The sequence below is a fragment of the Streptomyces sp. NPDC045287 genome (genome assembly GCF_056432325.1).
Genome location: NZ_JBWKJG010000004.1, coordinates 115,343 through 171,878 on the forward strand (window position 1 = coordinate 115,343; position 56,536 = coordinate 171,878).

A 56,536-nucleotide genomic window follows, 5' to 3' on the forward strand; every position below is an offset into this window, starting at 1 on the left:
ACGACGTCGAGGGTGCCGAGGTTCCGGTACGTGTGGGCGTCGAGGAAGCTCACCGTGCCGTCCGCGCTGTTGCCGACCAGGACCACGTCCCGGAGCGGTCCGGCGGCGGGCGCCGCGGGGCCCTTCGGCCCGGCGGCAGCGGCCGGGAGGCCGGCGGCGAGCGACAGGGCGAGGGCGAGCGCGGCGGTCGTACGGGCCAGACGTGACATGGGGGACCATCCCTTCGCACCGGTGCGGGTGGCGGTCGTCGTCGGGTCGAGGACGTGTGCATGTCATGCTCGGAACGTCATGTTACCGGCGGTACACCCTTCGGGACCCCCGCGGAACGGCGCGGGAACCGGCCCTGTTCCGGCTCCCGCGCCCGCGCCCGCCACCGGCGGGGTCAGGCCCCGGCGGGCCTCCCCGGACCGGCGGACCGCTCCGGCGCGCCCGGGGCGGCGCCGGCCGGGGCGTCGGTCGCGGCACCGTCGGTCGTGGTGCCGTCGGTCGCGGCACCGTCGGCGGGGGCGTCCGCGCCGTGCCCGTCGTCCAGCAGCGTCGTCTCGTCGAACGGCATCCGGCCGGCGAGCACCTCCGCCACCCGGTCCTTGTCGATCTCCTTCGTCCACGTGCCGATCAGCACGGTCGCGACGGCGTTGCCCGCGAAGTTGGTCAGGGCGCGCGCCTCGCTCATGAACCGGTCGATGCCCACGATCAGGCCGACGCCGTCGACGAGCCCCGGCTTGTGCGACTGCAGGCCGCCCGCGAGCGTCGCGAGCCCGGCGCCGGTGACGCCCGCCGCGCCCTTCGACGCGATGACCATGAAGACGAGGAGCGAGATCTGCTCGCCGACCGCCAGCGGCTGCCCCATCGCCTCGGCGACGAACAGCGCGGCCATCGTCAGGTAGATCGCGGTGCCGTCCAGGTTGAAGGAGTAGCCGGTCGGCACGGTGATGCCGACGACGGGCTTGCTCACGCCCAGGTGCTCCATCTTGGCGATCAGCCGCGGCAGCGCCGACTCGGACGACGAGGTGGACAGGATCAGCAGGAACTCCCGTGCCAGGTACTTGAACAGCGCCACGACGCTGACCCCGGCGACCAGCCGCAGCAGCGTGCCGAGCACGGCGAAGACGAAGACGACGCAGGTGGCGTAGAAGCCGAGCATGATGACGGCGAGCGACTTCAGCGCGTCCACGCCCGTCGAGCCGACCACCGCGGCGATCGCGCCGAACGCGCCGACCGGCGCCGCCCACATGATCATCGCCAGGATGCGGAAGACGAGCCGCTGGACGTGGCCGATGCCGCGCAGCACCGGCTCGCCCGCCCTGCCCATCGCCTGCAGCGCGAAGCCCGCGAGCAGCGCGACGAGCAGTGTCTGGAGGACCTCGCCCTCGGTGAACGCCGACACCAGGGTCTGGGGGATGATTCCCAGGAGGAAGTCGACGGTGCCCTCGCTCGCCCCCTCGGCCTGCTGCTCACCGGCCGCCCGGGTCTCGTCGGTGAGGTGCAGCCCGGCGCCGGGCTCCAGCAGGTTGCCGACGACGAGGCCGATGGCCAGCGCGACGGTCGACATGACCATGAAGTAGCCGAGGGCCAGACCGCCGACGGCACCCACCTTCGCGGCCTTGCGCACGGAACCCACGCCCAGCACGATCGTGCAGAAGATCACCGGCGAGATCATCATCTTGATGAGGTTCACGAAACCGGTGCCGAGCGGCTTGAGCTCCTGCGCGACCCCCGGCGCGGCGAAGCCCACGGTGACGCCGAGCACGACCGCCGCGATGACGGCCAGGTAGAGATAGTGGGTCCGTTCCCGTCGTGCGGCCACGGGGTCCTCCCTCGAAGAGTTCGCTCCACGTCCCGGTGGATCCCCGCGACTATCCACCACGCCTGTGACCCCGGTCACCGTTGCGTTCGTTTCGTTCACGCGTTTTCGGACAGGCAGACTTGCGGCATGCGCCTGACCCGTCCCCGCAGCCTCGCCGGCCAGTTGTTCGCGATGCAGGCCGTGCTGATGGCGGCCGTCGTGGCCGGGTGCGCGGTCTTCGCGTACGCCACCGACCGCGCCCAGGCGGAGGAGACCGCGCGCCGGCAGGTGACCGCCACCGCGAAGGCGGTGGCCAGGGCGCCGTCGGTGGTCACCGCCGCCCGCTCGGACAATCCGACGGCCGTCCTCCAGCCCTACGCGGACGCCCTCACCGGCGTGCACGGGGTGACCTTCGTGGTCGTCATGGCGCCGGACGGGACGCGCTGGACCCACCCGGATCCGGACCGGATAGGGGGGACGTATCTCGGCCACATCGACGCGGCGCGGCGCGGCGAGACGCTGACGGAGACGTACGAGGGGACGCTCGGGCGCTCCGTGCGGACGGTCACGCCCGTGTGGGACCGGGACCGCGTCGTCGCCCTGGTCAGCGCGGGCATCGCCGTCGACCGGATCACCGAGCAATTGCGGCACCAGGTGGCCGCGCTGCTCGGTTTCGCGGGCGGGGCGCTGGCGCTGGGCGCGGTCGGCACGTACGTGGTCAACGCCCGCCTGCGGCGGCACACCCACGGCATGAACGCCACCGAGCTGAGCCGGATGCACGACTACCACCAGGCCGCCCTCCACGCGGTGCGCGAGGGGTTGCTGATGCTGGACGGGCAGCGCCGGATCGCGCTGGTCAACGACGGGGCGCGGGAGCTGCTGGGCCTGCGGGAGGACGCCGTCGGCACCCCGGTCGCCGCGCTGGGGCTGCCCCCGTCGCTGACGGGCGCGCTGCTGGCGGCCGAGCCGCGCGAGGACGAGCCGCACCTGACGGCGGACCGGGTGCTGGTCGTGTCCACCCGGCCGGTGGTCGGCGGGGAGCGGCGCGGCACGGTCGTGACCCTGCGGGACCGCACCGAGCTCCAGGCGCTCTCCGGGGAGCTGGACTCGGAGCGCGGCTTCACCCGGGCGCTGCGCGCGCAGGCGCACGAGGCGGCGAACCGGCTGCACACGGTCGTGTCGCTGATCGAGCTGGGCCGCGTGGAGGAGGCGGTCGACTTCGCCACGGCGGAGCTGGAGCTGGCGCAGGCGCTGACGGACCGGGTGGTAGACGCGGTCGGCGAGCCGGTGCTGGCCGCGCTGCTGCTGGGCAAGTCGGCGCAGGCCGGCGAGCAGGGCGTGGAGCTGGTCCTGACGGACGACAGCCGCGTCGACGACGGCGTCCTGCCGCCGGGCCTCGCGGCACGGGACCTCGTCACGATCCTCGGCAACCTGATCGACAACGCCGTCGAGGCGGCCCAGGGCTCGGCGGGCTCCCGCGTCACGGTGGCGCTCGGCGCGGCCGACGGCGAACTGCTGCTGCGCGTCGCGGACACGGGCCCGGGCGTGCCGCCCGGTGACGCGGAGGCGGCCTTCGCCCCCGGCTGGTCCACCCGCGGCCCGGGCCGCGGCATCGGCCTCCCCCTGGTGCGCCAGGCCGCCCACCGCGCGGGCGGGCGCGTGGAGGTGGGCGGGGCCCCGGAGGGCGGCGCGGAGTTCACGGTGCGGCTGCCGCTGGGCGGCGCGCGGGCACCGTCACCACCGGGCCCGGCGGACGGCAGGGGTACGGCGGCGGGCGCGGCGGGCGACGTGGATACGACGGTGACGGACGCGGGCACGGCGGCGGGTACGGACACGGCGGACGACGCGGGCGCGGTGGACGACGCGGACACGGCGGTGGGTACGGACACGGCGGCGGCGGGCGCGGCGGACGGTACGGGGACGGCGGGCGAGGGCGCCGGGGCCGAGGTGCGGAGGTGAGCGCGGACGGGATCAGGGTGCTGGTCGTCGAGGACGACCCCGTCGCCGCCGACGCGCACGCCCTGTACGCCGGGCGGGTGCCCGGCTTCGGCGTCGTCGGCGTCGCCCACTCGCGCGCCGCCGCCGTACGGCTGCTGGAGCGCACGCCCGTCGACCTGATCCTCCTCGACCTGTACCTGCCGGACGGCCACGGCCTGCGGCTCCTGCGCTCCCTGCGGGCCGCGGGCCACTCCGCCGACGTCATCGCCGTGACCTCCGCGCGGGACCTGGCGGTCGTGCGCGAGGGCGTGTCGCTCGGCGTCGTGCAGTACGTGTTGAAGCCGTTCACGTTCGCCACCCTGCGGGACCGGCTCGCGCGGTACGCCGAGTTCCGCGCGGCCGTGGGCGAGGCGTCCGGGCAGGACGAGGTCGACCGGGCGCTCGCCGCGCTCCGCACGCCGCAGCCCGCCGCGCCGCCCAAGGGGCTGAGCGCGCCGACCCTCGCCGCCGTGACCGGCGCCCTGCGCGCGGCGGACGACGGGCTGACCGCGGCCGAGGCCGGCGCCGCCGTGGGCATCTCGCGGATCACCGCGCGCCGGTACCTGGAGCACCTGGTGGCCGCCGGGCGGGCGGAGCGCAGCCCGCAGTACGGGCAGATCGGGCGGCCGGAGCTCCAGTACCGCTGGCTGCCGGGGACGGGGGGGCGCTGAACGCGGGCGGCCCCGCCGAGGGGCATACCTCCCATTACCGATGAGTAGGACCCTTCTGGACCTTCCTCCAACATCGGCCGTTGTTCGAACGAACCGTAGCCAGGGGCGACGGCCCGCACCTAGCTTGTGCGCGTGCACCCGCCTCCCCCCGCCCCCGCGCCCCCCTTCGACGCCCCGGCCGCGCGCCGCCTCCGCGAGGGCCTGGGCATGACGCCCGGCCACGTCGCGTACGGCCTGCGCGCGCAGTACGGACTGGACGTCCCTCCCGAGACCGTCACCGCCTGGGAGCGCGGCGTCGGCCGCCCCGACGCCCGCGAGCTCACCGCGCTCGCCGGAGTGCTGTGGTGCTCGCCCGGCGACCTGCTCGCCGCCGCGACGACCCTGCGGGAGCACCGCGTGGCGCGGGGCATGGAGCCCGAGGACCTGGCCCGGTGGATCGGGCTGGACCCCAAGGCGTACCTGCGGATGGAGGACTCCGGCCGCTGGCGCGGCAACGAGCGGCAGACCGCCGCGCTCGCGCGGGTCCTCGGCCTGGGCCCGCGCGAACTGCTGGACGCCACCGGGCGGGACGCCGAGCTGGCGGAGGTCCTGCGGAACGCGGTGGTCGCCACGCGCTGGCAGGCGTACGTCCGCCCGGCCGCGAAGCTGCTGCCGATGCACCGCGACCACCTGGAGGACGTGCTCCAGCGGCTGCACGCCGGCTACCGGGCGCGGACGGCCGCCACGTACGGCCGGGACGATCCGGGTGACGGCGGCGGGGAGGCGGGCCGCGCGTACCTGGAGCGGATCGTCGACCACTTCTGGGCGCTGGCGCGGCTGTAGGGCCCGTTTCCCGGGGCCACCGGCGGCCCCGGGCGGGCCGCGCTCCCCCTCCGCCCCGCGCGCCGGGCCGGGGACCGGCTCGGTGCGCGCGGCGCGGGGACCGTCGCGGTCCTAGCCTCCCGCCGGGCGGCGGTCGAAACCGAAGAGCTGACCGGCGCCGTCCGGCGCGCACGGCTTCTGCACGACGGCCGTCCACTCCTCGCGGGACGCGCCGGGCACGGTGACGCACAGACCGGACGCGGCGTTGCGGATGCGGTGGCCCCGCGCGGGGTCGCCACCCAGGGGCTCGATCCGGAACGCCTCGCGCGGGCCGCGCTTGCCGCACTCCTGGTCCACGAGCGGCGCGCCGTCCTCCCGGGGGACGTCGGCGGGGACGCCGGAGCAGCCGGGACCGTAGTCGGGGTGGTCCGAGGCGATCCGCCACAGGCCGCCGTCCAGGCGGGCGAGGGAGTAGCGGGGGACGGCGGCGCCGGCGCAGTCGACCTGGTACACCTGCCCGTTCTGCTGCCCGCGCCGCTCGTTGAGGCACAGCCCGGAGTGGAGGGCGCGGATGTCGACGCCCCCCGCGGCGGGCGGGGCCGCGGCGGACGGCTCGTGGCGGTCCTCGTCGCCGTCGAGGTGCGAGACGACGGAGACCAGCGCCACGACGAGCGCGATCCCGCCCACGACCGGCACCAGGGCCCGCCCGGCCCACGACCGTAACCTCCGGGTCCGCTCCTCCCCCGCGCCCCGCCCGGTGCCGGGCCGCCCCTCCTCGGCGGCCCGGTCGGCACCGGCGTGCGCCGGCGCGCCGTCCGGCGGGCGGCCGTGACCGGACGCGCCCGGCACGGGGTCGCCGTCCGGGGGGCCCACCGCCGCGGCGGGCGTGCCCGTGCCCGGGCCCACGCCAGGGGCGGGGCCCCTGCCCGGGTCGGGGCCCGCATCCGGGCCGGGGCCCGCGCCCGGGACGCCGGGGCCCGCGCCCGGCCCGGGGTCGTGCGGGGCGCACGAGCAGGAGCCGGGGGCGCAGGCGCACGGGACCGGCACCGGGTGGGAGCCCCGGCGGGTGGCCAGGCGCTTGCGGGCGGACAGCCAGAGCTCCGTCTCCCGCGGCCCCGCCCCGCACGCGCGGACGAAGGCGGCGAGCAGTTCCTCCCGCGGCAGCGTCCCGCGCATCAGCATGTTCGCGACCGTCGACCGCGGCAGGCTGTCGCCGGCCGCCTCCGCACGGGCCGTCAGTTCCCGGTACGTCAGCCCGGACCAGTCCTTGAGCGCCTGCAACCGGGCGACGAACCCGGCGGGGTCATGGACGTCCCATGGCTCGGGAGCCCTCTCCCCGTCGGTCATCGGTGATCCCTTCCCTTGCCGCCCCGGACAGGGTTGGGACGTGTCCGGGACAAGCCCCAAGCCTTGTTGAAACGGCGATGGCCCTCAAGAGTGGGATTCGGCCACGGGGACCACGGGGACCGCGGAGGCCGCGGGGGCCGCGGGGACCACGGGGGCCGCGGGGGCCGCGGGGCCACGGAAAAGCGGCCTTGATCGTCGCGGGGGGACGATCAAGGCCGCTCCGTGGCGCCGGGCCGGCGGGCCGGTCAGAAGACGGACTCCGCCTCCACCATCCGGCTCTCCGGCACCGTCTTCAGCCGGGTCGTCGCGTCCGCGAGCGGCGCCATCGTGATGGTCGTCCCCCGCAGCGCCGTCATCATGCCGAAGTCGCCCCGGTGCGCCGCCTCCACCGCGTGCCAGCCGAAGCGGGTCGCCAGCACCCGGTCGTACGCGGTCGGCGTGCCGCCCCGCTGGACGTGGCCGAGGATCACGGGGCGGGCCTCCTTGCCCAGGCGCCTCTCCAGTTCCTTGGCGAGCCGCGTGCCGATGCCCTGGAAGCGCTCGTGCCCGTACTGGTCGATCTCGCCCTTGCGGTACTCCATGGAGCCCTCCGCCGGGTGCGCGCCCTCCGCGACGCAGATCACCGCGAACTTCTTGCCGCGCGCGAACCGCTCCTGGACCATCTTGACCAGGTCGTCCACCTGGAAGGGCCGCTCCGGCAGGCAGATGCCGTGGGCGCCGCCGGCCATGCCGGACTCCAGGGCGATCCACCCCGCGTGGCGCCCCATCACCTCGACGACCATCACGCGCTGGTGCGACTCGGCGGTGGTCTTCAGGCGGTCTATGGCCTCGGTGGCGACCATCACGGCCGTGTCGAAGCCGAAGGTGCGGTCCGTCGACGAGATGTCGTTGTCGATGGTCTTGGGGACGCCGACCACCGGCATGCCCGCGTCGGAGAGCATGCGGGCCGCCGTCAGCGTGCCCTCGCCGCCGATCGGGATGAGGACGTCGATGCCGTACCGGCGCTGCAGGTCGTCGCAGTTCTCGGCGGCCTCCCGCAACCGGGCCCGCTCCAGCCGGGCCGATCCGAGGATCGTGCCGCCGCGGGCGAGGATGCCGCTGACGGCGTTCAGGTCGAGGGGCCGGTAGTGGCCGTCGAGGAGGCCCTTGAACCCGTCCTCGAAGCCGATGACTTCGTCTCCGTGACCGGTGAGCGCGCGGTGCACGACCGAGCGGATCACGGCGTTCAGGCCGGGGCAGTCGCCGCCTGCGGTGAGAACTCCGATGCGCATCGTGCTGTGTCTCCTGCTCGGTAGAGGGGCCGTCGTGCCGTACGGGGCATCCGAATTGTCCCACGGGCCGTGTGTCCCCGGCCCCGCCGGGCACTCGAAGGAGGGACCCCGCGGGCCTGCCGGGCCCCACGCACCCGGCAAGCGCATTACCCACTCCCGGAGGTATTGTCAAGAGGGTATGGCCACCTCTCCTGAGGTGTTTTCGCCCATACGGAGATCTGGACGCACACTCGCTTGACGGACAGGAGACCACGGCGTGGCGCGCAGCGTGTACGTGACCGGGATCGAGCGCGGGGACGGCCGCCAGGTCGTGGAGCTGGGAGTGATGGAACTCCTCACCCGCCAGGTGGACCGGGTGGGGGTGTTCCGCCCGCTGGTCCACGACGGGCCGGACCGCCTCTTCGAGCTGCTGCGGGCCCGCTACCGGCTGTCGCAGGACCCGGCGACGGTGTACGGCATGGACTACCGGGAGGCGGCGGCGCTCCAGGCCGAGCAGGGCACCGACGCGCTCGCGTCCCGCCTGGTGGAGCGGTTCCACGCGGTGGCGCGCGACTACGAGGTCGTCCTCGTCCTCGGCACGGACTTCGCCGCGACGCAGCTCCCCGACGAGCTGGCGCTCAACGCGCGCCTGGCCAACGAGTTCGGCGCCTCCGTCATCCCGGTCGTCGGCGGCAAGGGCCGCCCGGCCGACGCGGTGCGGGCCGAGGCGCGCAACGCGTTCCGCGCGTACGACGGGCTCGGCTGCGACGTCCTGGCGATGGTCGTGAACCGGGTCGCCGCCGAGGACCGGGAGGCGATAGCCGAACGGCTCGCGGCCCGCCTGCCCGTCCCCTGCTACGTCCTGCCCGACCAGCCGGCGCTCTCCGCCCCGACGGTCGCGCAGATCACCCACGCGCTGGGCGCCCGCGTCGTGCTCGGCGACGACTCGGGGCTGGCGCGCGACGCCCTGGACTTCGTCTTCGGCGGCGCGATGCTGCCGAACTTCCTCAACGCCCTGACCCCCGGCTGCCTGGTCGTCACCCCCGGCGACCGCGCCGACCTGGTGGTGGGCGCGCTGGCCGCGCACTCGGCCGGCACGCCGCCGATCGCGGGCGTCCTGCTCACCCTGAACGAGCAGCCCAGCGAGGAGATCCTCACCCTGGCCGCCCGCCTCGCCCCCGGCACTCCGGTGATCGCGGTCAGCGGCAACAGCTTCCCCACCGCGCAGGAGCTGTTCTCGCTGGAGGGCAAGATGACCGCGGCCACCCCGCGCAAGGCGGAGACCGCGCTGGGCCTCTTCGAGCGGCACGTCGACACGGGCGACCTGCTGAAGCGGATCTCCGTGGCGCGCAGCGGACGCGTCACCCCGATGATGTTCGAGCACGAGCTGCTGGAGCAGGCCCGCGCCGACCGGCGGCGGGTCGTCCTGCCGGAGGGCGTGGAGGAGCGGGTGCTGCGCGCCGCCGACGTGCTGATCCGCCGCGACGTGTGCGACCTGACGCTGCTCGGCGACCCGGACGCGATCCGCAAGAAGGCCGCCGACCTGAGCATCGACCTGTCCGGCGCGCAGCTCATCGACCCGGCCGCCTCCGAGCTGCGGCAGCGCTTCGCGGAGCGGTACGCGGCGCTGCGCGCGCACAAGGGCGTCTCGGTGGAGCTGGCGTACGACGTGGTGTCGGACGTCAACTACTTCGGCACGCTGATGGTCGAGGAGGGCCTCGCGGACGGCATGGTGTCGGGGTCGGTGCACTCCACGGCGGCGACGATCCGCCCGGCGTTCGAGATCATCAAGACGAAGCCGGACGCGTCGATCGTGTCGTCGGTGTTCTTCATGTGCCTGGCGGACGAGGTGCTCGTGTACGGCGACTGCGCGGTCAACCCGGACCCGAACGCCGAGCAGCTCGCCGACATCGCCGTCCAGTCGGCGGCCACCGCCGCCCGGTTCGGCGTCGAGCCGCGGATCGCGATGCTGTCGTACTCGACCGGCACCTCGGGGACGGGCGCGGACGTGGACAAGGTGCGCGAGGCGACGAAGCTGGTCCGCGCGGCGCACCCGGAGCTGAGGATCGAGGGCCCGATCCAGTACGACGCCGCCGTGGAGCCGTCCGTCGCGGCGACGAAGCTGCCCGGTTCGGAGGTCGCGGGCCGGGCCACCGTGCTGATCTTCCCGGACCTGAACACGGGGAACAACACGTACAAGGCCGTGCAGCGCTCGGCGGGCGCCGTGGCCGTGGGCCCGGTGCTCCAAGGGCTGCGCAAGCCGGTGAACGACCTGTCGCGCGGCGCGCTCGTCAGCGACATCGTGAACACGGTGGCCATCACCGCCATCCAGGCGCAGGCCGCCCGGAGCGGCCCCGCGTGACACCGCGCCGCCGCTCCCCCTCGCGCCGCCCTTCCCGTCCCCCGTCCCTCTCCCCCCTCTCGCCCTTCCCACCTCCTCCGCCCCACCGACAGAAAGCACCGCACCCGTGACCAGCGCGACTCGTGTCCTCGTCCTCAACTCCGGCTCCTCGTCGGTGAAGTACCAGTTGCTCGACATGCGGGACGGCTCCCGCCTCGCCGTCGGCCTCGTGGAGCGGATCGGCGAGGGCACCTCGCGCCTGGTGCACACGCCGGCGGGCGGCGAGCGGCGCGAGCGCTCCGCCCCGATGGCCGGCCACGAGGCGGCGCTGAGGGCGGTCGCGGCGGAGCTGGCCGCCGACGGCCTCGGCCTGGACTCCCCCGACCTGGCGGCGATCGGCCACCGCGTGGTCCACGGCGGCCTGCGGTTCACCGCGCCCACGGTGATCACGGACGAGGTGCTGGCGGAGGTGGAGCGGCTGGTCCCGGTCGCCCCGCTGCACAACCCGGCGAACATCGTCGGCATCCGTACGGCGCGGGCGCTGCGCCCGGACCTGCCGCAGGTGGCGGTCTTCGACACGGCGTTCCACACGACGATGCCGGAGTACGCCGCCCGGTACGCGATCGACACGGAGACCGCCGACGCGCACCGCATCCGCCGCTACGGCTTCCACGGCACCTCCCACGCGTACGTCTCCCGCGAGACGGCCCGGCTGCTGGGCAAGGACCCCTCCGAGGCGAACGTGATCGTGCTGCACCTGGGCAACGGCGCGTCCGCCTCGGCGGTGGCCGGCGGCCGGTGCGTGGACACGTCGATGGGCCTGACGCCGCTGGAGGGCCTGGTGATGGGTACGCGCTCCGGCGACATCGACCCGGCGGTCACCTTCCACCTGCGGCGGGTGGCGGGGATGTCGGTCGACGAGGTCGACGAACTGCTGAACAAGAGGAGCGGCCTCGTGGGGCTGTGCGGGGACAACGACATGCGGGAGATCCGCCGCCGAATCGACGAGGGCGACGAGCGGGCCCGGCTCGCGTTCGACATTTACGTCCACCGCCTGAAGAAGTACATCGGGGCGTACTACGCGGTGCTCGGCCGGGTGGACGCGGTGGCGTTCACGGCGGGGGTCGGCGAGAACGCGGCCCCGGTGCGGGAGGCCGCCGTGGAGGGCCTGGAGCAACTGGGCCTGGCGGTGGACGCCGAGCTCAACGCCGTGCGGTCCGGGGAGCCCCGCCTGATCTCGCCCGCGGACGCGCGGGTGGCGGTCGCGGTGGTCCCGACCGACGAGGAACTGGAGATCGCCCAGCAGACTTACTCGCTGGTAAACAACTGAAATCGGGAAACAACAACTCACTTCGAAGAACTCGACTGAGCGGCAGTCCGCCCATTTGTACGTTCCGCCTACCGGAATATTCCGCACAGAAACAAACCGATAGGATCCGCCTTATGCGCCGTTCCAAAATCGTCTGCACACTGGGCCCCGCCGTCGACTCCTACGAGCAGCTGAAAGCGCTCATCGAGGCCGGCATGAACGTGGCCCGTTTCAACATGAGCCACGGCACCCACGCTGAGCACGAGGAGCGGTACCACCGCCTTCGCAAGGCGGCCGAGGACACGGGCCACGCCGTCGGCGTGCTCGCCGACCTCCAGGGCCCGAAGATCCGTCTGGAGACCTTCGCCGAGGGCCCGGTGGAGCTGGTCCGCGGAGACGAGTTCACGATCACCACCGAGGACGTCCCCGGCGACAAGTCCATCTGCGGCACCACGTACAAGGGCCTCCCCGGCGACGTCGCCAAGGGCGACCAGATCCTGATCAACGACGGCAACGTCGAGCTGAAGGTCCTGGAGGTCGACGGCTCCCGGGTGCGCTCGATCGTCATCGAGGGCGGTGTCGTCTCCGACCACAAGGGCATCAACCTGCCGGGTGCGGCGGTGAACGTGCCGGCGCTCTCCGAGAAGGACATCGAGGACCTGCGCTTCGCGCTGCGGATGGGCTGCGACATGGTCGCGCTGTCCTTCGTCCGGGACGCCAACGACGTCAAGGACGTCCACCGCGTGATGGACGAGGTGGGCCGCCGGGTCCCGGTCATCGCGAAGGTGGAGAAGCCCCAGGCCGTCGCCAACATGCAGGACGTCGTGATGGCGTTCGACGGCGTGATGGTGGCGCGCGGCGACCTGGCCGTCGAGTACCCGCTCGAAAAGGTCCCGATGGTGCAGAAGCGGCTCATCGAGCTGTGCCGCCGCAACGCCAAGCCGGTGATCGTCGCGACCCAGATGATGGAGTCGATGATCACCAACTCGCGGCCGACGCGCGCCGAGGCGTCCGACGTCGCGAACGCGATCCTGGACGGCGCCGACGCGGTCATGCTCTCCGCGGAGTCGTCCGTGGGCGCGTACCCGATCGAGACGGTCAAGACGATGTCGAAGATCGTCACGGCGGCGGAGGAGGAGCTGCTCTCCAAGGGCCTCCAGCCCCTCGTCCCCGGCAAGAAGCCGCGCACGCAGGGCGGTTCGGTGGCCCGCGCGGCCGCGGAGATCGCGGACTTCCTGCACGGCAAGGCGCTGATCGCCTTCACCAAGTCCGGCGACACGGCCCGCCGCCTGTCCCGCTACCGCGCGGCGCAGCCGATCCTGGCGTTCACGACGGACGTGGCGACCCGCAACCAGCTGGCGCTGAGCTGGGGCGTCGAGTCCTTCGTCGTCCCGCACGTCGACAACACCGACGCGATGGTCGACCTGGTCGACGCGGAGCTGCTGAAGCTCCAGCGCTACAACCCGGGCGACGTCATGGTCATCACCGCCGGCTCCCCGCCCGGCGTCCCCGGCACCACGAACATGGTCCGCGTCCACCACCTGGGCAGCGGCGAGAACGCCTGACGACGCCCCCGGAACGGCCGAGGGCGGCACCCGGTGGTCCGGGTGCCGCCCTCGTTCCTGCTCCGGGTCAGCCCTCGATGTGATTGTGCAGGCCCGGGACGGTCAGGGTGCCGCCGAACTGGGCCGCCTGGGTGACCTCCACATCGGTGAAGAAGGCGAAGGGGACGTCCAGCGGGGGCGGGGTCGCGGGGCTGAACGTGATCGGTATGAGGCCGAAGAGGTTGCCCTTCAGCTCCTCCGTGTACATCGTCACCGTGCCGCCGCGGATCGTGGACGTCGACCCCGGGCGGGAGGTGACGTGGCCCGTGCGGCCCTCGCTGTGGACGGTGAGCTGGTGCAGGTCCTTGATGTCCACCTCGGACGCGGTGAACTTCAGGGCCTTCTTGAGCGTGCCGCTGCCCGTCCGCACCTCGACGATGCCGTGGTACTTCAGCCCCCGCAGCGTGAGCTTGGTGCTCTCCAGCCGCCACGGGTCGTCCGCCACGTGCGGGATGCCGGGCTCCGGCTCGGCGTCCGCGAGGGCCTGCGGGTCCGGGGTCGGGCACGGGAAGCGGGGCTTGGCGTCGTCGGGGACGTCCTCGTCCTTCTTCGGGTCCAGGCCCTTGGCGTCCTCGGGCAGCTCCTCGACCTCGGCGCCCACCTGGTCGGCGGCGTCCTTGATGGCCTCCTTGGTCCGGTCCCGCGCCTCGTCGGCCGGCTCCTCCGGGGAGCCGGGCTTCCCGGCCGGCTTCCCGTCGCCCTCCTCCGCCGGCCCCTCCCCCGGCTTCTCCGCCGGCTTCTCCGCCGTCGGGGCCGTGGGCGTCGGCTCCGGCGCCGGCGGGGCGGACCCGGTCGGCTCCGGACGGCCCGTCAGCCCGCCGACGAGGTCCTTGACGGCCTCCGTGACCCCCAGCGGGTCCAGGGGGTTGCGCGTCGCGCCGGGTGCGGGGGCCGGGGCCGCGGAGGGGGTCGGGGTCGCGGCCGGGGACGTGCCCTCCCGCGGTTCCTTCGCCGGGTCCGCCACCGGCCCGTCCGTCCCGGCCGTCCCGCCCGCCGGGGGGTCGGCCGTCGGCGTCGGCGTCGGCCCCTCCGTTCCGCCGCTCGGCGACGGGGTCGCGGAGGGCGACGCCGAGGGGGTCCGGCTCGGCTCCGGCTCCTTCGGCCCCTCCGGCTCCGCCGGCTCGTCCGACTGCGTCACGCACGGGCCCGGCGCGAAGGGGATGTCCTTCTCGTCCGCCAGGGCGGGCCGCGGCGTGAGGCTCATGCCCACGAGGACGGCCGTGGGCATCGCGGCCAGCGCCAGCGCCTTGCCGGCCGGTGCCTGAAGCCTGGTCAGCAGCGACTTGCGGGGGGCCGCGTGGCGCGGTCCCCTCCTGCCGCGCGCGGCCCCGTCGTCGACCGCCGCCGGCTGTGTCTCGTCACCCCGCACTGTTCCTCCCGCCGTTGGCGTCGACAGTCGTCTCGGTGTCGTACGTGGGCGCGGCGACCGGTTCCATCGGGTCGTCCGCGAGGGGTGCCGGCTCCGGCTCGGTCTCCGGCTGCCCGGGCGCCCACGAGACGGAGAGCGCTCCACCGATCAGGGCCAGGAGGAAGCCGATGAAGAAGCCGCCCATGTTGGCCACGGGGAGGGACACCAGGGCGAGCAGGATGGCCGCGATACCGGCGAAGATGCGTACGGCCTGCTGGAACCACATGGTCAGGCCCAGGGTGACCAGCAGGACGCCGATGATCAGCGACCCGGAGCCCGCGGTCGTCGCCATCGACAGGGTCATCTGCCCGAGCTGGAGGGTCGCGTACGGGAGGTAGGCGATCGGGATTCCGCCCAGCAGGGTGAACAGGCCCGCCCAGAACGGCCGGGTGCCCCGCCAGTCTCGGAACCGCCGCTTGAGGACGCGGATGTAGTGCTCGTTCTGCTCCGGCGACTCGGCGCTCATGGAAGCTCCCTGGAACTGGTGTTGCTGTGTGAGGAGGCGGACGGGCGGGCACGGTCGCCTCGCGGGTCCCGCGCCCGCCCGTACGGATCACCGGTCAGTAGCACTCGACCTTGGGACCGTCGCCCTTGTGCAGGCGCATGCTCAGGCCGCTCAGCTTGAACGTGCCGGCCGTGGTGGCCCACGCCTTCTGCTTCACGTCGGTGAGCGTCGCCGTCTCCGCCTGCTGGGCGAAGCCGTTCTGGTTGATGCCGTGGTCCTTGACCGCCGGGCCCTTGCCGCGCTTCCCGTCCTTGGTACCGTCGGTGTCCTTGGCCGCCACGCCGATGTCGATGTTCTTGAACTCGGCGTTGGCGTCGAGGTCGGTGACGTCGAGGTACAGGTTCGACGCGACGACCTTCTTGTCGTCGTCCGGCCCCGGACCGGCCGTCAGCTTCAGCGTGATCTTGCCGAACACCGGGACGTCCGGCGTGACCACCGACTGGCACATCTTCGTGATCTCGGCGTACTTGAACGTCGAGATCGCGACCGGGCGCGGAACGAGCTGATCGCCTTCCTTCACCTGGGCGTAGCCCATGTCGACGCCGCCGTACTGGGCGAAGCCCTCGCCGTACAGGTGGTCGGCCGTGACCTTGAACTCCTGGCCGGAGACGGCGAACGAGGCCGCGAGGGCCCCCTGGGCCAGGCCGACGCCTATCGCGGCCGTCGCGGCCACGCTGGGCACCATGACGACGGCGAACCGCTTCCATCTGGTCCCACCGCGAACCTGGGACTTCATAGATTCCTCCTTCTCGGACGTACATCTCCGGGCCGGACCCGTCAGGCCCGTCCTGGGATGGGAGAAGTGCTACGTCCTCGGGGAGGGGAACGCCCGCGGATCGGGCGCGAGCCGCGTCCGGATCACCGGCGATCACCCCCGAGCGACAACCACTGGCCGCTCGGCGCAGGCGTCCGCGCGGCCCGTTCGGACAGGCCCTGCCGGATGAGCAGGAACCCCCCTGTCCACGGCCGGCGCAGGAGCCCCGGCCCACCCGGTGGGGACCCGACCCCGCGGCGCGGCTGGTTGCCGGGCTGGTGCGGTGTCGGACCGAGCGTGGCCGATCGTGGTCCATTCGGGCCCGGGGCACAAGGGGGCTCGTTACCCGCTAGTAACGACTAGATAAACCGGACGCGACCGCGCGCCGTCGCGCGGGCACTCACGGTGCTACCGGCCGGTCGGGCGAAAGGGGATTTCAGCGCTGATAGCCGGACATCAAGAGGGTGTTGACTTACTGGAAGTAACAGCGGTCGCGTTTACCAAGTTTTGGTAAAGCGCGACCGCGTGGAGCCCCGGGCGCGGCCCTGCCGCCCCAGCGGCGGAGCCGTCACCCGGGGACCGGATCAGAACAGCACGCGCGCCAGGTCGCCGCGGGCCTTGATCACCCGCGGGTCGTCCGGGCCGATGACCTCGAACAGTTCCAGCAGCCGTACCCGCGCCGCTTCCCGGTCGTCCCCGGCCGTACGGCGCACGGTGTCGACGAGCCGCCCGAAGGCGTCCTCCACATGGCCGCCCACCAGGTCGAGGTCGGCGGCGGCCAACTGCGCCGGCACGTCCGCCGGGTCGTCGGCGGCGTTCTTGCGGACCTGCTGCGGGTCCGCCCCCTGCACCCGGCCGAGGAGTTCGGCCTGGGCGAGGCCCAGCTTGGCCTCGCTGTTGCCCGGGTCGTCGACCAGCACGTTCTTGTACGCCTGGATCGCGCCCGGGATGTCGTTGGAGTCCAGCGCCCGGACCGCCGCCTCCAGCAGCGCGTCGTACGGGCCGGCCGGCACCGTCCTGGCCGCGGCGTCCGCGCCGGGGGCCTCCCCGTCCGCGTCCACGGTCAGCCCCGTCAGGCCGAAGCGCTGTTCGGCGACCTGGACGAGCTGGTCCAGCGTCTCGCGGATCTGCGGCTCCGGCGCCGCGCCCTGGAAGAGCGGCAGGGCCTGGCCGGCCACCACCGCGAACACCGCCGGGATGCCCTGGATCCCGAACTGCTGCATCAGCATCTGGTTGGCGTCGACGTCGATCTTCGCCAGGACGAACCGGCCGTTGTACTCGACGGCCAGCCGCTCCAGCAGGGGCCCGAGCTGCTTGCACGGCTGGCACCACTCGGCCCAGAAGTCGATGACGACCGGCACCTCGGCGGAGCGCTGGACGACGTCGCGCTCGAAACCGGCCTCGTCGACATCGATCACCAGCGCGGACGGGGGCACGGCGCCGGTGCCGCCCTGCCGGGCCGCTTGCGCGCGCGCCTGCTCCGCCTTTGCCTTGGCCTCTCCGGCCGCCTTCACCGCGGCGAGGTCGACGACGCCGCTCATGGACATGTTCCTAGGCTGCATGGGTACATCCTCCCCCTTCCGCGCGCGTAACCGGTACGTCAGGGCACCGGTCGTGGCGGCGCCGGGTCCCCACCCGGCACCTGTGGTCGTCGCTGCGGGCCGCGCCGGCCTTTCGCTACGCGTCGTAGCGTAACTGTGCCGTCGGGGGCGCGGACCGCGCGGGCGGGTGAACTGGCTCACACGCGCGGTACCGGGGCGCCGCGCCTACCCACCGGTATGGTCGCCGTCATGTGCCGCCGCCACCCCCTTCCCCCCGGTGCCGCCGGACGGTCCGGGCGCCCCGGGCGTCCGCGCAGCGCCGCGGCGGACACCGCCATCCTGGAGGCCACCCGCGCCGCCCTGGTCGAGCTGGGCTGGTCCAAGCTGTCGATGGGCGACGTGGCCACCCGTGCCGGTGTCGCCAAGACCACCCTGTACCGGCGCTGGGCGGGCAAGAGCGAACTCGTCGTGGACGCCGTCGCGGTCCTCTTCGACGAACTGGAGCTGCCCGACCGCGGCAGCCTCGCCGCGGACGTCGAGGGGGTGGTGCGCCAGTTCGCCGCGCTGCTCGAACGGCCCGAGGCCAAGACGGCGCTGATGGCCGTCGTCGCCGAGTCGACCCGCGACGAACCGCTGCGCGAGCGGATCCGCGCCTCCATCGTCGACCGGCAGAAGCGGCTGGTCGTGGAGGGCCGGGCCCGCGCCCAGGCCCGCGGCGAGCTGCCCGTGACGGCGGACGACCGCTCCGGCGCTGCGGGCGCGGCCGACGACCTGGTCTTCGATGTCATCGCGGGCACCGTGGTCCACCGGGCCCTGGTCAGCGGGCAGCCCGTCGACGGGGAGTGGATCCGGCGGTTCACGGCGCTGCTGCTCGGCGGCCTCGGCGCCGCCGCGCACGGCTGAGCGGACGGACCGGGGCCCGTACGGGCCCGGCGCGGGGATCAGAGCGGCCGGTACATGACGTGCAGTCCCGTGTAGCCGTGCGTCGGATGGCGAAAGGCGCCCGGGACGGTGCCGACGATCCGGAAGCCCAGGTCCTCGTAGAGCCGTACCGCGTGGGTGTTCGTCTGGACGACCGCGTTGAACTGCATGCCCCGGAAGCCGGCCTCCGCCGCCCACCGGAGGCTCTCCTCGACGAGCGCCCGGCCGACGCCGCGCCCGGCGTGCGCCGGGTCGACCATGTAGCTGGCGCCGGCGACGTGCGCGCCGTTGCCCGCCTGGTTGCGGTTCATCTTGGCGGTGCCGACGACCGTGCCGGTCGCGTCGACGGCGACGACCGTGCGGTCCGGGGGCTTCAGCAGCCACCAGCCGCGCGCCTCCTCGGCACCGAGGTCCTCGGGGTAGGTGAAGGTCTCGCCCGCGGCGACGATCTGGTGGAAGAAGGGCCAGATGGCCGGCCAGTCGCCGGCGGTGGCCTCTCGGATCTCGACGTGCACGCGGCCAGCATGCACGCCGGGATCCCCGAGGGGCGAGGGGTTTTCCGGGCGGCGGGGCCGCCCGGAACCCGGCGGGCCCGGGACCCGGCAGGCCCGGAACCCAGCCGGCCCGGAACCCGGCCGACTCAGAACCCGGCCGGCTCAGAACCCGGCCGGCTCGGTGTACGTGCCCCACTCGTCGCGCAGGGCGTCGCAGATCTCCCCGAGCGTGGCCTCGGCCCGTACGGCGTCGAGCATCGGCCCGATCATGTTGGCGCCGTCGCGGGCGGCGGCCAGCATCGCGTCGAGCGCGGCGCGCACCCGCGCGTCGTCGCGGCGGGCCTTGCGGTCGGCGAGGATCCGCACCTGCTCGCGCTCCACCTCGTGGCTGACCCGGAGGATCTCCAGGTCGCCGGTGACGGAGCCGGTGTGGCAGTTGACGCCGACGACCTTCTTGTCGCCCTTCTCCAGGGACTGCTGGTAGCGGAAGGCGGACTCGGCGATCTCGCCGGTGAACCAGCCGTCCTCGATCCCGCGCAGGATGCCGGAGGTGATCGGCCCGATCGGGTGCCGCCCGTCCGGGTGGGCGCGCAGGCCGCGCTCCTTGATCTGGTCGAAGATCTTCTCGGCGTCGGCCTCGATCCGGTCGGTGAGCTGCTCCACGTACCAGGAGCCGCCCAGCGGGTCCGCGACGTTGGCGACGCCGGTCTCCTCCATCAGCACCTGCTGGGTGCGCAGGGCGATCTCGGCGGCCTGCTCGGAGGGGAGGGCGAGGGTCTCGTCGAGGGCGTTCGTGTGCAGCGAGTTGGTGCCGCCGAGCACCGCGGCGAGCGCCTCGACGGCGGTGCGCACGACGTTGTTGTACGGCTGCTGCGCGGTGAGGGAGACACCGGCGGTCTGGGTGTGGAAGCGGAGCCACTGCGCCTTGTCGGTCCTGGCGCCGTAGACCTCCTTCATCCAGCGGGCCCAGATGCGGCGGGCGGCGCGGAACTTGGCGATCTCCTCGAAGAAGTCGACGTGCGCGTCGAAGAAGAAGGAGAGGCCGGGGGCGAAGACGTCGACGTCCAGGCCGCGGGAGAGGCCGAGCTCGACGTAGCCGAAGCCGTCCGCGAGGGTGTACGCGAGCTCCTGCGCGGCCGTCGAGCCGGCCTCGCGGATGTGGTAGCCGGAGACGGAGAGCGGCTTGTACGCGGGGATGTGCCGGGCGCAGTGCTCCATCAGGTCGCCGATGAGCCGAAGGTGGGGCTCGGGCTCGAACAGCCACTCCTTCTGGGCGATGTACTCCTTGAAGATGTCCGTCTGGAGCGTGCCGTTGAGGACGGACGGGTCGACGCCCTGGCGCTCGGCGGCGACGAGGTACATGCAGAAGACGGGGACGGCGGGGCCGCTGATGGTCATCGAGGTGGTGACGTCGCCGAGCGGGATGTCCTTGAAGAGGACCTCCATGTCGGCGGCGGAGTCGATCGCGACGCCGCAGTGGCCGACCTCGCCCAGGGAGCGGGGGTCGTCGGAGTCGCGGCCCATGAGCGTCGGCATGTCGAAGGCGACGGAGAGGCCGCCGCCGCCCGCGGCCAGGATCATCTTGTACCGCTCGTTCGTCTGCTCGGCGTTGCCGAAGCCGGCGAACTGGCGGATGGTCCAGGTCCGGCCGCGGTAGCCGGTCGGGTACAGGCCGCGGGTGAAGGGGTACTCACCGGGCCAGCCGATCCGCTCGAAGCCGTCGTACGTGTCGCCGGGCCGCGGCCCGTACACGGGCTCCACGGGGTCGCCGGAGAGCGTGGTGAAGTCGGCGTCGCGCTTCCTGGCGGCGTCGTAACGGGCCTGCCAGCGTCGGCGGCCTTCCTCGATGGCGTCAGCGTCCATGTCTTCGAATTTACTAGGACGTCCTAGTAAATGTCGATGGCCCACCGCCGGGCGCGGCGCGCGCCCGGCGGTCGGGGCCGTGCGGTTACGCCTTGGCGGCGGCCGGCGCGGAGCCGGCGATCAGCGGCTGGACCTCGCGGGCGACCTTGCGCTCGACGAAGAAGGCGGCGGTCGGGATCGTGCCGGAGAGTAGGATCCACAGGAGCTTGCCGAACGGCCAGCGGGCCTTGGAGCCCAGGTCGAAGGCGAAGACCAGGTAGACGATGTACAACACGCCGTGGGTCTGGGACACCATGAAGGTGAGGTCCTCGCCCACGCCGAAGCCGTACTTGGCGACCATGCACGCACAGAGCACGAGGAGCATGACGGCCGTGACGTAGGCCATCACCCGGTAGCGGGTCAGCACGCTGGATTTCATGGCATCGAGCGTAACCACCCGTTCCGGGCGATCTACGCGCGCCCCTACTTCTCCGCGAAGTCCCCCGCGGCCACCCGCAGCGGGCGGAGCATCGCGAAGATCTCCGCGCACTCCTCCGCGTCGTACGCCCCGAGGCCGAAGTCCATCGCCATCAGGTCCGCCGTGGCCGCCTCGACCACCTCGCGGCCCTTGTCGGTGATGGAGGCGAGCGTGCCCCGGCCGTCGTTGGGGTTGGGGCGCTTGTCGACGAGGCCGGAGCGGACCAGCCGGTCGACGGTGTTCGTCACGGACGTGGGGTGGACCATGAGCCGCTCGCCGATCTTCGACATGGGCAGCTCCCCCTCCTTGGAGAAGGTGAGCAGCACCAGCGCCTCGTACCGCGCGAACGTCAGCCCGTACGGCTTGACCACGGCGTCGACCTCGGCCAGCAGGATCTGGTGGGCGCGCATGATCGAGGTGATCGCGGCCATCGAGGGGACCGGGCCCCAGCGCTGCCGCCAGAGCTCGTCGGCGCGGGCGATGGGGTCGAAGGGGAGGCTGAGCGGCTTCGGCACGCCACGACCTTACCGAGTGGTCACATGCCGGTCAGCCCGGTCTCACGCTTTGGTCGCCGGACCGCCCCGGCGCCCCGGTCGCCCGGCCGGTGTCGCGCCGCCACGCAGAGTGACCGCTGTGTCACGATGGGCGGGTCTGCCCGCAGCGATCCGAGGGATGTTGATGTCCGGCAACCGACCGTCGTCCCGCGCTCTGCTCTCCCTGGCGCTCACCGCCGTCCTCCTCGCCTCCGGCTGCTCGTCCGGCCCGGGCCGCGGCACCGCCGGGGAGCCGCCCTCCCCCGCGTCGGCCGGGCGGGGCGAGGCCGCCGCGCCCTCCTCCGGTTCCCCGTTCTGGGTCGACCCGGACAGCGCGGCGGCGCGGCAGGTGAAGGAGTACGAGGCGGCCGGCCGCACCGAGGAGGCGCGGCTCCTGCGGCGGATCTCCGAGCGCCCCGCCGCGGTCTGGCCGTCCGGCGACGACCCCGTGCGGGACGTGGCACGGGCGGTGCGCGGCGCCACCGGCGAGGGGCGGACGGCCGTCCTCGTCGCGTACAACATCCCGCACCGCGACTGCGGCCAGTACTCGGCGGGCGGGGCGGCGGACGGGGAGGCGTACCGGCGGTGGCTCGACGCGTTCGCGGGCGCCCTCGGGGACGCGCCGGCCGTCGTCGTCCTGGAGCCGGACGCCGTGCCGCACCTGGTGGACGGCTGCGCGACCGGGACGAAGGCGCAGGAGCGCTACCGGCTGCTGGCGGAGGCGGTGGACCGGTTGAAGCGGCAGCCCCACACCAAGGTGTACCTGGACGCGGGCAACCCGGCGTGGATCGGCGACCCGGGCAAGCTGGTGGAGCCGCTGCGGCGGGCCGGGGTCGAGCGGGCGGACGGCTTCGCGCTGAACGTGGCGAACTTCGAGACGAACGAGGTGGTCGGGGCGTTCGGGACGGAGCTGTCGGCGCTGCTGGGCGGGGCCCACTTCACGGTGGACACGAGCCGCAACGGCGCGGGGCCGCTGCCCGGCGGCGGCGAGGAGGCGTGGTGCAACCCGCCGGGCCGGGCGCTGGGCACGCCGCCCACCCTGCGGACCGGCGACCGGCTGATCGACGCGTACCTGTGGGTGAAGCGGCCCGGCGAGTCGGACGGCACCTGCCGGGGCGGCCCGGCGGCGGGCACGTGGTGGCCGGAGTACGCCCTGGGCCTGGCGCGCCGGGCGGCGGCCTAGCCGCGCGCCCGGCGCGGCTCGACCTGGATCCACTTGGCGACGGACGGGCGGCCCTCGGCGTCGAGGGCGAACAGCATGTACCAGCCGGGCGGCACCAGGGTCGGGTCGAGCGGCGCCTCGACGGTGACGGAGTCCTCGGTGCGGGTGAGTCCCAGCTCGACGGACCGCTGCTCCACGTCGGTGGTGTGGGTGACGGCGCTGGGCCGCATCAGCCGGGCCTTGGTGATGCGGGGGGCGTCCTCGGTGCGGAAGGTGGCGCGGCCGTTCCGGTCGAACGCGCGCGGCCCGTCGCCGAGGACCGGGCGGCGGCGCCCGGCGTCGCCCTGGAGGTAGGGCGGGGTGAAGACCTCGACGCGCTGCTCGAACGTGCCGAGCTTGGTGTTGTCCTTGTCGCCGAAGAGCGGGTCGGAGCCGAAGGTCGCCACGCGGCCGTCCGGCAGCAGCAGGGCCTCGGAGTGGTAGTTGCGGCCGACGGTCGGCTCGGCGGCCGGGCGGAAGCGGTGGGAGCGGGGCTCGTAGAACTGTGCCTTGAGGATGTCGCTGGCGCCGCGGCCCCGGTAGTCGCGGGAGCCGCCGGTGGTGAAGACCGTGTCGTCGGGCAGCAGGACGCTGCTGAGGTAGCGGGTGCCCTGCGGGAGGGCGGGCCCGGCGCGGAAGACGGGGCTCTCCTCCTTGAGGTCGATGACGGCCGTGCGGGGCGTCGACAGGGCCGACTCGCCGACCCCGCCGCCGCCGAGGACCATCAGCTTCTGCTCCTGGGCCGGCGGGAGGAGGAGGGAGGCGGAGGTCTCCAACTGGTCGGGGTCGTCGATGCCGCGGATCTCCTGGAAGACGTTCTTCCGCAGGTCCCACAGGCCGGGGACGCGGCCCTTGTCGGCGGGGCCGTAGCCGGCGTTGGAGCCGGTGTAGAACAGCTTGCCGCCCTGGGTGAGGAAGAGGGCCGGGTAGGTGGGGAAGTAGCGGGAGGGGCCCGGGGTCCACTTCTTCGTCCTCGGGTCGTAGACCTCGTTGTCGCCGGGGACGACGTCGCCCACGTCGTTGAGGCCGGAGACGGCGAGGACCCTGCCGTCCTGGAGGGTGACGAGGGTGGGGTACCAGCGGGCCTCCTTCATCGGGGCGACGGGCACGTACCGCTCGGCTACGGGATCGAACTCGTAGGCGGACTTGATGCCCTGGAAGTCCTGCTTCGCGGTGGTGAGCTTCTGGGCGATGCCGTAGACGTTCCGGGCGTCCTCGCCCTTGAGGCCGAGGATCCGGTACTGGGCGGCCTGGGTGGTGAGCCCCTTGGGCCCCTCCTCGCGGGCCTCGACGAAGACCCGGGCCTCGGCGGCGGTGACCTTGGTCTCCCAGGGCTTCATCTGGCCGGTCTTGAAGTACGTGACCTTGAACTCGCGCTTGGCCCTGGGGACGGTGACGGCCTGTGTGGAGACGTACTCGACGCCGCTCGGGGAGCGGAAGACGGTGCCCTTCTTGAGGGTGACCGCCTTGTCGGGGCTCTCGTTCTTGACGCGCATGGCGCCGCCGGCGCGCTTCACCTCGCCGTCGAGGACCTCGTAGCGGGCCGTGCCGCCGGCGACGAGGAGGCGGCCGTCGGGGAGCTGGCTGTGGCCGGCGCAGAAGAAGTCCTCGGGGGTGTCGACGGCCTGGAAGGTGTGGGCGGCGGGGTCCCACAGGATGGTCTTGAAGGTGCCGGCGTCGAAGTTCTTCTGGTTGTTGCCGGACCCGGCGACGAGGAGGACCTTGCCGGTGCGCAGCAGGGCGGCGTGGATGGCGTTGAGGCGGTGCTCGCCGGGGACGCGGACCTCCTCCCAGGAGCCGTACTTCGCCTTGTAGCCGGGCTGGGAGATCTTGTAGGCGTGGTACTTCTCCTCGGCGAAGGAGAGCGCGGCCGGGGCGTTGAGGCCGGCGAGGACGACGACGGCGCCGCCGCCGAGCAGGGTCTTCTTGAACTTCCTGGAGGGCCGGTAGGCCATGGTTCAGTTCCCTCCCGGGGTGGGGGCGAGCGCGGCCTCGGCCTCCTCGCCGCGCCCGGCCCGCCGGACGGCGGCGGCACGGCGCTCGCGGAGGGCGGATCGGGCCCAGACCGCGACGGGGGCGAGGGCGACGGCCAGGGCGAGGACCGCCCAGGTGCGCATGGCCGCGTGGGTGTGGTCGAAGTGGACGGACGCGAGGAGCGCGGCGGCGAGGACCGCGGCCCAGCCCAGGTGGAGGCGGAAGGTGGACAGCCGGTCGGGGCTGGCCTCGCCGCCCTTGGGGGTGACGACGAACCGGCCGTCGGTGCGCAGGACGGCGGAGGCGAGGGAGTGGAGGTAGACGGGGGCGGAGAGGGCGGACATGGCCATGCCGGCGACGCCACCGGAGCCCTCGGGTTCGTGGGGGGAGACGTTGTGGCGGCGGTTCCACAGGTAGAGGCCGATCTGGAGGGCGGCGGCGTCGCTGTAGAGCATCAGCCAGACGGAGGAGGAGACCTGGGTGCCGGAGGCGCCGAGCCAGAGGTAGAGGGTGCAGCTGAGGACGCCGAGGAACCAGTTGACGGCGGTCATCGGGTAGTAGACGAGCATCAGGGTGTAGTGGAGGAACCGTCCCGGCGGAACGCGGAAGAGCGCCTTCCCGTACTGCTTGAGGAGCGTCTCGTACGTGCCGCGGGACCAGCGGAGCTGCTGGGTGAAGAAGTCGGTCCAGGAGGCGGGGCCCTCGCCGACGGCGAGCACGTCGGGCGTGTACACGGACCGCCAGTACCGGCCGGTGCGGGGGTTGCGGCGGCGGTGCAGCTCGAAGCCGGTGGCCATGTCCTCCGTGACGGAGTCGTACAGGCCGCCGACCTGGAGGAGGGCGCTCATCCGCACGACGTTGTTGGTGCCGACGAACATGGGGGCGCGGTAGCGGTTGCCGGCGCGCTGGACGAGGGCGTGGAAGAGGAACTGCTGGGACTCGGCGGCCTTGGTGACGGCGGAGACGTAGTTGCCGTACACCTGCGGGCCGACGACGAAGGCGACGTCGGGGTCGCGGAAGTAGCCGAGCATCCGCTCCAGGAAGTTCGGCAGCGGGACGTGGTCGGTGTCGACGGACGCGAAGAAGTCGTACGCGTCGCCGTGGAGGGCGATCCACGCGTTGTAGTTGCCGTGCTTGGTCTTCGCCCGGTGGGGGCCCGAGGGGCGGTTCCACTCGGGGACGCCCCTGCGGGTGAAGTGCCGGACGCCGAGTTCGGCGCACAGGGCCCTGGCCTGCTCGTCGTCGCCCTCGTCGAGCAGCCACACGTCGAGGACGCCCTGGTGGCGGACGCGGACGGCGCCCTCCAGGGTGGCGCGGACCATGGAGAGCGGTTCCTTGCCGGGGACGTAGGTGGTCAGGAAGGCCACGCGGGTGCCCGGCTCGGGCGGGACGGGGACCGGGTCGCGGGCGACGAGGGTGGCGTGGGCGATCGAGACGACGTTGACCAGCATGAACAGGCAGATGAGCCCGATCGACACGAGCATCACCGCGTCGAACGCGACCAGCCACCGGTCGCCGCCCTCCCGGCGGGTCCAGTGGGTGGGCCAGACCAGGTAGGCGAGGAGGGCCGCGGAGAGCGCCGGGGCGAGGGTCATGAGCAGCACGGCCCGCACGCGGTGCGGCTCGCGGCCGAGCAGGCTGCGGTACTCGACGGTGTACGCCGCCGGGCCGGGGTCCGTCAGGGGGCCGGCGAGGCGGCTGTACGCGTCGTAGTCGTAACCGCCGCTGGTGGCCGTCCCGGTGCCGTCGCTGTCGCCGGTGTCGCAGCCCTCCGACCTCAGCACGGGTGCCTCCAGCCTGTCGAGCGGGATCGCTTACCCCAACGAAAGGGGACAGGCCGGCGCGTGTCGATCCGAAGGCCCCCGACCGGGCGTACGGCTCGGCGGGTCGGGGGCCTCGGGGGCGGACGGGCCGCCGGGGTCAGGCCAGGTGGCGTTCGACCGTGGCGACCTTGGCGGTGAGGCCGTCGGTCACGCCGGGGCGGATGTCGGCCTTCAGGACCAGGGAGACGCGCGGGGCGCGGGCCTCCACGGCCGCGACGGCGCGCCGGACGACGTCCATGACCTCGTCCCACTCCCCCTCGACGGAGGTGAACATCGCGTCGGTGCGGTTCGGCAGCCCCGACTCGCGGACGACGCGCACGGCCTCGGCGACGTACTCGCCGACCTCCTCGCCGACGCCCAGCGGCGTGACGGAGAACGCGACGATCACGCGTCCACCTTCCCCTCGCGCCGGGCGCGGGACGCGATCACGGCGGCGTCGGCGGCGCGCTTCAGCCTCCGGTCGGCGTAGAAGCCGCCGAAGGGGACGACGGAGAGGACGAAGTACAGCACGCCGGTCTTCACGTCCCACTTCGCGTTCTTCCAGGCGTCCAGCCAGAAGACCACGTACAGCAGGAAGAGGAAGCCGTGGACGGCGCCCATGAAGGGGACGGCGTTGAACTCCGTCGTGCGCTTGAGGACCGAGCAGACGAGCAGCACGAGGAAGGAGACCGCCTCGGGACCGGAGACGAGCCGGAGGCGGTGGAGGGCGGATGCGGTCTTGATGTCCACGGGAACAGGCACCTTCTGCATGAGGGTCGATCTTGTGAACGGATGCACAAGCGTCCGCTCATTCTGTCAGGTGGCCGCTGCGGGACGCGCCGTGGGTCCGGATCGTCCCGCCGGTGCTGTCCTCGTCGCGGCCCGGCCGGTTACGGTCGGCGCGTGGCAACCTTCCGACTCCAAGGCAGCAAGGTCCTGGCCGTCGACCTGACCGGCGACGCGGTCAGGGCGAAGAACGGCTCGATGGTCGCGTACGAGGGCCAGATGGCCTTCAAGAAGACGAGCGGCGGCGGCGAGGGCCTCCGCGGCATGGTCACCCGGCGGCTCACCGGCGAGCAGATGGAGGTCATGGAGGTGAAGGGGCAGGGCACCTGCTACTTCGCGGACCGGGCCTCCGACGTCACCGTACTGGCGCTCCACGGCGACAGGCTGTGGGTCGAGGCGAGCAACCTGCTCTGCGCCGACGGCGGGCTGCGCACCGGGACGACGTTCACCGGGCTGCGCGGCGGCGCCACCGGCACCGGCCTGTTCACCACGACGGTCGAGGGCTCCGGGCAGGTGGCGATCGTGTCGGACGGGCCGGCCGTGGTGCTGCGCGTGACGCCGCAGTACCCGCTGTCGGTGGACCCCGGGGCGTACGTGGCGCACCAGGGGGACCTCCGGCAGAACCTCCAGTCCGGCGTGACGTTCCGCACGCTCCTGGGCGAGGGGGGCGGCGAGGCGTTCCAGATCAGGTTCGAGGGGGACGGGCTGGTGTACGTGCAGCCGAGCGAGCGCAACACCGTGGGAGGCGACGTCTGATGCCGTTCCGGGAGATCAACTCCAAGGTGGTCGAGGCCACGGTCGCACCGGGGCAGCGGATGTTCAGCCAGCGCGGGGCGATGCTCGCGTACCGGGGGGAGGTCACTTTCACGCCGAACACCGCCGGCGGCCAGGGCGGGGTCATGGCGATGCTGGGCCGGCGCGCGGCCGGCGAGGCGGCGCCGCTGATGACGGTCGAGGGCGACGGCACGGTGCTGTTCGGGCACGGCGGCCACCACGTGCAGGTGGTCCGGCTCACCGGGGACACGCTGTACGTCGAGGCGGACCGGCTGCTGGCGTTCGACGGGACCCTGGAGCAGGGGACGATGTTCATGGGGGCGCAGGGCGGCGTCATGGGCATGGTGCGCGGCCAGGTGACGGGGCAGGGCCTGTTCACCACGACCCTCAAGGGGCACGGCGCCGTCGCCGTCATGGCGCACGGCGGGGTCCTGGAGCTGCCCGTCACCCCGGGGCGGCCGGTCCACGTGGACCCGCAGGCGTACGTCGCGCACCACGGCGACGTGCGCAACAGGCTCTCCACCGCGCTCGGCTGGCGCGACATGGTGGGGCGCGGCTCGGGCGAGGCGTTCCAGCTGGAGCTGAGCGGCAGTGGTGCGGTGTACGTCCAGGCGTCGGAGGAGAAGCTGTGAACGCGTCCGTGGTGTTCGACCCGTCGTCCCTGCCGAGCGGCGACAACGTCAACCCGTACACCTTCTGCGTGGACCTCAAGGGGTCCCGGTGGTTCCTGCAGAAGGGCAAGATGATCGCCTACTACGGGGACATCGCCTTCAACGGCGTCGGGCACGGCGCGCTGGACCGGCTGGTGCGGACGAGCTTCCACTCGCCGGTGCACGCCGGCGACTGGGTGGTGGCGGAGGGCAGCGGGAAGATGCTGCTCGCGGACCGGGCGTTCGACGTGAACTCCTACGACCTCGACGAGGGCAACCTGACGATCCGGGCCGGGAACCTGCTGGCCTTCGAGCCGTCGCTGGCGCTGAAGCAGTCGATCGTGCCGGGCTTCCTGACGCTGATCGGGACGGGCACGTTCGTGGCGGCGTCCAACGGGCCGGTGGTGTTCATGGAGCCGCCGATCCGGGTCGACCCGCAGGCGCTGGTGGGCTGGGCGGACTGCCCGTCGCCGTGCCACCACTACGACCACGCGTACATGAGCGGGGTGCTGGGCGGGCTGCGGGCGCTGACGGGGGTCGGCGGGGCGTCGGGCGAGGAGCACCAGTTCGAGTTCGTCGGGGCCGGGACGGTCCTGCTCCAGTCGTCGGAGACGCTGATGCCGGAGCGGGGCACCGGGACCGTCCCGCACGAGCCCGGCGTCCCCGGGGGCGGGGCGCCGCAGGCGGGGCACGGTTCCGGCCAGGGCTCCCACGGGTCGGTACCGCGCCTTCCCGGCCAGCTGGGGGACCTCCAGCGCCGCTTCGGGCTGTGAGCGGTAGTCTGCGGAGGGTGACGCGCTCGAACGTCTGCGCCCTTGCGGGGACGTCGAGGACGGGGGACGGGGAAGCGAAGCGGCGTCACTTCACTTCGTCCAACTTTCAACTTCTTAGGTAGAATCCATACATGGAGACCGAGACGGCCATCCCGTGGCTCACCGACACCGAACAGTGCGCCTGGCGCACCTACCTGGACGTCAACCGACTCCTGACGTACCAGCTGGAGAGGGACCTCCAGCCGTTCGGCCTGACCTACAACGACTACGAGATCCTCGTGAACCTCTCGGAGTCCCCGGACCGGCGCATGCGGATGAGCGACCTCGCCGCCGCCACCCTCCAGTCCAAGAGCCGGCTCTCGCACCAGATCACCCGCATGGAGAACTCCGGGCTGGTCCGCCGCGAAAACTGCGAGTCGGACCGGCGCGGGCTGTACGCAGTCCTCACCGACCAGGGCATGGAGACGATGCGAAAGGTGGCGCCGCACCACGTCGAGTCGGTGCGCAGGCACTTCATCGACCAGCTCGCCCCCGAGGCGCTGGCCGGCCTCCACGCCTCCCTGAGGCCCATCTCGGAGCACCTGCGCGGGCTGCGCGGCAGGCCCTGACGCGGTCGCACGCACCCGCGCGCCACCCCGCGGGGCGCCTCCCCCGGTGAGGGCCACGCCGACGGACCCTCCACCCCGGGACAGGCCCCGTGTGCGGACGGCCCCGCCCCCCAGGCATGGGGGGCGGGGCCGTCCGCACACGGGGCCCTCAGCGGCCCGTCAGGCCCGCCACCAGTTCGTCGGCGGCCGCGTACGGGTCGAGCTCGCCCGCCACGATCCGCTCGGCGAGCGCGCCCAGGCGCCGGTCGCCGTGCAGGTCGCCGATCCGCTCGCGCAGCGCGGTGACCGCGATGGTCTCCACCTCGTGGGCCGCGCGGGCCCGGCGGCGCTGCGCGAGGACGCCGTGCTCCTCCATCCACGCGCGGTGCTTCTCCAGGGCCTCCACGACCTCGTCGACGCCCTCCCCGCGCGCGGCGACCGTCTTGACGATCGGCGGTCGCCAGTCACCCGGCGCCCGGGACTCCCCGAGGCCCAGCATGTGGTTGAGCTCGCGGGCCGTGGCGTCCGCGCCGTCCCGGTCCGCCTTGTTCACCACGTACACGTCGCCGATCTCCAGGATGCCGGCCTTCGCCGCCTGGATCCCGTCGCCCATGCCCGGCGCCAGCAGCACCACGGACGTGTCGGCCTGCGAGGCGATCTCCACCTCGGACTGTCCGACGCCGACCGTCTCCACCAGCACCACGTCGCAGCCCGCCGCGTCCAGCACGCGGATCGCCTGCGGCGCCGCCCACGCCAGGCCGCCCAGGTGCCCGCGGGTGGCCATGGAGCGGATGTAGACGCCCGGGTCCGACGCGTGGTCGGCCATCCGGACCCGGTCGCCCAGCAGGGCTCCGCCGGAGAACGGCGACGACGGGTCGACCGCGAGGACGCCGACCCGCTTGCCGGCCCTGCGGTACGCGGAGACCAGCGCCGACGTCGACGTGGACTTGCCGACGCCGGGCGAGCCCGTCAGACCCACCACGTACGCGCCGCCCGACAGCGGGGCCAGCGCCGCCATCACCTCACGGAGCTGCGGGGACGCCCCCTCCACGAGCGAGATCAGCCGGGCCACGGCCCGCGGCCGGCCCTCCCGTGCCTGGGCGACCAGTGCGGGGACGTCCACCATCACGTACAGAGCTCCTTACTTCGCCGAAGCGCTCGGGACACGCAGGATCAGCGCGTCGCCCTGGCCGGTGCCGCCGCACAGGCCCGCCGCGCCGATGCCGCCGCCGCGCCGCCTGAGCTCCAGCGCCAGGTGCAGCACGATACGGGCGCCGGACATGCCGATGGGGTGGCCCAGGGCGATCGCGCCACCGTTGACGTTCACCTTTTCGGGGGTCACCCCGAGGTCCTTCATTGACTGCACCGAGACGGACGCGAACGCCTCGTTGATCTCGATCAGGTCGAGGTCGTCGACGCCGAGGCCCTCCTTCTTCAGGGCGTGCAGGATCGCGTTGGACGGCTGGGACTGCAGACTGTTGTCCGGGCCCGCGACGTTGCCGTGCGCGCCGATCTCGGCGATCCACTCCAGGCCCAGCTCCTCGGCCTTGGCCCGGCTCATCACCACGACGGCCGCGGCGCCGTCGGAGATCTGCGAGGACGAGCCGGCCGTGATCGTGCCGTCCTTGTCGAACGCCGGGCGGAGCTTGGCGAGCGTCTCGACGGTCGTCTCCGGGCGGATGCCCTCGTCCTTGGCGAAGACCACCGGGTCGCCCTTGCGCTGCGGGATCTCGACCGGGGTGATCTCGGCCTCGAACAGGCCGTTCTTCTGGGCGGCCGCCGCGCGCTGGTGCGACAGGGCGGAGATCTCGTCCTGCTCGGCGCGGCCGATGCCCAGGCGGGTGTTGTGCCGCTCGGTCGACGCGCCCATGGCGATGCCGTCGAACGGGTCGGTGAGGCCGTCGTGCGCCGCCGCGTCGAGCATCTCGATCGCGCCGTACTTGTAGCCCTCGCGGGACTTGGGGAGCAGGTGCGGGGCGTTGGTCATGGACTCCTGGCCGCCGGCGACGATCACGTCGAACTCGCCGGCGCGGATCAGCTGGTCGGCCAGGGCGATGGCGTCGAGGCCGGAGAGGCAGACCTTGTTGATCGTCAGCGCCGGGACGTTCATCGGGATGCCGGCCTTGACGGCGGCCTGCCGGGCGGGGATCTGCCCGGCGCCCGCCTGGAGCACCTGGCCCATGATCACGTACTGCACCTGGTCGCCGCCGATGCCCGCCCGCTCCAGCGCGGCCTTGATGGCGAAGGCGCCGAGGTCGACACCGGAGAAGGACTTGAGCGAGCCGAGCAGCCGGCCCATGGGCGTACGGGCACCCGCGACGATGACGGAGGTGGTACCGGTCGTTCCAGACATGAGGACGATCCCCTTTCAGCCCGGAGGGGCTGCGGAGTGAACGAGGGTTTACCGCCAATGTACTGAGCGGTACCAGCCCCGGTCACCGGGCGGTCGGTGTGACGGCGCGCACGTTGCGTAACCGGCCGGTGGAGCGCTGCACTGTTCGCATGCTCACGAGAATCGACCACATCGGGATCGCCTGCTTCGACCTCGACAAGACCGTCGAGTTCTACCGCTCGACGTACGGCTTCGAGGTCTTCCACACCGAGGTCAACGAGGAGCAGGGGGTCCGCGAGGCCATGCTCAGGATCAACGGGACCTCCGACGGCGGCGCCTCCTACCTCCAGCTGCTGGAACCCGTCCGCGAGGACTCCACCGTCGCCAAGTGGCTGGCGAAGAACGGCGAGGGCGTCCACCACATCGCCTTCGGCACGGCCGACGTGGACGGCGACGCCGCCGACATCCGCGGCAAGGGCGTCCGGGTCCTCTACGACGAGCCCCGGCGCGGCTCGATGGGGTCCCGCATCACGTTCCTGCACCCCAAGGACTGCCACGGCGTGCTCACCGAACTGGTCACGTCGGCTGAGCCCTCCTCAGCCGAGCACTGAACCGACGCATCCCGGCCCGGTAGAGTGGGCGGCTCCGGGCCGGGGCCGGGTCGGAGCCGCCCTGCGGCGTCGTCGTCGGAAGCGTCGATCTGACACCATTCCCCGGGGGGCCGTTCGCCGGCGGACGGTGCCCGTACGAAGAGAGTTCGCGACCAGGGGACGGATGGGACCGCGCAGTGCGGGGCTACGAACGCCAGGAGAGCCACCGGGCTGACGACGACCACCTTTCGCGGTTCGAGGCCGAGATGGACCGGCTGAAGACCGAGCGGGAGAAGGCCGTCCAGCACGCCGAGGACCTCGGTTACCAGGTCGAGGTGTTGCGCGCCAAGCTCCACGAGGCGCGGCGCGCCATCGCGTCCCGGCCTGCCTACGACAGCGCCGACGTCGGCTACCAGGCCGAGCAGATGCTGCGCAACGCCCAGATGCAGGCCGAGCAGATGCGCTCCGACGCGGAGCGCGAGCTGCGCGAGGCCCGCGCCCAGACCCAGCGCATCCTCCAGGAGCACGCCGAGCACCAGGCCCGCCTCCAGGCCGAGTTGCACAACGAGGCGGTGCAGCGGCGCCAGCAGCTCGACCAGGAGCTGGCCGAACGCCGCCGGACCGTCGAGGCGCACGTCAACGAGAACGTGGCCTGGGCGGAGCAGCTGCGCGCCCGTACGGAGGCCCAGGCGCGGCGCCTGATGGAGGAGTCCCGCGCCGAGGCCGAGCAGGCCCTGGCCGCCGCCCGCGCCGAGGCCGCCCGCGTCGCGGAGGAGGCCCGCCAGCGGCTGGCCGCCGAGTCGGAGGCCGCCCGCATCGAGGCCGAGTCCCTCCTGCTGCGCGCCCGGAAGGACGCCGAGCGGCTCCTCAACGCCGCCTCCGCGCAGGCCCAGGAGGCCACCGGCCACGCCGAGCGGCTCCGTACGGCCACCGCCGCCGAGGCCGAGCAGGCCCGCCAGCAGGCCGCGGAGCTCAGCCGGGCCGCCGAGCAGCGGATGCAGGAGGCGGAGGAGCGGCTGCGGCTGGCCCGCGCCGAGGCCGACAAGGTCGTCGCCACCGCCGCCGAGGACGCCGCCAAGCGCGTCGCCGCCGCCGAGTCGGCCAACGAGCAGCGCACCCGTACCGCGAAGACCGAGATCGCCCGGCTGGTCGGCGAGGCCACCAAGGAGGCCGAGACCCTCCGCGCGGACGCCGAGCAGGCGCTGGCGGACGCCCGCGCCGAGGCCGAGAAGCTGCTCGCGGAGGCCGCCGAGAAGGCCCGTACGAAGGCCGCCGAGGACTCCGCCGCCCAGCTCGCCAACGCCGCCCGCGCCGCCGAGGAGATGCTCGGCAAGGCGTCCGAGGACGCCCAGGCCACCACCCGCAAGGCGGCCGAGGAGGCCGAGCGGATCCGCCGCGAGGCCGAGGCCGAGGCCGACCGGCTGGTCGGCGAGGCCGCCGACACGGCCGAGCAGCTGCGCGGTGCCGCGAAGGACGACACGAAGGAGTACCGCGCCAAGACCGTCGAACTCCAGGAGGAGGCGCGGCGGCTGCGCGGGGAGGCCGAGCAGCTTCGGTCCGAGGCGATCGCGGAGGGCGAGCGGATCCGCGCCGAGGCCCGGCGCGAGTCCGTCCAGCAGATCGAGGAGGCGGCCAAGACCGCCGAGGAGCTGCTGACCAAGGCGAAGGCGGACGCCGACGAGCTGCGCACGGCGGCGACCGCCGAGAGCGAGCGGGTCCGCGCCGAGGCGGCCGAGCGGGCGACCGCCCTGCGCGCCCAGGCCCAGGAGACCCTGGAGCGCACGCGCGCGGAGGCCGAGGAGCTGCGCGCGGACGCCGACGAGCAGGCCGAGTCGGTGCGGGCGGCCGCCGAGGCCGCCGCCGCGGCCCTGCGCGAGGAGGCCGAGCGGGGCGTCGCGGCCCGGCGGGCGGAGGCCGCCGAGGAGCTGGCGCGGCTCCACCAGGAGGCCGAGGCCCGGCTCGCCGCCGCCGAGCAGGCCCTCGCCGACGCCCACGCCGAGTCGGAGCGGCTGCGCCGGGAGGCCGCCGAGGAGACGGAGCGGCTGCGCACCGAGGCCGCCGAGCGGCGGCGCGCGCTCCAGGAGCAGGCCGAGCAGGAGGCCGAGCGGCTGCGCACCGAGGCCGCGGCGGACGCGTCGAGTTCGCGCGCCGAGGCGGAGAACACCGCCGTACGGCTCCGGGCGGAGGCCGCCGCCGAGGCGGAGCGGCTCAGGACGGAGGCGCAGGAGACCGCCGACCGCGTGCGCGCCGAGGCCGCCGCCGCGGCGGAGCGGCTCAAGGCGGAGGCCGCCGAGGAGCTGGCGGCCGCGCAGGAGGAGGCCAACCGGCGCCGCCGGGAGGCCGAGGAGACGCTGGGCGCCGCGCGCGCCGAGGCGGACCAGGAGCGCGCCCGCGCCCGGGAGCAGAGCGAGGAACTGCTGGCGTCGGCCCGCAAGCGGGTCGAGGAGGCCCAGGCGGAGGCGCAGCGGCTGGTCGAGGAGGCGGACCAGCGGGCCGTGGAGCTCGTGTCCGCGGCCGAGCAGACCGCGCAGCAGGTGCGGGAGTCGGTGGCCGGCCTCCAGGAGGCGGCCGAGGAGGAGATCGCCGGGCTGCGCTCGGCGGCCGAGCACGCCGCGGAGCGGACCCGCACGGAGGCGCAGGAGGAGGCGGACCGGGTCCGGGCCGACGCCTACCAGGAGCGGGAGCGGGCCGCCGAGGACGCGGCGCGGGTCCGGACGCGCGCGCAGGAGGAGACCGAGGCGGCGAAGTCGCTGGCCGAGCGGGCCGTCAAGGAGGCGCTGGCGGAGGCCGAGCGGCTCAAGGCGGACAGCGCCGAGTACGCGCAGCGGGTGCGGACGGAGGCGTCGGACTCGCTCGCGTCGGCCGAGCAGGACGCGGCGCGTACGCGCGCGGAGGCCCGCGGCGACGCCAACCGGATCCGTTCCGAGGCGGCCTCGCAGGCGGACCGGCTCGTCACGGAGGCGTCGGCCGAGGCGGAGAAGCTGGTCGGCGACGCCACGGCGAGGGCCGAGCAGATCGTCGGCGACGCGACCGGCGAGGCGGAGCGCGTCACGGCCCTGGCGTCCCGGGAGGCCGACCGGCTGGCGGCCGAGGCGGTCGAGGTCCTCGACGAGGCGCAGGCCGAGGCGGACCGGCTGCGCGACGAGGCGCGCAAGGCCGCCGACAAGCGGCGCGCCGACGCGGCGGAGCAGGCCGACCAGCTCGTCGCGAAGGCCACCGGCGAGGCGGAGCGGCTGCGTGCCGAGGCGTCGGAGACGGTCGGTGCGGCACAGCAGGCCGCCGCGCGGATCCGCGAGGAGGCCGGGCGGCACCTCAAGGAGACCGAGGAGGCGGCGGAGCGGCTGCGCGCGGAGGCCCGCGCGGAGGCGGACCGACTGCTGGACCAGGCGCGGGAGGCCGCGGCCAAGCGCCGGGCGGACGCCGCCGAGCAGGCCGACCAGTTGGTGGCGAAGGCGCAGGAGGAGGCGCTGCGCGCCACGACGGAGGCCGAGGCGCAGGCGGACACGATGGTCGGCGCGGCCCGCAAGGAGGCCGAGCGGATCGTGTCCGAGGCGACCATCGAGGGCAACACCCTGGTGGAGAGGGCCCGTACGGACGCGGACGAGTTGCTGGTCGGCGCCCGCAGCGACGCCAACGCCATAAGGGAGCGCATGGAGGAGCTGCGCGCGCGGACCGAGGCGGAGATCGAGGAGCTGCACGAGCGGGCCCGCCGGGAGAGCGCCGAGCAGACGCGGATCGCCGGGGAGCGGGCCGACAAGCTGGTGCGGACGGCGGAGCAGCAGTTGGCCGAGGCGGAGGCGAAGGCCGAGAAGCTGCTGTCGGACGCCAATTCGGAGGCGAGCAAGGTCCGCATCGCCGCGGTGAAGAAGGCCGAGGTCCTGCTGAAGGAGGCCAACCAGAAGAAGGCCGACGTGACCCGCGAGGCCCAGAAGATCAAGGAGGACGCGGAGGCGGAGGCCGAGCGCCTGACGGCGGACGGCCGGCGGGAGCTGGAGGTGCTGGTGCGCCGGCAGAAGGACATCAAGGGCGAGATCGCCCGTGTCCAGGCCGTGCTGGAGGCGTTGGAGTCCTTCGAGGCGCCGCCCGGCGGGAGCAAGGACGGCGGCGTCAAGGCGAGCGCGACGGTCGGTACCCGTTCGAGTGGCAAGTCAAACGCCGACTGAGCCACTCAAAAGGCTGGACATTCTCCCAATCAAACGGTCATCCGCTCGATGACACGCCGCTCGGGCCCCTAGGATTCCCTCTAACACCTCACCGGTCTCATTCGACAGGAACCCCATGAGCGACACTTCCTCCCCCTTCGGCTTCGAGCTCGTGCGGCGTGGTTACGACCGCGGTCAGGTGGACGACCGCATTACCAAGCTCGTCGCCGACCGTGACAGTGCTCTGGCCCGAATCACTGCTCTGGAAAAGCGCATCGAGGAGCTCCACCTCGAAACCCAGAACGCCCAGGCCCAGGTGAGCGACGCCGAGCCGTCCTACGCCGGTCTGGGCGCCCGCGTCGAGAAGATCCTCCGCCTCGCCGAGGAGGAGGCCAAGGAGCTGCGCGAGGAGGCCCGTCGCGCCGCCGAGCAGCACCGCGAGCTGGCCGAGTCGGCGGCCCAGCAGGTGCGCAACGACGCGGAGGCGTACGCGGCGGAGCGCAAGGCGAAGGCCGAGGACGAGGGCGTCCGCATCGTCGAGAAGGCGCAGTCCGAGGCGAGCACGCTGCGCGCCGAGGCGCAGAAGGACGCGCAGTCCAAGCGCGAGGAGGCCGACGCGCTGTTCGAGGAGACGCGCGCCAAGGCCGCCCAGGCCGCCGCCGACTTCGAGACGAACCTCGCCAAGCGACGCGAGCAGTCGGAGCGGGACCTGGCCTCGCGTCAGGCGAAGGCGGAGAAGCGGCTCGCGGAGATCGAGCACCGCGCGGAGCAGCTCCGCCTGGAGGCGGAGAAGCTGCGGACGGACGCGGAGCGCCGGGCCCGCCAGACGGTGGAGACGGCGCAGCGCCAGGCCGAGGACATCGTGGCCGACGCGAACGCGAAGGCGGACCGCATCCGCAGCGAATCGGAGCGGGAGCTGGCGGCGCTGACGAACCGTCGGGACTCGATCAACGCCCAGCTGACCAACGTCCGCGAGATGCTGGCCACGCTGACCGGTGCCGCGGTCGCGGCGACGAACGTGCCGGACGACGAGCCGACCAGCCGCGGCGTTCCGGCGCAGCAGTCCCGCTGAGTCGTCGGCGTACGGGCCGCGCCGGGCCGTTGCGCACGGCCGGTTCGCGCGCCGGTCCTGTTCCCCCGTGAGGGCCGGAGTCGTGTGCTCCGCGTGGCCCCCCGCCATTCCGGTGGCGGGGGGCCACGCGCTTCCGTAGCGTGGGCGCATGATCGAACTAGAGGGCCTGACCAAACGTTTCGGTACGAAGACGGCCGTCGACCGCCTCTCCTTCACGGTCCGTCCCGGAATGGTGACCGGGTTCCTCGGGCCCAACGGTGCGGGCAAGTCGACGACCATGCGCATGATGCTGGACCTGGACGCCCCGACGAGCGGCACGGTCCGGATCGACGGCCGGCACTACCGCGAGCTGGACGAGCCGCTGAAGTACATCGGCGCCCTGCTGGACGCCAAGGCGATGCACGGCGGGCGCACCGCGTACCACAACCTGCTGTGCCTGGCGCAGTCGAACCGCATTCCGGAGCGGCGGGTCGGGGAGGTCCTCGACCTGGTCGGCCTCTCGGCGGTGGCGCGCAAGAAATCGAAGAATTTTTCGATGGGGATGGGGCAGCGGCTGGGAATCGCTGCCGCACTCCTGGGCGATCCCCGGATTCTGATGTTCGACGAACCCGTGAACGGCCTGGATCCCGAGGGAATTCACTGGATCCGCAATCTGATGAAACACCTCGCGTCGGAGGGGCGAACGATCTTCGTTTCGAGCCACCTCATGAGCGAAATGGCACTGACGGCCGATCACTTGATCGTCATCGGGCAGGGAAAGCTGCTCGCGGACATGTCGATGGCCGATTTCATCCAGCGGAACTCCCGCAGTTACGTACGCCTGCGCACCCCGCAGCGGGAGCAGGCCAAGGACGCCCTGGGCGCGGCCGGCCTGACGGCGGTGGACGCCGGGGACGGGGCCCTGGAGATCGACGGGGAATCAACGGAACGGGTCGGCGAGCTCCTCGCGGAGCACCGCGTCGTCCTCCACGAGCTGAGCGCCCAGCGGGCCTCGCTGGAGGAGGCGTTCATGCGGATGACCGCGGGCGCGGTCGAATACCACGCACACGACGGCGCCGCACCCCAGTGGGGCGCGGACGTGAAGGGGGCCTGAACGATGGCATCGGTACCGGCGGTCCTCCAGTCGGAGTGGACCAAGATCCGTACGGTCGCGTCCACGGTGTGGACGCTGGCCAGCGCCCTGTTCGTGACGGTCGCGGTGGGCGCGGGGCTCAGCGCCCTGATGCGCGCGCAGTTCGACGACCTCCCCGAGTTCGAGCGGGCGACCTTCGACCCGACCATGATCAGCTTTTCCGGCATGATGCTGGGGCAGCTGGCGATGGTCGTCTTCGGCGTCCTCGTGGTCGGCACGGAGTACAGCTCCGGCATGATCCGCACGTCGCTGGCGGCGGTCCCGCAGCGGGCGACGTTCCTCTTCGGCAAGATCGCGGTGGCGGGGCTGCTGGCGCTGGCCGTGGGCCTCGCCACCAGCTTCCTGTCGTTCTTCGTCGGCCAGGCGCTGCTCGGGGAGCACCGGACGTCGATCGGCGAGGACGACGTGCTGCGCGCGGTGATCGGCGGCGGCCTCTACATGGGCCTGATCGCGGTCTTCTCGATGGGCGTGGCGGCGATGCTGCGCTCCTCGACGCTGTCGCTCGGCATCCTCGTGCCGTTCTTCTTCCTCGTGTCGCAGATCCTGTCGGCCGTCCCCGGCGCCAAGGACGTGGCCCGGTACTTCCCCGACCAGGCCGGCTCCAAGATCATGCAGGTGGTGCCGAACGCGATGGGCCAGGACCCGGCCCCGTACGGGCCGTGGGGCGGGCTCGGCATCATGCTCCTGTGGGTGGTGGCGGCCCTCGCCGGGGGCTACGTGGTGCTCAAGCGCCGCGACGCGTAGGTTTTCGGGAGGGGGGAGGGAACCGCCGCGGCCCCGCTCCCCTCTTACCTCCTACGGGTGGCCCTCCGGCGTGCGGGTGCGCGGCGCCGCCCGCTGTCGGACCGAGCTGTGTGGGGCTGGAGAATGATCGAGGCAGTCCGCCTGACCAAGCGCTACGGCGCCAAGACCGCCGTGGACGACCTGTCGTTCCAGGTGCGGCCCGGTGTCGTCACCGGGTTCCTGGGGCCCAACGGCTCCGGCAAGTCGACCACGATGCGCATGATCCTCGGGCTGGACCGGCCCACCTCCGGGCACGTCACGATCGGCGGCCACCCCTTCCGGGAGCTGCCGAACGCCCCCCGCCAGGTCGGCGCCCTGCTCGACGCGCGGGCGGTGCACGGCGGACGCACGGCCCGCAACCACCTCCTGGCCCTCGCCCAGCTCGCCGGCATCCCCGCGCGGCGCGTGGACGAGGTGCTGGGCGTCGTCGGCCTCCAGGACGTGGCGCGCAGGCGGTCCAGCGGGTTCTCGCTCGGCATGGGCCAGCGGCTCGGCATCGCGGCGGCGCTCCTGGGCGACCCGCAGGTGCTCCTCTTCGACGAGCCGGTCAACGGCCTGGACCCGGAGGGCATCCTCTGGGTGCGGAACCTGATGCGGGCGCTGGCCGCCGAGGGCCGTACGGTCTTCGTCTCCTCGCACCTGATGAGCGAGATGGCCCTCACCGCCGACCACCTCGTCGTCATCGGTCGGGGGCGACTGCTCGCCGACATGAGCGTCCGCGACTTCATCGCCGCCAACTCCGCCGGCTTCGCGCGGGTGCGGACGCCGGCGGGGGAACCGGAGCAGCGCGAGAAGCTGGTCGCCGTCCTGACCGGGGCGGGCGGCTTCGTCCTGTCGGAGCCCGACGGGGCCCTGCGCGTGACCGGGCTGCCCCTCCCCCGCGTCAGCGACCTGGCGCACGGCGCCGGGGTCCGGCTGTGGGAGCTGTCCCCGCACCAGGCGTCGCTGGAGGAGGCCTACATGCGGTTGACGCAGACGGCCGTGGACTACCGCTCCACGGACGACCGGCTCGCGGAGCTGGGGCCGGTGCCCGAGGAGCCGCCCGCCGTCCCCGACGTGCCGCTGGAGGGCTGGTACGCACCCCCGCCGCCCGCCCCGGCCCCCGCGCCCGGCGCCCCGGCGCACGGGGCCCGCGCCGGCGGGGACGACCCGCGGCAGAGCCGTACGCACGAGAGCAGCACCGAGGACGCCCGATGACCACCACCCCGTACACCTCCCCCATCCCCGTGCGCCGCGCCCACCTCGGGGACGCCATCGCCTCCGAGTGGACCAAGATGCGCTCCCTGCGGTCGACGGTCTGGACGCTGGGCGTGATGGTCGCGCTCGTCGCCGGACTCGGGATGCTGCTGGCCTTCGCGGTCGGCGAGGTCCCCTCGGACGGGGTCGAGAGCAGTGACAGCGTCCTCGACCTGGGCCTGCTCGGGATGCTGCTCGCCACGGTGTGCGTGATCACGCTGGGCGTGCTGACGATCACCTCGGAGTTCGGCACGGGCATGATCCGTACGACGCTGACGGCGTGCCCGAGCCGGGGCCGGGTGCTGGCCGCCAAGGCGATCGTCTTCTTCGGGCTGGTCTTCGTGACGACGACGCTCGTGTCGGCGGTCACCGCGGCCGCGCAGTCCGCGATCCTCGGGACGACGGGCGGGGCGAGCGCCGGGCAGTGGCTCCGCGTGACGGTCGGCGTGGGCCTCTTCATGGCCTGCCTGGGGCTGCTGTCCCTGGCCGTGGGCGCCCTGCTGCGGCACTCGGCCGGGTCGATCACGACGATGATCGGCCTGGTGCTGCTGCCGTACGTGCTCGCGATCGGCCTGTACACCCCGGAGCTGAGCGGGCTGCGCACCGCGCTCATCGAGTACTCCATCCCGGCCCTGCTGGGCGCCCTCTACACGGGCGGCGCCACCGGCGACGTGCCGATGCCGTCCGGCTGGGAGTCGCTGTGGATCATCATGGGCGTGACCGCCGCGGCGCTGGGCGGGGCGTACGCGGCGTTCGACCGGCGGGACGCGTGAGCCGGTCCGCGTCCTAGTGGCGCGGGGCGTTGCGGGACCGCTGCACCCGGGTGGTGCGGCGGTCCTTCGCGTTCCAGCACGCCTTGTGCCAGTGCCGCCGGTCGTCCACGCCGCCGTACTCGGGCCAGGCCACCACGTGCGGGACGCCGGAGGGGATCTCCTGGTCGCAGCCGGGGCAGCGGTACCGCTTCCCCGCCGTGCTCGCGCCCGCCACGGTCCGCACGGACCACTCCTCGCCCCGCCAGTCCTCCGTCCGCTGGAACCCGCCGTAGCGGTCGCCGCCGCCCCCGCCGGTCTCGGGGGACGTCTCTGCGCCCCTCTTCTGGGGCCGGTTGCGGCGCGGGGACACGGAACACCTCACAGGGCGGGCGGGACGAACGTCCCGTCCAGCGTAAGCGCCCCGCGACGGCCCCCGGCACGGCCCCGCCGGCCCCGACGCGTGTGCGACCGGCCGCCCGTCCAGGGGTGGTTAGCCGAAAATCGCAAGAACCCGGCCATCGGCCGTTGCCCCCGGCACGTGTCGGGCGTTGTCGGCGGTGAGGGGAGTGGCGTCGGCCGTCGAGGAGGCACAAGGCGATGCGCGTGGGGACTTTCGTACTGGCGGCGCAGTTCCCCGGCCAGGGGCACAGCGAGGCGCTGCACCGCGCGGTGCGCTCGGCGGAGGTCGCCGAGGAGGCCGGGCTGGACTCGGTGTGGCTCGCGGAGCACCACTTCGTGCCGTACGGGGTGTGCCCCTCGGCCGTCACCCTGGCCGCGCTGCTGCTGGGCCGGACGCGCCGGATCCGGGTCGGCACGGCGGTGAGCGTGCTGCCGACCGCCCATCCGGTGGCGCTGGGCGAGCAGGCGGCGCTGCTGCACATCGCGTCGGGCGGGCGGTTCACGCTCGGGGTGGGGCGCGGCGGGCCGTGGGTCGACCTGGAGGTGTTCGCCGCCGGTCTGGAGGCGTACGAGCGGCACTTCCCGGAGTCGCTGGACGTGCTGCTGCGCTGGCTGCGCCAGGACCGCGTCGGGGCGGACGGCGAGCGGCACCGCTTCCGGGAGGTCGCGGTCGTGCCCCGGCCGGACGAGCTGATCGACGGGGCGTCCGCGCCGGAGACGGTCCTCGCCTGCACGTCGCCGAAGAGCGTCCGGCTCGCCGCGGAGCGCGGTCTGCCGATGCTGCTGGGGATGCACTGCGGGGACGAGGACAAGGCGGAGATCACCGCCCTGTGGCGCCGCGAGGCCCTCGCCGCCGGGCACGCCCCGGAGGAGGTGGCGCGGATCGCCGAGCGGCACGTGTCGGCTGGTGTCGTGCAGATCGCCGACCACGCGGCGGACGCGGTGGAGACGCTGCTGAAGGCGATGCCGGGCTGGCTGCGCCAAGGGCTCGGCGCCCATGTGACCGTAGACGGGCGGCACCGGTCGATGCGGGACCCGCACGCGTACACGGAGCTGCTGTGCGGGCTGCATCCGGTCGGCACGCCCCGTCTGGCGGCGGACCGGCTGGCCGCCACGTCGGAGCGGACGGGCATCCGGCGGTTCGCGCTGCTGGCGGAGGGGTCGGGCCAGCTCGCGGCGACGGAGGAGAACGTGCGCCGGCTGGGCGCCGAGGTCCTGCCGCTGCTGCGGTGAGCCGCACGCGCGCCGGCCGGGCGGTGCGGACGCGGCGCCGTGGCCGGGGTCCGTCCGGCTGGCCGCCGCCCCCGCACCCGGCGTGCCCCAGGGCGACGCGGAGCGGCAACGGGTGCGCGGCGTCAGCAGTCGCGCAGCCCGGGCGACTGGTTCAGCAGTTGGGCCCGTACGGAGGTGAAGCGGGCCAGCCGCTCGTCGACCGCCGGGTCCAGGGGGAACACCGCGACACGGTGGCAGTTCTGGAAGGCCAGCCGGACGCCGAAGTGGCGCTCCAGCGACCCCCGTATCGCGTCGCTCGCCAGCGCGCGCAGCAGTTGCCCGCGCGCCTGCTCGTCCGGCGGAGGCGTCTGGTTGTCGGCGAAGGCACCCCCGTCGACTCTCAGCCGGGCCACCAGGGAACTGATCATCTCCCATGCGAAGGGCAGGGAGGTCCGGACGCAGTCGACGAAAGCCGCTTCGTCGACCTCGCCTCGCTCGGCCTGGTCCAACAGAGCCGGTGAGACGTCGAGCGACATGGGGTTCTCCTCTCGCGACCCCGCGGGGAGCGGGGTCTTACGGGCAGGGAAGGAGGAGCCCCCGTACGCACACGCTGCGTGCACGAGCGGCGACCTCCCGCTTCCACGGTAGGGGTGCCGTCCGGGCCGCACCAGGAGATTGGCCTACAACAGGCCAGGGATTCACGGCCGTTTGGCACCGAATCGCGCGAAAGCGCATGTGTCGAGTAGCGTTGCCGACCATGCGTCTCGTCATCGCCCGCTGCTCCGTGGACTACGCGGGCCGGCTCACCGCCCACCTGCCCTCCGCCCCCCGCCTGATCCTGGTCAAGGCGGACGGCAGCGTCTCGATCCACGCCGACGACCGGGCCTACAAGCCCCTCAACTGGATGTCCCCGCCGTGCACCCTCAAGGAGGGCGAAGGCGACTCCGCCGGTGTCTGGACGGTCGTCAACAAGGCGGGCGAGAAACTGATCATCACAATGGAGGAGATCCTCCACGACTCGTCCCACGAGTTGGGCGTCGACCCGGGCCTCATCAAGGACGGCGTGGAGGCGCACCTCCAGGAGCTGCTCGCCGACCGGATCGAGACACTGGGCGCCGGGTACACGCTGATCCGCCGCGAGTACCCCACGGCGATCGGCCCGGTCGACATCCTCTGCCGGGACGCCGACGGCGGCACGGTCGCCGTCGAGATCAAGCGGCGCGGGGAGATCGACGGCGTGGAGCAGCTGACCCGCTACCTGGAGCTGCTGAACCGGGACCCGCACCTGGCGCCGGTGAAGGGCGTGTTCGCCGCGCAGGAGATCAAGCCGCAGGCGCGCGTGCTGGCGACGGACCGGGGCATCGGCTGCGTGGTGCTGGACTACGACGCGCTGCGCGGCATCGAGGACGACAAGCTGCGCCTGTTCTGACGATCCGTCAATTCCACTGGGGCGTACGCGTACGGCCCCGGGCAGTGGTGCCGCCCGGGGCCGTCGTGCTGTGCGGGCGCGGGTGCGCGCCGCGGGGGTCGCGCCCGGCTCAGGCGGCCGAGCCGCTGGGGCCCGGCCCGCCGGAGGGCGTGGCGGCGCCGCTCGTGTGGGACGCCATGCCGCCGCCGCTCTCGCCGCCGCCGCTGTCGCCGGTGGTGCCGCCCGCGGCGCCGCCCGGGTCGGGGGTCTCCGTGGGCGGCGCGGGCGGCGTGTCCGAGGGCGTCGGGTCGGTGGTCGTGGACCCGGAGGGGCCGGGGCCGGTGGTGGAGGAGCCGCCGCCCGTGGTCGGGGAGCCCGTGGTGCTCGGGGAGGTGGTGGAGCCGCCCGTACCGCCGCCGGACGTGCCGCCGCCGCCCGTACCGCCGCCGGACGTGCCGCTGCCGCCCGTGCCTCCGGTGCCCGTGCCCCCGGTGCCGGAAGCGCCGCCCGTGCCGCCGGACGTCGCGTCCCCGTCCGGCGTCGACGGGTCGGTCGCCGGGTCGGACGGGTCGCCACCGGGGGAACCCGCCGGGCCGGGCCGCTCGGAGGAGCCGGGCCCGTCGCCCGCCGGTTCGGTGGCGGAGCCGCCCGTACCGCCGCCGGACGCCCCGGTGGTGCCACCGCCGCCGCTGCCGCCGTCGGAGGTCTCGTCGTCGAAGCCGCCGCCGGTGCCGTCGCCGCCGCCGGCGCCCGACGAGTGCTCGGTGACGACCTTGTCGCCGGTGGAACCGCCGTCGTCGCCGCCCTCGCCGGAGGACGCGCCGAGGGTGACGACCGTACCGAGCACCGCCGCGAGGACGGCGCCCGCGCCGGCCGCGACGAGGTTGCGCCGGGTGCCGTTGAGCAGCAGGGTCCGCAGCCCCTTCCGCGCGGGCCGCTCCTGGCGGGGGTAGGCGTGCGCCGCGCCGTCCGTGCCCGCGCCGAAGGCGCCGTACGCGGCGTCGAAGTCCGCCCCCGCGGAGCCGCGGCCGTACACGGAAGCGGAACCGGAAGCAGAAACGGAACCGGAAGCGAAAGCGGGGTCCGCGCCGAGCCCCGCGGCGGTGCCCGTCCCGAAGCCGCCGCGACCACCGGACCCGGCCGGGGAGCCGTACGCGCCGCCCGGGCCGTACGCGTCCGTCCCCGTCCCGGCGCCCGCGCCGACGGCGGCACCCGCGCCCGGCCCCGCACCGGAGCCCGCGCGTCCGGACGCACCGGTCCCGCCGGGTGCGGCGCCCGGACCGGCCGGGGTGCCGGGGTCCGTGCCCGGGCCGGTGCGGCCCGCGCCGGGCGGCGTGGCCGCACGGAGGCCGCCCGGCGGCGGCGCGGCCGGCTCCTCGTACGCCGGCGTGCCGCGTTCGCGGTCGGCGACCAGGGCGAGGGCGCGACGGCCAGCGACCGTGCCGCGCTTGTCCGCGAGGGCGCCGCGCAGCGCGATGGACGCCTCCAGCTCGGCGCGCGCCCGGTCGAGGTTGCCCTTGCACAGGGCGAGGACGCCCAGCTCGTGGTGGAAGTACGCCTCCTCGGCGACCTCGCCGGCGAGCCGCGCGGCGGCCTGGCCGGAGCGCAGCGCGCGCTCCCAGGCGCCCCAGCGCAGACCGGCCGCGAGGGCGGGCGCCGCGCTGCGGGCGAGGAGGACGGCGGTACTGGCGTGTCCGGCCTCCTGGCTGGACGCGAGGGCGTGGAGCGCGGCGAGTACGGCGTCGGCCTCGGCGGCCACCCGCTCGGGGGCGACGGACGGGTGGCCCACCCACCAGGCGTAGTGCTGGGCGGCGGTGTGGGCACGGGCCGGGGCGCCCTGGTCGTAGCCGTGTTCGACGAGCTGCTCGGTGATGCCGGGGGCCAGGCGGTGGCGCGGGCCGACGGGGGTGAGCAGTCCGCAGCGGACGAGTTCGCCGAGCGCGGCGTCGGCGTGGGTGTCCCCGACGAGGGCGGGGAGGTGCGCCTGGTGGGGGACCTCCCCGCCGAGGGCGACGGCGAAGCGGAGGGTCTCGCGGGCGGCCTCGGAGAGCCGGGAGGCGAGCAGCGCGGCGGGCGCGGCGGCTTCGCCGAGGCTCGGCAGGGGCGCGTCGCGGACGTCGGTGAAGACGCTGCCGTCCGGGTCCCCGTCGCCGCCCGCCGGGGCGGGGGCGCGCAGGACGTCGCGCTGCCGCAGCAGGGCGCCGGCCTGGACGAAGCGGAGGGGCAGGCCCTCGGACTCGAACCAGAGGTCGCCCGCCCAGTTGGCCTCCTCGTCGGTGAGGGGCCGGTCGACGGCGTGCTCGAGGAGTTCGAGGGTGGTGGACCGGTCGAGGCCGGGGAGGACCACCTCGTCGAGGGGCGCGTCCGGGGAGGGCGCGGGCGTGTCCGGGGTGGCCGCGAAGAGGAACGCGCACTCGGGGGCGGCGTCGAGGAGTTCGTCGAGGGCCGCGCCGCCGAACTCCAGGTCGTCGAGGAGGACCACGGCACCGATCTCGCGGACGAGGGCGAGCAGCCCGGCCCGGTCGGGGCGGTGGCCCGGGGCGTGGTGGGCGGCCGCGAAGAGGTCGTACAGGATGTCGTCGGCGGTGTGGCGGTGGCCGGAGAGGCGGATGACGCCGTCGGGCGCGAGGCCGGCGCAGTCGGCGGCGACGGCGTCGAGGAGCCGGGTGCGGCCGGAGCCGGCGGGGCCGGTGAGGCGGGCGGAGCGGCCGCGGGAGAGGAGCTGTACGAGCCGTTCGCGCTGTTCGCCGCGGTCCAGGAGCGGCGGGAGCAGGGCGGCGGGCCCGGTGGGGACGGGCGGGGCGGCGGCGCGGTCGCGTTCGGCGCGCTGCTCGGGGGTGCGGTGGGCGGGGGGTTCGGGCTGGCGGCCGGGCGGGCAGGGCTCGATCTCGCTGCCGTCGACCGGGTTGACGGTGAGGAGGAGGTCGCCGGCGACGAGCTGGGCGGTACGGGCGGGGGCGGGGGCCTTGCCGGTGCCGAGCGGATCGTCGCGGGAGGCGCGCGGGCGGCCGGCGTCGCCGTTTCGGCGGGCGGCGCCGTCGGTGGTGTCGTGGCCGTGGTCGTCCGGCCGCGGGTTCATCGGGTCCATGGTGAAAGCCCCTCAAAAGCGTGGTGCGGCGAAGCCCCTCCCGGCCGATCTGCACGCACGGTGTCGCTTCTGGTCCGGTGCCCGCCGTGTGGGTCCGTCGATGGGCAGACGTCCAAGACCCTAGACGTTCGCCGGGCCGTGGGAAACATCCGGGGTGCCGGCCGCCCCAGACGTCACGGTCTTGTGAGTATGGGCGGCTGGAGCCGCCTGGGACGTTTTGCTCCCCCGTGCGCGGCCCGCCCGCGTGTCCCTCCGGCGGGGCCGGGCGTGTCCGGACGCCCGCCGGCCCGTACGGCGGGGACGCGCGGGGGGAGGCCCGCACCGCGTGCCCGCCGGGGGCGCGGCCCTGACCGCGGTTCAGACACGCGGGAGGGACTCCGCGGCGAGGCCGCCCTCGATGGCGAGGATGCGGTGGAGCTTCGTCGCCACGAGGAGGCGCTGCATCTGGGGCGGTACGCCGCGCAGGACGAGGCGGCGGCCACAGCGGCCGGCGCGGCGGTGGGCGCCCATGATGACCCCGAGGCCGGTGGCGTCCCAGGAGTCGAGGTCGGTCAGGTCGAGCACGAGGTCGCCGGCTCCGTCGTCGACGGCCGAGTGCAGGACCGTACGGGCGTCCGCCGCGCTGCGGACATCGAGGCGGCCCCCGACGACCAGCTCGGTGTGGTCGCCCCTGATGTGCATATGCGCTCCCCGAGAGTGCTGTTCTTGTTCCGTCACGTCTTTCTGTTGCAACAAGTGACTACTCGCGTCACCTGAGCAGTTGCGCCTCGTAAGCAAACCGATACCAAATTCACCCCGGAGGGGGAATGTGGTTTGGCGCGGGGCGGTCAGTGCTTGTAGAAGCCCTGCCCGCTCTTGCGGCCGATGTCACCCGCGTCCACCATCCGGCGCATCAGCTCCGGCGGGGCGAACTTCTCGTCCTGGGACTCCGTGTAGATGTTGCTGGTGGCGTGGAGGAGGATGTCGACGCCGGTGAGGTCGGCGGTGGCGAGCGGGCCCATCGCGTGGCCGAAGCCCAGCTTGCACGCGATGTCGATGTCCTCGGCGGAGGCCACGCCGGACTCGTAGAGCTTGGCTGCCTCGACGACGAGGGCGGAGATGAGACGCGTGGTGACGAAGCCGGCGACGTCGCGGTTGACGACGATGCAGGTCTTGCCGACCGACTCGGCGAACTCGCGTGCGGTGGCGAGGGTTTCGTCGCTGGTCTTGTGGCCGCGGACGAGCTCGCACAGCTGCATCATCGGGACGGGCGAGAAGAAGTGCGTGCCGACGACCCGCTCGGGGCGCCCGGTGACCGCCGCGATCTTGGTGATCGGGATGGCGGAGGTGTTGGAGGCGAGGACCGCGTCGTCCCGGACGAGCGCGTCGAGGGCGCGGAAGATCTCGTGCTTGACCTCCAGCTTCTCGAACACGGCCTCGACGACGACGTCGGCGTCGGCGGCCGCGTCGAGGTCGGTGGTCGTGGTGATGCGGGCCAGGGCGGCCTCGGCGTCGGCGGCGTCGAGCCTGCCCTTGGCGACGAACTTGTCGTACGACGCCTTGATGCCGTCCGTACCGCGGGTGAGGGCGGCGTCCGTGACGTCGCGCAGCACGACGTCCCAGCCCGCCTGGGCCGAGACCTGCGCGATGCCGGACCCCATGAGTCCGGCACCGATGACGGCGAGCTTCCTGGCCACGTTCAATCCCCTTCACACGCGTCCGCTTTTCGGTTCTCCGGCGGGAGGTTACTGCCCGGGAGGGTCGCTGTGGCGGTGAAGAGATGCGCGTCACGTCTCAGATGACGGACATCACACCGGAGGGCTCCGCCAGGTGAGCCGTACCGCGTGAGCGGGGCCCCGTCCGCCCGGGACGGCCCCCGCCCCGGCGGGGCGGGCGCGGGCCCCGCGGGGGGCGCGGGAGACCTCGTGGAGGGGGTCGCGGCGCGTCGCCGTCCCGACGGGGACCCCGTCCGTGGGGGCGGTGTGCGGCCGGTCGGGTCCTCCGGCGGCCGGGGTGGGTGCGGGGCGTCGTCGGGGCTCCGGCCCGGCGCGCAGGACGCGTTCCGGTTCCTCGGGGGCGCTTCGCCGGATCCGCCGGAGGCGGGGGCGGGGCGGGCGCCTTCGGGGCGGCGCGCGGGGCGTCGGCGTGCCCCTCGCCGAGGCCGGCCGCGCGGGAGGGGGTCCCGGCGGGACCGCGCGGTCCCCGTACGGCGCCGGTGCCCGGCCGGCGCGGTGCGGTCCGCGTGCGCCAGGGACGGAACCGCACGGGCGCGGGCACGCGGTACGGGGCCCGGCGCCGCCGTCCGCGTGGCGCCGGCCGTGACGGTCGGCACACGGGGCCCCGGAGGGCCGGCGCGTCACTAGGCTGGCCGCATGGTCAATCTGACGCGCATCTACACCCGCACCGGCGACAAGGGCACGACGGCGCTGGGGGACATGAGCCGCACCGCCAAGACGGACCTCCGGATCGCGGCGTACGCCGACGCCAACGAGGCGAACGCCGTCATCGGGACCGCCATCGCCCTCGGCGGGCTGCCGGAGGAGGTCGTCAAGGTCCTCGTACGGGTGCAGAACGACCTGTTCGACGTGGGCGCGGACCTGTCCACCCCGGTGGTCGAGAACCCGGAGTACCCGCCGCTGCGGGTGGAGCAGTCGTACGTCGACAAGTTGGAGGCGGACTGCGACCGGTTCCTGGAGGGCCTGGAGAAGCTGCGCTCCTTCATCCTGCCGGGCGGCACGCCGGGCGCGGCGCTCCTGCACCAGGCGTGCACGGTGGTCCGCCGCGCGGAGCGCTCGACGTGGGCGGCGCTGGAGGTGCACGGCGAGACGATGAACGCCCTGACGGCCACCTACCTCAACCGCCTGTCCGACCTGCTGTTCATCCTGGCCCGGACGGCGAACAAGGAGCTCGGCGACATCCTGTGGGTGCCCGGCGGGGAGCGCTGAGGCCACCGGGCGGCGGGTGTCGGGCGTCAGGCGTCCGTGCCGGCGGGCTCCTTCTCCTTCTCGGGGGCCTTTTTCGGCCAGATCGCGTACGACAGGGCGATCAGTCCGTGGATGCCCGCCGCCCGCCACGCCCCGCCCATCCAGCTCTGGAGCGGGCCGACCCGGGCCGGGTCGTCCACGTACCAGACGGCGGCCTGGAGCAGGACGGTCGCGACGACCGCGCCGACGAGGGTGCCGAGCCACACGCGGCCCTCGTGGCGGGCGCGGGCCATGCCGTGGCGGGGCGGGCCCGCCGGGCGGGGCGCGCCGCCGAAGCGGTGGGCGGCGTGGCCGTCCAGCCACTTCACGGTGCGGTGCCCGTGGCCGACCGTGTAGCCGATGTACAGCGCCGCCAGCCCGTGCGTCCAGCGCGGTTCGGCGCCGCCGCGCAGGTCGGCGGCGGTCGCGACCAGCAGGACGACCTCCAGCAGCGGCTCGCACAGCAGCAGCGCCGCGCCCGTCCGCGGCATCTTCAGCACGTACCGCGCGGCGAGCCCCGCCGCCAGCAGCACCCAGAAGCCGACTTCGCATACCACGATCAAGGTGACGATCATGCCTTCCAGCCTGCCGCCGCCGCGCGCGCCGGGCGTCGTCGCCGATGAGGAATCCGCGCTGCACCCTTCGATGTAGTCGCGGCTCACCCCGCGCGGGGAGGCGGCGGGGGCCCGGGGCCGTGTTGGATGGGGACGTGACACCGCCCCGCCCCCACCGCGACGACGTCTTCCTGGCCGCGACCGGCCTGGCCGGCGGCCTCCTGCTGTGGTCGCTCGGGGTGTTCAGCCAGGGCGCGCGGCACAGCGTGGTCGACGCGCGCTGGGCCGTCCTGCTGCCGCTGTCCGTGATGACGGCGCTGGAGTTCGTCCGGCGCAGCAGGCCCCGCACGGCGCTGCTGGTCGGGACGGTCGCGGTCGTCGCGGACCAGCTCACGCGCGGCAGCATCGCGACGATCCTGATGTTCACGGACCTGGTGTACGCGGCCGTGGTGTACGGCTCCCCCGCCCTCGCCCGCCGGCTGCCGGTCACGACGGGGCTCATCACCGTCGGTGTCTCGATCGCGTCGCTGGCGTGGTACCGGGAGCCGTGGGCGCTGCTGCTCGGCATCCTCACCGGCATGGTGTCGTTCGTCCCCGCCACCACCGGCGCGGTCGTCCGCAACCACCGGCAGGCCGCCGACGCGGCCCGGCTGCGCGCCGAGCAGACGGCGCTGCTGGCGGAGATGGACCGGCGGGAGGCGGTGGTCGCGGAGCGGGCCAGGATGGCGCGGGAACTGCACGACATGGTCGCGGGGAACCTCTCCGCGATCGCCATCCACTCGACCGCCGCGCTCTCCCTCGACGACCCGGACACCAGCCGGGAGGCGCTCGGCGTGATCCGGGAGAACAGCGTCGAGGGCCTGGCCGAGATGCGCCGGCTGATCTCGCTGCTCCGGGACAGCGGCGCCGACGGCGAGCCCGCGCCCGCGCCGACCCTGGCCGGGATCGCCGCCCTCGTACGGCAGGCGGCGGCACACGGCACGGCGAGCGGGCTGACGTTCACGCTGACCGCCCCGCCACCGGACGAGGACCTGCCCGCTCCGGTGGAGCTCGCGGCGTACCGCATCGTGCAGGAGTCGCTGACGAACGCGCTGAAGCACGCCGACGCGGGCGGGGTGGCCGTCGTGGTGGAGCGCACCGGCCACGCCCTGGTGGTCGGGGTGACCAGCCCGTTCGACCGTCCCGCGGCGGGGCCGCGCGCGCCCGGGTCGGGGGCCGGGCTGGTCGGGATGCGGGAGCGGGTGGCGCTGCTGGGCGGGGAGTTCGAGGCGGGCCCGGTGGAGGGGGCGGGGCACAGGACGTGGCGGGTACGGGCGGTGCTGCCCGTGGCGGAGGACGACAGGGAGCCGGCGGTATGAACACGGGAACGGCGAGGGGCACGATCCGCGTCCTGGTCGCCGAGGACCAGAAGGCCGTACGGGCGGGGCTCGTCCTCATCCTGCGCAGCGCCCCCGGCATCGAGGTGGTCGGTGAGGCCGGGGACGGCGAGGCGGCGGTGCGGCTCGCCCGCGAGCTGCGTCCCGACCTGGTGTTGATGGACGTTCAGATGCCGTTGCTGGACGGGGTGGAGGCGACGCGCCGGGTGGTGGACGAGGGGCTCGCGGACGTCCTGGTGCTGACCACCTTCGACCTGGACGAGTACGTCTTCGGGGCGCTGCGGGCCGGTGCCGCCGGGTTCCTGCTGAAGAACACCGAGGCGCGGGACCTGGTCGAGGCGGTGCGGACGGTGGCGCGCGGCGAGGGCCTGATCGCCCCGGCGGTCACCCGGCGGCTGATCGCGGAGTTCGCGGCGCCGCGGCGGGGCCGTGCGCCGGACGGCCGGGCGGCGGGGGCCGTGCCGGACCGGAGCGTGCTCGACCCGTTGACGCGGCGGGAGCGCGAGGTGCTGTCGTGCCTCGGCGAGGGGCTGTCGAACGCGGAGGTCGCGGTGCGCCTCGACATGGCGGAGGCGACGGTGAAGACGCACGTCAGCAGGCTCTTGGGCAAGCTCGGCCTGCGCAGCCGGGTGCAAGCCGCGGTGCTGGCCCGAGAATTGGGGATCTGACGCGGGGGCACTTCTCAGGTGGTCTGGACCTATTGACGATTGGTCCAGACCTTCCTACGCTCACGGCGCGCACCTTTCACGGACACACGTGACCCCCACCATGTCCGTCCACATCTTGAGGAGCACCGTTGAGCACGAGCACTCAAGCACCACCGCGCAGAGCGCGCCTCCTGGCCAGGGCCACGGCCGGAGCCACCGCGCTGCTGCTCCCGCTGGCCGCGATGGTCGGCCTCGCCACCCCCGCCCAGGCCGCCACCTCCGCGACCGCCACCTACGCCAAGGCCTCCGACTGGGGCGGCGGCTTCGAGGGCAAGTGGACGGTGAAGAACACCGGCACCACCGCCCTCTCCTCCTGGACCGTCGAGTGGGACTTCCCCTCCGGCACGTCCGTCACCTCCGCCTGGGACGCCACCGTCACCAACAGTGGCAACCACTGGACCGCCAAGAACCTCGGTTGGAACGGCACCCTCGCCCCCGGGGCGTCCGTCACCTTCGGCTTCAACGGCACCGGCACCGGCGCCCCCTCCGGCTGCAAGCTGAACGGCGAGTCCTGTGACGGCGGACCGGGCCAGCCCGGCGACAGCGCGCCGTCCGCCCCCGGCACGCCCACCGCCTCCGGCATCACCGACACGTCGGTGAAGATCAGCTGGACCGCGGCCACCGACGACAAGGGCGTCAAGAACTACGACGTGCTGCGCGGCGGCGCCAAGGTCGCGACCGTCACCGGCCTGACGTACACGGACACCGGCCTGACCCCCGGCACCGACTACTCCTACAGCGTCCAGGCGCGGGACACCGCCGACCAGACCGGCCCGGCCAGCGGCTCCGTCGCGGTCCGCACCACCGGTGGCGGCGGCGGCGAAGGCCCCGGCCCGTCGTCCACCGTCAAGATGGGCTACTTCACCAACTGGGGCGTCTACGGCCGCAACTACCACGTCAAGAACCTCGTGACGTCCGGTACGGCCAACAAGATCACCCACATCAACTACGCGTTCGGCAACGTCCAGGGCGGCAAGTGCACCATCGGTGACGCCTACGCCGACTACGACAAGGCGTACACCGCCGACCAGTCCGTCGACGGCAAGGCCGACACCTGGGACCAGCCGCTGCGCGGCAACTTCAACCAGCTGCGCAAGCTGAAGGCCCAGTACCCGCACATCAAGGTGCTGTGGTCGTTCGGCGGCTGGACCTGGTCCGGCGGCTTCGGCCAGGCCGTGCAGAACCCGGCCGCCTTCGCCCAGTCCTGCTACGACCTGGTGGAGGACCCGCGCTGGGCCGACGTCTTCGACGGCATCGACCTGGACTGGGAGTACCCGAACGCCTGTGGTCTGACCTGCGACACGAGCGGCCCGGCCGCCTTCACCAAGATGATGCAGGCCATGCGTGCCAAGTTCGGCGCGAACAACCTGGTCACCGCGGCCATCACCGCGGACGCCTCGGCCGGCGGCAAGATCGACGCCGCTGAGTACGGCCCGGCGTCGCAGTACGTCGACTGGTACAACGTGATGACGTACGACTTCTTCGGCGCCTGGGCGGCGAAGGGTCCGACGGCCCCGCACTCCCCGCTGACCACCTACCCGGGCATCCCGCAGTCCGGCTTCACCTCCGCCGAGGCGATCGCCAAGCTCAAGGCGAAGGGCGTGCCCGCCAAGAAGCTGCTGCTCGGCATCGGCTTCTACGGGCGCGGCTGGACCGGCGTCACCCAGAAGGAGCCGGGCGGCACCGCGACGGGCCCGGCGGGCGGCACGTACGAGCAGGGCATCGAGGACTACAAGGTCCTGAAGAACACCTGCCCGGCCAACGGCACCGTGGCCGGCACGGCCTACGCCCACTGCGGCACCAACTGGTGGAGCTACGACACCCCGGCGACGGTCCAGTCCAAGATGGCCTGGGCCAAGGGCCAGGGCCTGGGCGGCGCCTTCTACTGGGAGTTCAGCGGTGACACCGCCAACGGTGAGCTGGCCACGGCCGTCCACTCCGGCCTCCAGTAACCACTGATCCCTCCGGCACACCCCGCACGACGATCGAGCCGCACCGGAAACGGTGCGGCTCGATCCATGTCCGCCACCGGCCCCGGGGCCCGCGGCCCACGCCGTACGCGGGACCCGGGGCACGCGGCCCACGCCGCATGCCGGACCCGGAACGCACGCTCCACCGCCGTACGCGGCGGCGGGACACGCGACCCACGCCGTACGCAGGACCCGGAACACGCGACCCACGCCGGACCCGGAACACGCGGCTCACACCGTACGCGGGGCCGGACGCGCGCTCCGCTTCCCCCAGCAGCCGGCGGCGACACCGCCCGCGGTGGGCCGGCCACGGCCGTCCACTCCGGCCCCCGGCGACCACCGGCCCCTCCGGCACACCCCGCACAACGATCGAGCCGCACCGGAAACGGTGCGGCTCGATCCGAGTACGCGGGGCCCGGGACCGCGGTCCGCGCCCGTACGCGAGGGGGCGAAGGCGCGCTCCGCGCCGTGCGCGGCGGCGGGACGCGCGGCTACGCCACGTTCACCCGCTGTCCGGGGGGCGCCGCCTCCAGCCAGGCGAGGAAACCGGTGAGGGCGTCCTCGCTCATGGCGAGCTCCAGGCGCGTCTCCCGGTGCAGGCAGCCCAGCACGACGGAGTCCGACAGGAGCGCCAGCTCCTCCTCGCCCTCCGGCATGCGGCGGTCCAGGACCTCGATGGAGGCCCGCTCCAGGATGCGGCGCGGGCGGGGCGCGTACGAGAAGACCCGGAAC

The 56,536-nt window shown here is 73.8% G+C and carries 50 protein-coding genes (2 of these 50 cut by a window edge); 25 read left to right on the top strand and 25 right to left on the bottom strand.

All coding sequences use genetic code 11. The annotated features are described in order from the left end of the window. Positions 1-209, bottom strand: the start of a protein-coding gene (locus tag AC07D6_RS08790) for a YncE family protein (protein WP_479043055.1). It extends 1,009 nt beyond the left edge of the window; only the first 209 of its 1,218 coding nucleotides appear in the window; the start codon lies at positions 207-209; the stop codon falls past the left edge of the window. Positions 210-382: 173 nt separating this feature from the next. Continuing rightward, positions 383-1,807 (bottom strand): cation:dicarboxylate symporter family transporter, encoded by a 1,425-nt coding sequence (locus AC07D6_RS08795; protein ID WP_479043056.1) that lies wholly within the window; start codon positions 1,805-1,807, stop codon positions 383-385. A gap of 126 nt (positions 1,808-1,933) precedes the next feature. Between AC07D6_RS08795 and AC07D6_RS08800 the strand changes: the two genes are divergently transcribed. From AC07D6_RS08800 to AC07D6_RS08810, 3 genes are all read left to right on the top strand, one after another. After that, a complete protein-coding gene (locus AC07D6_RS08800) occupies positions 1,934-3,745 on the top strand; it encodes a sensor histidine kinase (RefSeq protein ID WP_479043057.1) in 1,812 nt (603 codons plus the stop codon). Continuing rightward, a complete protein-coding gene (locus AC07D6_RS08805) occupies positions 3,742-4,434 on the top strand; it encodes a response regulator (RefSeq protein ID WP_479043058.1) in 693 nt (230 codons plus the stop codon). The genes AC07D6_RS08800 and AC07D6_RS08805 overlap by 4 nt, the downstream gene beginning before the upstream one ends. 126 nt (positions 4,435-4,560) lie before the next feature. Further along, the gene (locus AC07D6_RS08810; protein ID WP_449343271.1) at positions 4,561-5,256 is read left to right on the top strand and encodes a helix-turn-helix domain-containing protein; all 696 of its coding nucleotides are present in this window, start codon (positions 4,561-4,563) and stop codon (positions 5,254-5,256) included. Positions 5,257-5,367: 111 nt separating this feature from the next. On the opposite strand, the gene AC07D6_RS08815 is transcribed toward AC07D6_RS08810, so the two are convergent. Beyond that, the gene (locus tag AC07D6_RS08815) at positions 5,368-6,582 is read right to left on the bottom strand and encodes a hypothetical protein (RefSeq protein WP_479043059.1); all 1,215 of its coding nucleotides are present in this window, start codon (positions 6,580-6,582) and stop codon (positions 5,368-5,370) included. A gap of 245 nt (positions 6,583-6,827) precedes the next feature. Beyond that, on the bottom strand, positions 6,828-7,853 hold the full coding sequence (locus AC07D6_RS08820; protein WP_315875570.1) for an ATP-dependent 6-phosphofructokinase: 1,026 nt from the start codon (positions 7,851-7,853) through the stop codon (positions 6,828-6,830). A gap of 256 nt (positions 7,854-8,109) precedes the next feature. Here AC07D6_RS08820 and pta point away from each other — a divergent pair, with 256 nt between their 5' ends. From pta to pyk, 3 genes are all read left to right on the top strand, one after another. Then, complete coding sequence (gene pta, locus AC07D6_RS08825; protein ID WP_479043060.1) at positions 8,110-10,194, top strand: phosphate acetyltransferase; 2,085 nt, start codon at positions 8,110-8,112, stop codon at positions 10,192-10,194. Positions 10,195-10,300: 106 nt separating this feature from the next. Next, a complete protein-coding gene (locus AC07D6_RS08830) occupies positions 10,301-11,503 on the top strand; it encodes an acetate kinase (RefSeq protein WP_315875572.1) in 1,203 nt (400 codons plus the stop codon). A 113-nt stretch (positions 11,504-11,616) separates the two neighbouring features. Continuing rightward, positions 11,617-13,047 carry a pyruvate kinase gene (pyk, locus tag AC07D6_RS08835; protein WP_315875573.1) on the top strand — a complete coding sequence of 477 codons (1,431 nt, stop codon included), beginning with the start codon at positions 11,617-11,619 and terminating at the stop codon, positions 13,045-13,047. 67 nt (positions 13,048-13,114) lie between these two features. On the opposite strand, the gene AC07D6_RS08840 is transcribed toward pyk, so the two are convergent. From AC07D6_RS08840 to AC07D6_RS08855, 4 genes are all read right to left on the bottom strand, one after another. Continuing rightward, positions 13,115-14,455, bottom strand: a complete 1,341-nt coding sequence (locus AC07D6_RS08840) for a hypothetical protein (protein ID WP_479043061.1) — start codon at positions 14,453-14,455, stop codon at positions 13,115-13,117. Further along, on the bottom strand, positions 14,445-14,960 hold the full coding sequence (locus AC07D6_RS08845) for a DUF6114 domain-containing protein (protein ID WP_315875575.1): 516 nt from the start codon (positions 14,958-14,960) through the stop codon (positions 14,445-14,447). Before AC07D6_RS08845 ends, AC07D6_RS08840 begins: the two co-directional genes overlap by 11 nt. A 94-nt stretch (positions 14,961-15,054) precedes the next feature. Next, complete coding sequence (locus tag AC07D6_RS08850) at positions 15,055-15,735, bottom strand: DUF6230 family protein (RefSeq protein ID WP_315875576.1); 681 nt, start codon at positions 15,733-15,735, stop codon at positions 15,055-15,057. A gap of 602 nt (positions 15,736-16,337) precedes the next feature. Next, on the bottom strand, positions 16,338-17,315 hold the full coding sequence (locus tag AC07D6_RS08855) for a tetratricopeptide repeat protein (RefSeq protein WP_315875577.1): 978 nt from the start codon (positions 17,313-17,315) through the stop codon (positions 16,338-16,340). A gap of 228 nt (positions 17,316-17,543) precedes the next feature. Here AC07D6_RS08855 and AC07D6_RS08860 point away from each other — a divergent pair, with 228 nt between their 5' ends. Then, complete coding sequence (locus AC07D6_RS08860; protein WP_315875578.1) at positions 17,544-18,197, top strand: TetR/AcrR family transcriptional regulator; 654 nt, start codon at positions 17,544-17,546, stop codon at positions 18,195-18,197. Between the two features lie 38 nt (positions 18,198-18,235). On the opposite strand, the gene AC07D6_RS08865 is transcribed toward AC07D6_RS08860, so the two are convergent. From AC07D6_RS08865 to AC07D6_RS08880, 4 genes are all read right to left on the bottom strand, one after another. Next, positions 18,236-18,730 (bottom strand): N-acetyltransferase family protein, encoded by a 495-nt coding sequence (locus AC07D6_RS08865; RefSeq protein ID WP_479043062.1) that lies wholly within the window; start codon positions 18,728-18,730, stop codon positions 18,236-18,238. A 141-nt stretch (positions 18,731-18,871) separates the two neighbouring features. Continuing rightward, positions 18,872-20,572 carry an acyl-CoA mutase large subunit family protein gene (locus AC07D6_RS08870; protein WP_479043064.1) on the bottom strand — a complete coding sequence of 567 codons (1,701 nt, stop codon included), beginning with the start codon at positions 20,570-20,572 and terminating at the stop codon, positions 18,872-18,874. A gap of 85 nt (positions 20,573-20,657) precedes the next feature. Then, positions 20,658-20,990 carry a DUF3817 domain-containing protein gene (locus AC07D6_RS08875; protein ID WP_315875581.1) on the bottom strand — a complete coding sequence of 111 codons (333 nt, stop codon included), beginning with the start codon at positions 20,988-20,990 and terminating at the stop codon, positions 20,658-20,660. 44 nt (positions 20,991-21,034) lie between these two features. Continuing rightward, on the bottom strand, positions 21,035-21,544 hold the full coding sequence (locus tag AC07D6_RS08880; protein ID WP_315875582.1) for a MarR family winged helix-turn-helix transcriptional regulator: 510 nt from the start codon (positions 21,542-21,544) through the stop codon (positions 21,035-21,037). A 163-nt stretch (positions 21,545-21,707) separates the two neighbouring features. Between AC07D6_RS08880 and AC07D6_RS08885 the strand changes: the two genes are divergently transcribed. Then, positions 21,708-22,745, top strand: coding sequence for a glycoside hydrolase family 6 protein (locus tag AC07D6_RS08885; protein WP_479043065.1), 1,038 nt, complete (start codon positions 21,708-21,710; stop codon positions 22,743-22,745). Here AC07D6_RS08885 and glxA read toward each other — a convergent pair. The 4 genes from glxA to AC07D6_RS08905 all read right to left on the bottom strand — a co-directional run bounded on the left by glxA (position 22,742) and on the right by AC07D6_RS08905 (position 27,289). Then, positions 22,742-24,718, bottom strand: a complete 1,977-nt coding sequence (glxA, locus tag AC07D6_RS08890; RefSeq protein WP_479043067.1) for a radical copper oxidase GlxA — start codon at positions 24,716-24,718, stop codon at positions 22,742-22,744. The two genes, AC07D6_RS08885 and glxA, sit on opposite strands and share 4 nt — an antisense overlap. A 3-nt stretch (positions 24,719-24,721) precedes the next feature. Continuing rightward, the gene (locus AC07D6_RS08895) at positions 24,722-26,521 is read right to left on the bottom strand and encodes a glycosyltransferase family 2 protein (RefSeq protein ID WP_315875585.1); all 1,800 of its coding nucleotides are present in this window, start codon (positions 26,519-26,521) and stop codon (positions 24,722-24,724) included. Positions 26,522-26,657: 136 nt separating this feature from the next. After that, positions 26,658-26,948 (bottom strand): MTH1187 family thiamine-binding protein, encoded by a 291-nt coding sequence (locus AC07D6_RS08900; protein WP_189529173.1) that lies wholly within the window; start codon positions 26,946-26,948, stop codon positions 26,658-26,660. Further along, positions 26,945-27,289: a DUF3817 domain-containing protein gene (locus AC07D6_RS08905; RefSeq protein WP_315875586.1), complete on the bottom strand. Its 345-nt coding sequence runs from the start codon at positions 27,287-27,289 to the stop codon at positions 26,945-26,947. Before AC07D6_RS08905 ends, AC07D6_RS08900 begins: the two co-directional genes overlap by 4 nt. 153 nt (positions 27,290-27,442) lie before the next feature. Between AC07D6_RS08905 and AC07D6_RS08910 the strand changes: the two genes are divergently transcribed. The 4 genes from AC07D6_RS08910 to AC07D6_RS08925 all read left to right on the top strand — a co-directional run bounded on the left by AC07D6_RS08910 (position 27,443) and on the right by AC07D6_RS08925 (position 30,130). Beyond that, positions 27,443-28,081 carry an AIM24 family protein gene (locus AC07D6_RS08910; RefSeq protein WP_315875587.1) on the top strand — a complete coding sequence of 213 codons (639 nt, stop codon included), beginning with the start codon at positions 27,443-27,445 and terminating at the stop codon, positions 28,079-28,081. Next, a complete protein-coding gene (locus AC07D6_RS08915) occupies positions 28,081-28,731 on the top strand; it encodes an AIM24 family protein (RefSeq protein WP_315875588.1) in 651 nt (216 codons plus the stop codon). The genes AC07D6_RS08910 and AC07D6_RS08915 overlap by 1 nt, the downstream gene beginning before the upstream one ends. Beyond that, complete coding sequence (locus AC07D6_RS08920; protein ID WP_315875589.1) at positions 28,728-29,522, top strand: AIM24 family protein; 795 nt, start codon at positions 28,728-28,730, stop codon at positions 29,520-29,522. The genes AC07D6_RS08915 and AC07D6_RS08920 overlap by 4 nt, the downstream gene beginning before the upstream one ends. 131 nt (positions 29,523-29,653) lie before the next feature. Beyond that, positions 29,654-30,130 (top strand): MarR family winged helix-turn-helix transcriptional regulator, encoded by a 477-nt coding sequence (locus tag AC07D6_RS08925; protein WP_315875590.1) that lies wholly within the window; start codon positions 29,654-29,656, stop codon positions 30,128-30,130. Between the two features lie 148 nt (positions 30,131-30,278). Here the strand turns inward: AC07D6_RS08925 and meaB are convergent, their stop codons facing one another. Beyond that, on the bottom strand, positions 30,279-31,235 hold the full coding sequence (gene meaB, locus AC07D6_RS08930) for a methylmalonyl Co-A mutase-associated GTPase MeaB (protein ID WP_479043069.1): 957 nt from the start codon (positions 31,233-31,235) through the stop codon (positions 30,279-30,281). 15 nt (positions 31,236-31,250) lie between these two features. Beyond that, positions 31,251-32,462: an acetyl-CoA C-acetyltransferase gene (locus AC07D6_RS08935; RefSeq protein WP_479043070.1), complete on the bottom strand. Its 1,212-nt coding sequence runs from the start codon at positions 32,460-32,462 to the stop codon at positions 31,251-31,253. A gap of 149 nt (positions 32,463-32,611) precedes the next feature. Here AC07D6_RS08935 and mce point away from each other — a divergent pair, with 149 nt between their 5' ends. The 7 genes from mce (at position 32,612) to AC07D6_RS08970 (ending at position 42,169) form a co-directional block, all read left to right on the top strand. Beyond that, entirely contained in the window at positions 32,612-33,052 is a 441-nt protein-coding gene (gene mce, locus AC07D6_RS08940; RefSeq protein WP_315875593.1) for a methylmalonyl-CoA epimerase, read from the top strand. A 176-nt stretch (positions 33,053-33,228) separates the two neighbouring features. Further along, positions 33,229-37,194, top strand: a complete 3,966-nt coding sequence (gene scy, locus AC07D6_RS08945; protein WP_479043071.1) for a polarized growth protein Scy — start codon at positions 33,229-33,231, stop codon at positions 37,192-37,194. Positions 37,195-37,309: 115 nt separating this feature from the next. Beyond that, complete coding sequence (locus AC07D6_RS08950; protein ID WP_315875595.1) at positions 37,310-38,245, top strand: coiled-coil domain-containing protein; 936 nt, start codon at positions 37,310-37,312, stop codon at positions 38,243-38,245. Positions 38,246-38,393: 148 nt separating this feature from the next. Then, positions 38,394-39,338: an ATP-binding cassette domain-containing protein gene (locus AC07D6_RS08955; protein WP_479043072.1), complete on the top strand. Its 945-nt coding sequence runs from the start codon at positions 38,394-38,396 to the stop codon at positions 39,336-39,338. A gap of 3 nt (positions 39,339-39,341) precedes the next feature. Further along, entirely contained in the window at positions 39,342-40,121 is a 780-nt protein-coding gene (locus AC07D6_RS08960) for an ABC transporter permease (protein WP_479043074.1), read from the top strand. 123 nt (positions 40,122-40,244) lie between these two features. Further along, positions 40,245-41,357 (top strand): ABC transporter ATP-binding protein, encoded by a 1,113-nt coding sequence (locus AC07D6_RS08965; RefSeq protein WP_315875598.1) that lies wholly within the window; start codon positions 40,245-40,247, stop codon positions 41,355-41,357. Continuing rightward, a complete protein-coding gene (locus tag AC07D6_RS08970; RefSeq protein ID WP_315875599.1) occupies positions 41,354-42,169 on the top strand; it encodes an ABC transporter permease in 816 nt (271 codons plus the stop codon). The genes AC07D6_RS08965 and AC07D6_RS08970 overlap by 4 nt, the downstream gene beginning before the upstream one ends. Before the next feature lie 13 nt (positions 42,170-42,182). On the opposite strand, the gene AC07D6_RS08975 is transcribed toward AC07D6_RS08970, so the two are convergent. Continuing rightward, a complete protein-coding gene (locus AC07D6_RS08975; protein ID WP_479043076.1) occupies positions 42,183-42,518 on the bottom strand; it encodes an ATP/GTP-binding protein in 336 nt (111 codons plus the stop codon). Between the two features lie 227 nt (positions 42,519-42,745). On the opposite strand from AC07D6_RS08975, the gene AC07D6_RS08980 reads away from it, so the two are divergent. After that, positions 42,746-43,780: an LLM class flavin-dependent oxidoreductase gene (locus AC07D6_RS08980; RefSeq protein WP_315875601.1), complete on the top strand. Its 1,035-nt coding sequence runs from the start codon at positions 42,746-42,748 to the stop codon at positions 43,778-43,780. Positions 43,781-43,902: 122 nt separating this feature from the next. Here the strand turns inward: AC07D6_RS08980 and AC07D6_RS08985 are convergent, their stop codons facing one another. Beyond that, entirely contained in the window at positions 43,903-44,295 is a 393-nt protein-coding gene (locus AC07D6_RS08985; protein WP_479043078.1) for an SCO5389 family protein, read from the bottom strand. A 221-nt stretch (positions 44,296-44,516) separates the two neighbouring features. On the opposite strand from AC07D6_RS08985, the gene nucS reads away from it, so the two are divergent. Next, positions 44,517-45,188 (top strand): endonuclease NucS, encoded by a 672-nt coding sequence (gene nucS, locus AC07D6_RS08990; protein ID WP_315875603.1) that lies wholly within the window; start codon positions 44,517-44,519, stop codon positions 45,186-45,188. A 109-nt stretch (positions 45,189-45,297) separates the two neighbouring features. Here nucS and AC07D6_RS08995 read toward each other — a convergent pair whose 3' ends face one another. From AC07D6_RS08995 to AC07D6_RS09005, 3 genes are all read right to left on the bottom strand, one after another. Next, positions 45,298-48,255: an ATP-binding protein gene (locus tag AC07D6_RS08995; protein WP_479043079.1), complete on the bottom strand. Its 2,958-nt coding sequence runs from the start codon at positions 48,253-48,255 to the stop codon at positions 45,298-45,300. Positions 48,256-48,612: 357 nt separating this feature from the next. Next, positions 48,613-48,936 carry an STAS domain-containing protein gene (locus tag AC07D6_RS09000; RefSeq protein WP_315875605.1) on the bottom strand — a complete coding sequence of 108 codons (324 nt, stop codon included), beginning with the start codon at positions 48,934-48,936 and terminating at the stop codon, positions 48,613-48,615. 146 nt (positions 48,937-49,082) lie between these two features. Next, positions 49,083-49,931: a 3-hydroxyacyl-CoA dehydrogenase family protein gene (locus AC07D6_RS09005; RefSeq protein ID WP_315875606.1), complete on the bottom strand. Its 849-nt coding sequence runs from the start codon at positions 49,929-49,931 to the stop codon at positions 49,083-49,085. Positions 49,932-50,606: 675 nt separating this feature from the next. On the opposite strand from AC07D6_RS09005, the gene AC07D6_RS09010 reads away from it, so the two are divergent. Beyond that, entirely contained in the window at positions 50,607-51,179 is a 573-nt protein-coding gene (locus tag AC07D6_RS09010) for a cob(I)yrinic acid a,c-diamide adenosyltransferase (protein WP_315875607.1), read from the top strand. A gap of 26 nt (positions 51,180-51,205) precedes the next feature. Here AC07D6_RS09010 and AC07D6_RS09015 read toward each other — a convergent pair whose 3' ends face one another. Continuing rightward, the gene (locus tag AC07D6_RS09015) at positions 51,206-51,772 is read right to left on the bottom strand and encodes a hypothetical protein (RefSeq protein WP_479043081.1); all 567 of its coding nucleotides are present in this window, start codon (positions 51,770-51,772) and stop codon (positions 51,206-51,208) included. Between the two features lie 134 nt (positions 51,773-51,906). On the opposite strand from AC07D6_RS09015, the gene AC07D6_RS09020 reads away from it, so the two are divergent. The 3 genes from AC07D6_RS09020 (at position 51,907) to AC07D6_RS09030 (ending at position 55,786) form a co-directional block, all read left to right on the top strand. Then, complete coding sequence (locus AC07D6_RS09020; protein WP_315875609.1) at positions 51,907-53,109, top strand: sensor histidine kinase; 1,203 nt, start codon at positions 51,907-51,909, stop codon at positions 53,107-53,109. Beyond that, entirely contained in the window at positions 53,106-53,795 is a 690-nt protein-coding gene (locus AC07D6_RS09025) for a response regulator (RefSeq protein ID WP_479043083.1), read from the top strand. The genes AC07D6_RS09020 and AC07D6_RS09025 overlap by 4 nt, the downstream gene beginning before the upstream one ends. Positions 53,796-53,923: 128 nt before the next feature. After that, positions 53,924-55,786, top strand: coding sequence for a glycosyl hydrolase family 18 protein (locus tag AC07D6_RS09030; RefSeq protein ID WP_479043084.1), 1,863 nt, complete (start codon positions 53,924-53,926; stop codon positions 55,784-55,786). Positions 55,787-56,295: 509 nt separating this feature from the next. Here the strand turns inward: AC07D6_RS09030 and AC07D6_RS09035 are convergent. Beyond that, positions 56,296-56,536, bottom strand: the 3' portion of a protein-coding gene (locus AC07D6_RS09035) for a DUF2550 domain-containing protein (RefSeq protein WP_315875611.1). 206 nt of this gene lie beyond the right edge of the window; only the last 241 of its 447 coding nucleotides appear in the window; its start codon lies off the right edge, out of view — the gene reads right to left on this strand; it ends in the stop codon at positions 56,296-56,298.

Excerpts from the sequence above, each read along its gene's own strand:
- AC07D6_RS08980 (WP_315875601.1), top strand. The coding sequence starts at position 42,746 with ATGCGCGTGGGGACTTTCGTACTGGCGGCGCAGTTCCCCGGCCAGGGG.
- pyk (WP_315875573.1), top strand. The coding sequence starts at position 11,617 with ATGCGCCGTTCCAAAATCGTCTGCACACTGGGCCCCGCCGTCGACTCC.
- AC07D6_RS08845 (WP_315875575.1), bottom strand. The coding sequence starts at position 14,960 with ATGAGCGCCGAGTCGCCGGAGCAGAACGAGCACTACATCCGCGTCCTC.
- AC07D6_RS08850 (WP_315875576.1), bottom strand. The coding sequence starts at position 15,735 with ATGAAGTCCCAGGTTCGCGGTGGGACCAGATGGAAGCGGTTCGCCGTC.
- nucS (WP_315875603.1), top strand. The coding sequence starts at position 44,517 with ATGCGTCTCGTCATCGCCCGCTGCTCCGTGGACTACGCGGGCCGGCTC.
- AC07D6_RS08875 (WP_315875581.1), bottom strand. The coding sequence starts at position 20,990 with ATGAAATCCAGCGTGCTGACCCGCTACCGGGTGATGGCCTACGTCACG.
- AC07D6_RS09000 (WP_315875605.1), bottom strand. The coding sequence starts at position 48,936 with ATGCACATCAGGGGCGACCACACCGAGCTGGTCGTCGGGGGCCGCCTC.
- AC07D6_RS08935 (WP_479043070.1), bottom strand. The coding sequence starts at position 32,462 with ATGTCTGGAACGACCGGTACCACCTCCGTCATCGTCGCGGGTGCCCGT.
- AC07D6_RS08925 (WP_315875590.1), top strand. The coding sequence starts at position 29,654 with ATGGAGACCGAGACGGCCATCCCGTGGCTCACCGACACCGAACAGTGC.
- AC07D6_RS09010 (WP_315875607.1), top strand. The coding sequence starts at position 50,607 with ATGGTCAATCTGACGCGCATCTACACCCGCACCGGCGACAAGGGCACG.
- AC07D6_RS08870 (WP_479043064.1), bottom strand. The coding sequence starts at position 20,572 with ATGGACGCTGACGCCATCGAGGAAGGCCGCCGACGCTGGCAGGCCCGT.
- AC07D6_RS08855 (WP_315875577.1), bottom strand. The coding sequence starts at position 17,315 with ATGCAGCCTAGGAACATGTCCATGAGCGGCGTCGTCGACCTCGCCGCG.
- AC07D6_RS08885 (WP_479043065.1), top strand. The coding sequence starts at position 21,708 with ATGTCCGGCAACCGACCGTCGTCCCGCGCTCTGCTCTCCCTGGCGCTC.
- AC07D6_RS08970 (WP_315875599.1), top strand. The coding sequence starts at position 41,354 with ATGACCACCACCCCGTACACCTCCCCCATCCCCGTGCGCCGCGCCCAC.
- mce (WP_315875593.1), top strand. The coding sequence starts at position 32,612 with ATGCTCACGAGAATCGACCACATCGGGATCGCCTGCTTCGACCTCGAC.
- AC07D6_RS08915 (WP_315875588.1), top strand. The coding sequence starts at position 28,081 with ATGCCGTTCCGGGAGATCAACTCCAAGGTGGTCGAGGCCACGGTCGCA.
- glxA (WP_479043067.1), bottom strand. The coding sequence starts at position 24,718 with ATGGCCTACCGGCCCTCCAGGAAGTTCAAGAAGACCCTGCTCGGCGGC.
- AC07D6_RS08965 (WP_315875598.1), top strand. The coding sequence starts at position 40,245 with ATGATCGAGGCAGTCCGCCTGACCAAGCGCTACGGCGCCAAGACCGCC.
- AC07D6_RS08995 (WP_479043079.1), bottom strand. The coding sequence starts at position 48,255 with ATGGACCCGATGAACCCGCGGCCGGACGACCACGGCCACGACACCACC.
- AC07D6_RS08860 (WP_315875578.1), top strand. The coding sequence starts at position 17,544 with ATGTGCCGCCGCCACCCCCTTCCCCCCGGTGCCGCCGGACGGTCCGGG.
- meaB (WP_479043069.1), bottom strand. The coding sequence starts at position 31,235 with ATGGTGGACGTCCCCGCACTGGTCGCCCAGGCACGGGAGGGCCGGCCG.
- AC07D6_RS08815 (WP_479043059.1), bottom strand. The coding sequence starts at position 6,582 with ATGACCGACGGGGAGAGGGCTCCCGAGCCATGGGACGTCCATGACCCC.
- AC07D6_RS09015 (WP_479043081.1), bottom strand. The coding sequence starts at position 51,772 with ATGATCGTCACCTTGATCGTGGTATGCGAAGTCGGCTTCTGGGTGCTG.
- AC07D6_RS08800 (WP_479043057.1), top strand. The coding sequence starts at position 1,934 with ATGCGCCTGACCCGTCCCCGCAGCCTCGCCGGCCAGTTGTTCGCGATG.
- AC07D6_RS08820 (WP_315875570.1), bottom strand. The coding sequence starts at position 7,853 with ATGCGCATCGGAGTTCTCACCGCAGGCGGCGACTGCCCCGGCCTGAAC.
- AC07D6_RS09025 (WP_479043083.1), top strand. The coding sequence starts at position 53,106 with ATGAACACGGGAACGGCGAGGGGCACGATCCGCGTCCTGGTCGCCGAG.
- AC07D6_RS08985 (WP_479043078.1), bottom strand. The coding sequence starts at position 44,295 with ATGTCGCTCGACGTCTCACCGGCTCTGTTGGACCAGGCCGAGCGAGGC.
- AC07D6_RS08960 (WP_479043074.1), top strand. The coding sequence starts at position 39,342 with ATGGCATCGGTACCGGCGGTCCTCCAGTCGGAGTGGACCAAGATCCGT.
- AC07D6_RS08950 (WP_315875595.1), top strand. The coding sequence starts at position 37,310 with ATGAGCGACACTTCCTCCCCCTTCGGCTTCGAGCTCGTGCGGCGTGGT.
- AC07D6_RS08955 (WP_479043072.1), top strand. The coding sequence starts at position 38,394 with ATGATCGAACTAGAGGGCCTGACCAAACGTTTCGGTACGAAGACGGCC.